This window comes from Mesorhizobium sp. BR1-1-16, from assembly GCF_020165495.1.
Classification (GTDB): Bacteria; Pseudomonadota; Alphaproteobacteria; order Rhizobiales; family Kaistiaceae; genus Kaistia.
This window is the reverse complement of sequence record NZ_JAIUIE010000004.1, coordinates 1-56,565: the sequence shown is the minus strand read 5'-3', so window position 1 is coordinate 56,565 and position 56,565 is coordinate 1. Positions and strand designations below refer to the sequence as shown.

The 56,565-nt window shown below is 64.6% G+C and carries 54 protein-coding genes (1 of these 54 only partly in view); 37 read left to right on the top strand and 17 right to left on the bottom strand.

The annotated features are described in order from the left end of the window. On the top strand, nt 1-346 hold the 3' portion of the coding sequence (locus tag LB518_RS10935; RefSeq protein ID WP_224577329.1) for a hypothetical protein. 20 nt of this gene lie to the left of the window's left edge; only the last 346 of its 366 coding nucleotides appear in the window; its start codon lies beyond the left edge, outside the window; its stop codon occupies nt 344-346. A 35-nt stretch (nt 347-381) separates the two neighbouring features. Here LB518_RS10935 and LB518_RS10930 read toward each other — a convergent pair whose 3' ends face one another. Beyond that, nucleotides 382-1,074 (bottom strand): sulfite exporter TauE/SafE family protein, encoded by a 693-nt coding sequence (locus LB518_RS10930; protein WP_224577327.1) that lies wholly within the window; start codon nt 1,072-1,074, stop codon nt 382-384. 209 nt (nt 1,075-1,283) lie between these two features. Here LB518_RS10930 and ccoN point away from each other — a divergent pair, with 209 nt between their 5' ends. The 10 genes from ccoN to LB518_RS10880 all read left to right on the top strand — a co-directional run bounded on the left by ccoN (nt 1,284) and on the right by LB518_RS10880 (nt 10,184). Continuing rightward, nucleotides 1,284-2,894 carry a cytochrome-c oxidase, cbb3-type subunit I gene (gene ccoN / locus LB518_RS10925; RefSeq protein ID WP_224577325.1) on the top strand — a complete coding sequence of 537 codons (1,611 nt, stop codon included), beginning with the start codon at nt 1,284-1,286 and terminating at the stop codon, nt 2,892-2,894. Nucleotides 2,895-2,903: 9 nt separating this feature from the next. Then, a complete protein-coding gene (ccoO, locus tag LB518_RS10920; RefSeq protein WP_224577323.1) occupies nt 2,904-3,635 on the top strand; it encodes a cytochrome-c oxidase, cbb3-type subunit II in 732 nt (243 codons plus the stop codon). Nucleotides 3,636-3,653: 18 nt separating this feature from the next. Next, a complete protein-coding gene (locus LB518_RS10915) occupies nt 3,654-3,827 on the top strand; it encodes a cbb3-type cytochrome oxidase subunit 3 (protein WP_224577312.1) in 174 nt (57 codons plus the stop codon). Then, nucleotides 3,824-4,690: a cytochrome-c oxidase, cbb3-type subunit III gene (gene ccoP, locus LB518_RS10910; RefSeq protein ID WP_224577310.1), complete on the top strand. Its 867-nt coding sequence runs from the start codon at nt 3,824-3,826 to the stop codon at nt 4,688-4,690. Before LB518_RS10915 ends, ccoP begins: the two co-directional genes overlap by 4 nt. A 120-nt stretch (nt 4,691-4,810) precedes the next feature. Next, nucleotides 4,811-6,400, top strand: coding sequence for a cytochrome c oxidase accessory protein CcoG (gene ccoG, locus LB518_RS10905; RefSeq protein WP_224577307.1), 1,590 nt, complete (start codon nt 4,811-4,813; stop codon nt 6,398-6,400). Further along, nucleotides 6,397-6,879, top strand: a complete 483-nt coding sequence (locus LB518_RS10900) for a FixH family protein (protein ID WP_224577306.1) — start codon at nt 6,397-6,399, stop codon at nt 6,877-6,879. The genes ccoG and LB518_RS10900 overlap by 4 nt, the downstream gene beginning before the upstream one ends. Before the next feature lie 13 nt (nt 6,880-6,892). Beyond that, the gene (locus tag LB518_RS10895) at nt 6,893-9,169 is read left to right on the top strand and encodes a heavy metal translocating P-type ATPase (protein ID WP_224577303.1); all 2,277 of its coding nucleotides are present in this window, start codon (nt 6,893-6,895) and stop codon (nt 9,167-9,169) included. Beyond that, on the top strand, nt 9,166-9,330 hold the full coding sequence (ccoS, locus tag LB518_RS10890; protein WP_224577301.1) for a cbb3-type cytochrome oxidase assembly protein CcoS: 165 nt from the start codon (nt 9,166-9,168) through the stop codon (nt 9,328-9,330). Before LB518_RS10895 ends, ccoS begins: the two co-directional genes overlap by 4 nt. Before the next feature lie 290 nt (nt 9,331-9,620). Next, the gene (locus tag LB518_RS10885) at nt 9,621-9,830 is read left to right on the top strand and encodes a cold-shock protein (RefSeq protein WP_073053860.1); all 210 of its coding nucleotides are present in this window, start codon (nt 9,621-9,623) and stop codon (nt 9,828-9,830) included. Nucleotides 9,831-9,941: 111 nt separating this feature from the next. Further along, nucleotides 9,942-10,184, top strand: a complete 243-nt coding sequence (locus LB518_RS10880; RefSeq protein ID WP_353619947.1) for a hypothetical protein — start codon at nt 9,942-9,944, stop codon at nt 10,182-10,184. Between the two features lie 39 nt (nt 10,185-10,223). Here the strand turns inward: LB518_RS10880 and LB518_RS10875 are convergent, their stop codons facing one another. Genes LB518_RS10875 through LB518_RS10840 form a run of 8 tightly spaced genes read right to left on the bottom strand, consistent with a single transcriptional unit; the run spans nt 10,224 to nt 20,417 of the window. Further along, nucleotides 10,224-11,465, bottom strand: coding sequence for a metal-dependent hydrolase family protein (locus tag LB518_RS10875; RefSeq protein WP_224577287.1), 1,242 nt, complete (start codon nt 11,463-11,465; stop codon nt 10,224-10,226). Beyond that, a complete protein-coding gene (locus LB518_RS10870; RefSeq protein WP_224577285.1) occupies nt 11,452-13,128 on the bottom strand; it encodes a hydantoinase B/oxoprolinase family protein in 1,677 nt (558 codons plus the stop codon). The genes LB518_RS10875 and LB518_RS10870 overlap by 14 nt, the downstream gene beginning before the upstream one ends. Nucleotide 13,129: 1 nt before the next feature. Continuing rightward, a complete protein-coding gene (locus LB518_RS10865) occupies nt 13,130-15,184 on the bottom strand; it encodes a hydantoinase/oxoprolinase family protein (protein WP_224577283.1) in 2,055 nt (684 codons plus the stop codon). A 12-nt stretch (nt 15,185-15,196) separates the two neighbouring features. Next, nucleotides 15,197-15,979, bottom strand: coding sequence for an ABC transporter ATP-binding protein (locus LB518_RS10860; protein ID WP_224577281.1), 783 nt, complete (start codon nt 15,977-15,979; stop codon nt 15,197-15,199). 1 nt (nt 15,980) lies between these two features. Beyond that, nucleotides 15,981-16,982, bottom strand: a complete 1,002-nt coding sequence (locus LB518_RS10855) for an ABC transporter ATP-binding protein (RefSeq protein WP_224577280.1) — start codon at nt 16,980-16,982, stop codon at nt 15,981-15,983. 4 nt (nt 16,983-16,986) lie between these two features. Then, nucleotides 16,987-17,820 carry an ABC transporter permease gene (locus LB518_RS10850; RefSeq protein ID WP_224577278.1) on the bottom strand — a complete coding sequence of 278 codons (834 nt, stop codon included), beginning with the start codon at nt 17,818-17,820 and terminating at the stop codon, nt 16,987-16,989. 2 nt (nt 17,821-17,822) lie between these two features. Further along, nucleotides 17,823-18,830, bottom strand: a complete 1,008-nt coding sequence (locus LB518_RS10845) for an ABC transporter permease (protein ID WP_224577276.1) — start codon at nt 18,828-18,830, stop codon at nt 17,823-17,825. A gap of 36 nt (nt 18,831-18,866) precedes the next feature. After that, nucleotides 18,867-20,417, bottom strand: a complete 1,551-nt coding sequence (locus LB518_RS10840; RefSeq protein ID WP_224577274.1) for an ABC transporter substrate-binding protein — start codon at nt 20,415-20,417, stop codon at nt 18,867-18,869. A gap of 400 nt (nt 20,418-20,817) precedes the next feature. On the opposite strand from LB518_RS10840, the gene LB518_RS10835 reads away from it, so the two are divergent. From LB518_RS10835 to LB518_RS10820, 4 genes are all read left to right on the top strand, one after another. Further along, a complete protein-coding gene (locus LB518_RS10835; RefSeq protein ID WP_224577273.1) occupies nt 20,818-21,537 on the top strand; it encodes a GntR family transcriptional regulator in 720 nt (239 codons plus the stop codon). 101 nt (nt 21,538-21,638) lie between these two features. Next, a complete protein-coding gene (locus LB518_RS10830) occupies nt 21,639-22,310 on the top strand; it encodes an HAD-IA family hydrolase (RefSeq protein ID WP_224577270.1) in 672 nt (223 codons plus the stop codon). A 290-nt stretch (nt 22,311-22,600) separates the two neighbouring features. Further along, nucleotides 22,601-25,492, top strand: a complete 2,892-nt coding sequence (locus LB518_RS10825; protein WP_224577269.1) for an ATP-binding protein — start codon at nt 22,601-22,603, stop codon at nt 25,490-25,492. Between the two features lie 133 nt (nt 25,493-25,625). Continuing rightward, complete coding sequence (locus LB518_RS10820) at nt 25,626-26,531, top strand: alpha/beta hydrolase (RefSeq protein WP_224577258.1); 906 nt, start codon at nt 25,626-25,628, stop codon at nt 26,529-26,531. Here LB518_RS10820 and LB518_RS10815 read toward each other — a convergent pair whose 3' ends face one another. From LB518_RS10815 to LB518_RS10805, 3 genes are all read right to left on the bottom strand, one after another. Next, nucleotides 26,532-27,908 (bottom strand): zinc-binding metallopeptidase family protein, encoded by a 1,377-nt coding sequence (locus tag LB518_RS10815; protein ID WP_224577249.1) that lies wholly within the window; start codon nt 27,906-27,908, stop codon nt 26,532-26,534. A 109-nt stretch (nt 27,909-28,017) separates the two neighbouring features. Continuing rightward, on the bottom strand, nt 28,018-28,746 hold the full coding sequence (locus LB518_RS10810; RefSeq protein WP_224577247.1) for an SDR family oxidoreductase: 729 nt from the start codon (nt 28,744-28,746) through the stop codon (nt 28,018-28,020). A gap of 19 nt (nt 28,747-28,765) precedes the next feature. Beyond that, entirely contained in the window at nt 28,766-29,542 is a 777-nt protein-coding gene (locus tag LB518_RS10805; protein ID WP_224577244.1) for a GolD/DthD family dehydrogenase, read from the bottom strand. A 183-nt stretch (nt 29,543-29,725) separates the two neighbouring features. On the opposite strand from LB518_RS10805, the gene LB518_RS10800 reads away from it, so the two are divergent. The 4 genes from LB518_RS10800 (at nt 29,726) to LB518_RS10785 (ending at nt 34,248) form a co-directional block, all read left to right on the top strand. Then, entirely contained in the window at nt 29,726-30,610 is an 885-nt protein-coding gene (locus tag LB518_RS10800; protein ID WP_224577242.1) for a sugar phosphate isomerase/epimerase family protein, read from the top strand. Between the two features lie 156 nt (nt 30,611-30,766). Continuing rightward, nucleotides 30,767-31,999 carry an ROK family transcriptional regulator gene (locus tag LB518_RS10795; protein ID WP_224577240.1) on the top strand — a complete coding sequence of 411 codons (1,233 nt, stop codon included), beginning with the start codon at nt 30,767-30,769 and terminating at the stop codon, nt 31,997-31,999. A 33-nt stretch (nt 32,000-32,032) separates the two neighbouring features. Beyond that, nucleotides 32,033-32,986: a tagatose kinase gene (locus LB518_RS10790; RefSeq protein WP_224577231.1), complete on the top strand. Its 954-nt coding sequence runs from the start codon at nt 32,033-32,035 to the stop codon at nt 32,984-32,986. Next, nucleotides 32,986-34,248, top strand: a complete 1,263-nt coding sequence (locus LB518_RS10785; RefSeq protein ID WP_224577229.1) for a D-tagatose-bisphosphate aldolase, class II, non-catalytic subunit — start codon at nt 32,986-32,988, stop codon at nt 34,246-34,248. The genes LB518_RS10790 and LB518_RS10785 overlap by 1 nt, the downstream gene beginning before the upstream one ends. Here the strand turns inward: LB518_RS10785 and LB518_RS10780 are convergent. From LB518_RS10780 to LB518_RS10770, 3 genes are all read right to left on the bottom strand, one after another. After that, nucleotides 34,245-34,610 (bottom strand): hypothetical protein, encoded by a 366-nt coding sequence (locus LB518_RS10780; RefSeq protein ID WP_224577217.1) that lies wholly within the window; start codon nt 34,608-34,610, stop codon nt 34,245-34,247. The genes LB518_RS10785 and LB518_RS10780 overlap by 4 nt on opposite strands. Before the next feature lie 163 nt (nt 34,611-34,773). Beyond that, complete coding sequence (locus tag LB518_RS10775) at nt 34,774-35,802, bottom strand: AraC family transcriptional regulator (protein ID WP_224577215.1); 1,029 nt, start codon at nt 35,800-35,802, stop codon at nt 34,774-34,776. A 195-nt stretch (nt 35,803-35,997) separates the two neighbouring features. After that, nucleotides 35,998-37,158: a mandelate racemase/muconate lactonizing enzyme family protein gene (locus tag LB518_RS10770; RefSeq protein ID WP_224577212.1), complete on the bottom strand. Its 1,161-nt coding sequence runs from the start codon at nt 37,156-37,158 to the stop codon at nt 35,998-36,000. Between the two features lie 418 nt (nt 37,159-37,576). Between LB518_RS10770 and LB518_RS10765 the strand changes: the two genes are divergently transcribed. The 11 genes from LB518_RS10765 (at nt 37,577) to LB518_RS10715 (ending at nt 47,689) form a co-directional block, all read left to right on the top strand. Then, entirely contained in the window at nt 37,577-39,058 is a 1,482-nt protein-coding gene (locus tag LB518_RS10765; RefSeq protein WP_224577210.1) for an ABC transporter substrate-binding protein, read from the top strand. 78 nt (nt 39,059-39,136) lie between these two features. Next, nucleotides 39,137-40,096 carry a carbohydrate ABC transporter permease gene (locus tag LB518_RS10760; protein WP_502845820.1) on the top strand — a complete coding sequence of 320 codons (960 nt, stop codon included), beginning with the start codon at nt 39,137-39,139 and terminating at the stop codon, nt 40,094-40,096. Then, nucleotides 40,093-40,980: a carbohydrate ABC transporter permease gene (locus LB518_RS10755; protein WP_224577208.1), complete on the top strand. Its 888-nt coding sequence runs from the start codon at nt 40,093-40,095 to the stop codon at nt 40,978-40,980. The genes LB518_RS10760 and LB518_RS10755 overlap by 4 nt, the downstream gene beginning before the upstream one ends. A 15-nt stretch (nt 40,981-40,995) precedes the next feature. Beyond that, nucleotides 40,996-42,093, top strand: a complete 1,098-nt coding sequence (locus LB518_RS10750) for an ABC transporter ATP-binding protein (protein WP_224577206.1) — start codon at nt 40,996-40,998, stop codon at nt 42,091-42,093. A 322-nt stretch (nt 42,094-42,415) separates the two neighbouring features. Beyond that, nucleotides 42,416-43,312: a carbohydrate ABC transporter permease gene (locus LB518_RS10745; RefSeq protein ID WP_224577205.1), complete on the top strand. Its 897-nt coding sequence runs from the start codon at nt 42,416-42,418 to the stop codon at nt 43,310-43,312. Next, a complete protein-coding gene (locus LB518_RS10740) occupies nt 43,309-44,226 on the top strand; it encodes a carbohydrate ABC transporter permease (protein ID WP_224577203.1) in 918 nt (305 codons plus the stop codon). Before LB518_RS10745 ends, LB518_RS10740 begins: the two co-directional genes overlap by 4 nt. Before the next feature lie 3 nt (nt 44,227-44,229). Next, nucleotides 44,230-45,333, top strand: a complete 1,104-nt coding sequence (locus tag LB518_RS10735) for an ABC transporter ATP-binding protein (RefSeq protein WP_224577202.1) — start codon at nt 44,230-44,232, stop codon at nt 45,331-45,333. 56 nt (nt 45,334-45,389) lie between these two features. Beyond that, nucleotides 45,390-46,640 carry an ABC transporter substrate-binding protein gene (locus LB518_RS10730; RefSeq protein ID WP_224577200.1) on the top strand — a complete coding sequence of 417 codons (1,251 nt, stop codon included), beginning with the start codon at nt 45,390-45,392 and terminating at the stop codon, nt 46,638-46,640. A gap of 90 nt (nt 46,641-46,730) precedes the next feature. Continuing rightward, nucleotides 46,731-46,964 carry a VOC family protein gene (locus tag LB518_RS10725; protein ID WP_224577198.1) on the top strand — a complete coding sequence of 78 codons (234 nt, stop codon included), beginning with the start codon at nt 46,731-46,733 and terminating at the stop codon, nt 46,962-46,964. Then, nucleotides 46,949-47,191 (top strand): VOC family protein, encoded by a 243-nt coding sequence (locus LB518_RS10720; protein ID WP_224577196.1) that lies wholly within the window; start codon nt 46,949-46,951, stop codon nt 47,189-47,191. Before LB518_RS10725 ends, LB518_RS10720 begins: the two co-directional genes overlap by 16 nt. A gap of 51 nt (nt 47,192-47,242) precedes the next feature. Then, nucleotides 47,243-47,689, top strand: coding sequence for a VOC family protein (locus LB518_RS10715; protein ID WP_224577194.1), 447 nt, complete (start codon nt 47,243-47,245; stop codon nt 47,687-47,689). Nucleotides 47,690-47,762: 73 nt separating this feature from the next. Here the strand turns inward: LB518_RS10715 and LB518_RS10710 are convergent, their stop codons facing one another. Beyond that, complete coding sequence (locus tag LB518_RS10710; RefSeq protein ID WP_224577192.1) at nt 47,763-48,506, bottom strand: ribonuclease activity regulator RraA; 744 nt, start codon at nt 48,504-48,506, stop codon at nt 47,763-47,765. A gap of 440 nt (nt 48,507-48,946) precedes the next feature. On the opposite strand from LB518_RS10710, the gene LB518_RS10705 reads away from it, so the two are divergent. The 7 genes from LB518_RS10705 to LB518_RS10675 all read left to right on the top strand — a co-directional run bounded on the left by LB518_RS10705 (nt 48,947) and on the right by LB518_RS10675 (nt 55,787). Then, a complete protein-coding gene (locus tag LB518_RS10705; RefSeq protein ID WP_224577190.1) occupies nt 48,947-49,729 on the top strand; it encodes an IclR family transcriptional regulator in 783 nt (260 codons plus the stop codon). 288 nt (nt 49,730-50,017) lie between these two features. After that, nucleotides 50,018-51,049, top strand: a complete 1,032-nt coding sequence (locus tag LB518_RS10700) for a LacI family DNA-binding transcriptional regulator (RefSeq protein WP_224577188.1) — start codon at nt 50,018-50,020, stop codon at nt 51,047-51,049. A 4-nt stretch (nt 51,050-51,053) separates the two neighbouring features. Beyond that, nucleotides 51,054-52,103 (top strand): sugar ABC transporter substrate-binding protein, encoded by a 1,050-nt coding sequence (locus LB518_RS10695; RefSeq protein WP_224577186.1) that lies wholly within the window; start codon nt 51,054-51,056, stop codon nt 52,101-52,103. Next, a complete protein-coding gene (locus LB518_RS10690; protein ID WP_224577184.1) occupies nt 52,091-52,879 on the top strand; it encodes an ATP-binding cassette domain-containing protein in 789 nt (262 codons plus the stop codon). The genes LB518_RS10695 and LB518_RS10690 overlap by 13 nt, the downstream gene beginning before the upstream one ends. A gap of 7 nt (nt 52,880-52,886) precedes the next feature. Beyond that, the gene (locus LB518_RS10685; protein WP_224577170.1) at nt 52,887-54,065 is read left to right on the top strand and encodes a sugar ABC transporter permease; all 1,179 of its coding nucleotides are present in this window, start codon (nt 52,887-52,889) and stop codon (nt 54,063-54,065) included. A gap of 13 nt (nt 54,066-54,078) precedes the next feature. After that, a complete protein-coding gene (locus LB518_RS10680; protein ID WP_224577169.1) occupies nt 54,079-55,440 on the top strand; it encodes a GH1 family beta-glucosidase in 1,362 nt (453 codons plus the stop codon). A gap of 206 nt (nt 55,441-55,646) precedes the next feature. After that, complete coding sequence (locus LB518_RS10675) at nt 55,647-55,787, top strand: hypothetical protein (protein ID WP_224577167.1); 141 nt, start codon at nt 55,647-55,649, stop codon at nt 55,785-55,787. A gap of 75 nt (nt 55,788-55,862) precedes the next feature. Here LB518_RS10675 and LB518_RS10670 read toward each other — a convergent pair whose 3' ends face one another. Continuing rightward, a complete protein-coding gene (locus LB518_RS10670) occupies nt 55,863-56,048 on the bottom strand; it encodes a hypothetical protein (protein ID WP_224577165.1) in 186 nt (61 codons plus the stop codon). Between the last annotated feature and the right edge of the window lie 517 nt (nt 56,049-56,565).

Genomic DNA, 56,565 nt, shown 5'->3' with positions numbered 1-56,565 from the left:
CGGAACGGCTGGGCGGCCGCCGGTGTCGGCGGGCGATCTCTGGTGGCTGGTCCCCGGCTTCGCGCTCTGGTTCAGCGCCCTCAGCGCCGTCTATGCGCTGCACCATATTGGCTGCACGTTTGGCTGGTCGGCGGGTGCCATCCATCTGGCGCTTGCCTCGGCGCTCGCCATTCATCTCGCGGCGATCGCTCTCTTCTGGCGCCTCGAGATGCGCCGCGTCAGAGGCCACGCTCCTGACGAGACCGGCCGTTTCTTGCACTGGGTCATCCTCGGAACGCTCCTCGCGGCCTTTGTGAAGACCCTGCTCACGATCGTGCCGGCGCTCTTCCTGACAGTCTGTCTTTAGGAACGCGCCTTCGTTCAGCTGCCTGGCCGTTACCTTCAGGAGAGGCAAAGCGGGCCGCCCGGAGCGGTGAGCACCAGGGCGAGCACACCGGATGCGATCAGCCCGCCACCAGCCAGCATGCGTCGGAGCGGCGTCGCCGTAACCAGGCGCAGGCGCGAGAGGCCAAGCGCTGTCAGCGTCACCGCGGGAACAGTTCCGAGACCGAATCCCGCCATCATCGTCACGCCGCCCGCCACCGATCCGGTGAGCAGCGAATTCAGCAGCGCGGCATAGACCATGGCGCAGGGCATGGCCCCCCAAATGAGGCCTCCGGCCAGAAGCTGCGGATAGCCCGCCGGGGCAAAGCATCCCCGAAGCGTTCCGAGGCGCCCGGCGAGTGGCAGGAACAACCGGTCGAGACCCGCCATCGCCGGGACGACGCCGGCGACCGACAGACCCATCCAGACGATCGTCAACCCGGCTGCCCATTGCATGATCTGATGCGCCGATTCCAGATTGATGGAACCGTAGAGACCCGCGCCGAAAATCCCGAAGGCGGCGCCCGCCGCCGTATAGCTGGCGATACGCCCGGCCTGCGCCGTCAATGTCTGCAGCGTCGCCGCCAAGGGTGAGTTCCGGCCGCCACCGGCGATCAGCAGCCCGCAGGCGATCGGCCCGCACATGCCGGCGCAATGGAGGCTCGAGGCAAGGCCCATGGCAAGGCCGGTGAGGAGAATGCCGAACAGCACGGGATCTGCTTCTTTCGATAAGCCGGCTTATTGCTCGCTGGCCTCTCGGCTGCGACCGATTGACCAGAATCGCCGCTTGGCGCCGGTTTGGGGACCATGGTGGCTGCCTCGGCCGGTCACCTTGATCCTGATCAAGGCGAGGCAGCCCTCCCGCTGCGAGGACATCACCTGGATGTGATTTCGATTCACGGCGTCGGGTGAGGGCTGGGGTGAAGAACAGCGGTTGGATCTTGGTGCTAGCGGTCGCCACCTTTGGTGCGCTGGTCGCGGCAGGCCTCGCGCAGGACGAACTGTTCCGCGCGCACATGTTCATTCTGACGCTGACGCTCGGCGTCGGCACGCTTTATCTGTTGCGCACGGGCTCGTTCGAACCGGCGGTTCCCGTCGATCCCGACGCCTATCTCGACGGGCCGATCAAGGTCGGCACGGTGCTGACGGTGTTCTGGGGCGTGGTCGGGTTCCTCGTTGGCGTCGTCGTGGCGCTGCAGATGGCCTATCCCGATCTCAACATCGAGCCCTGGTTCAATTTCGGGCGCATGCGCCCGCTGCACACCTCGGCCGTCGTCTTCGCCTTTGGCGGATCGGCGCTCTTGACCACCAGCCTTTATGTCGTGCAGCGCACGACGCGGGCCCGGCTGTTCGGTGGCGATCTCGCCTGGTTCGTGATGTGGGGCTATCAGCTCTTCATCGTCATGGCGGCCACCGGCTACCTGCTCGGCATCACGCAAGGCCGCGAATATGCCGAGCCCGAATGGTATGTCGACATCTGGCTGACCATCGTCTGGGTCGCCTATCTGGTCCTGTTCCTCGGCACGCTGGTGAAGCGCAAGGAACCGCACATCTACGTCGCGAACTGGTTCTATCTCGCCTTCATCGTCACCGTGGCGATGCTGCATGTGGTCAACAACCTTGCAGTGCCCGTCAGCTTTCTCGGCGTGAAGAGTTATTCCGCCTTTTCGGGCGTCCAGGATGCGCTGACGCAATGGTGGTACGGCCATAACGCGGTCGGCTTCTTCCTGACCGCAGGCTTCCTCGGCATGATGTATTACTTCCTGCCGAAGCAGGCCGGCCGCCCGGTCTATTCCTATCGCCTGTCGATCATCCACTTCTGGGCTCTGATCTTCCTCTATATCTGGGCCGGACCGCACCACCTTTACTATACAGCACTGCCAGACTGGGCGCAGACCCTCGGCATGGTGTTCTCGATCATGCTGTGGATGCCCTCCTGGGGCGGCATGATCAACGGCCTGCTGACGCTGCGCGGCGCCTGGGACAAGATCCGCACCGACCCGATCATCCGCATGATGGTCGTCGCCGTCGCCTTCTATGGCATGTCGACCTTCGAAGGGCCGGTCATGTCGATCCGCTCGGTGAATGCGCTCTCGCACTATACGAACTGGACCATCGGACACGTTCACTCAGGCGCGCTCGGCTGGGTCGGCATGATCTCGTTCGGCGCCGTCTACTTCCTGACGCCGCGGCTGTGGAACCGCGAACGGCTCTACTCGCTGCGCATGGTCAACTGGCACTTCTGGCTCGCGACGCTCGGCATCGTCATCTACGCCGCCGTCATGTGGGTCGCCGGCATCACGCAGGGCCTGATGTGGCGCGAGTACAACGACCAGGGCTTCCTCGTCTATTCCTTCGCCGAGGTCGTGGCCGCGATGCATCCCTATTACGTGCTGCGCGCGGTTGGCGGGATGCTCTACCTCGCCGGCGGCATCGTCATGGCGGTGAATGTCGCCCTGACGATCAAGGGCCATGTCCGCGCCGAGCGGCCGCTCGTGCCTGCCGCCCCGCAAATGAAACTGGCAGCCTAGGAGCGCCCTGTGTCCATCCTCGACAGACACGACGTCATCGAACGCAACGTCACGTTGCTCCTGGTTCTCTCGTTGCTCGTCGTCGCCATCGGCGGCATCGTCGAGATCGCGCCGCTGTTCTTCTTCCAGAACACGATCGAAAAGGTCGACGGCATGCGGCCCTACACGCCGCTCGAACTGGCGGGGCGCAACATCTATGTCCGTGAAGGCTGCTATGTCTGCCATTCGCAGATGATCCGGCCGTTCCGCGACGAGGTCGAGCGTTACGGCCATTATTCGCTCGCCGCGGAATCGATGTACGACCATCCGTTCCAGTGGGGCTCGGCCCGCACCGGCCCTGATCTTGCCCGCGTCGGCGATCGTTATTCGAGCCAGTGGCATGTCGACCATCTGAACGATCCGCGCGCCGTCGTGCCGGAATCGATCATGCCGAAATATGCCTTCCTCGGTCAGACCCCGCTCGACACGCGGCTGATCGGCGCCGACCTCTCCGCCAATGCGATGGTGGGCGTGCCCTACAGCCAGGCGATGATCGACAATGCCAAGGCGGATCTCTTCGCGCAGGCGAATCCCGATGGCGATCCCTCGGGGCTGGAGAGTCGCTACGCCAAGGTTCGCGTCGAGGATTTCGATGGTGATCCTTCGCGCGTGACCGAGATGGATGCACTCGTCGCCTATCTGCAGGTTCTCGGCACGATGGTCGACTTCAGCAGTTACGACGAAAGCGCGAATAATCGCTGAGCGAGGCGAGATTATCCAATGATGGACTACGAAACCTTGCGGCATTTCGCCGATAGCTGGGGCCTCGTCTATATGGTGGCGATCTTCCTGGCCGTGATCGTCTTCATTTTCCGCCCCGGAGCCAAGGCAGAGGCGCGCGATGCCGCCCTGATCCCGTTCCGCGACCCGACCGGCGAGGACAGAAAGCCATGAGACAGCCTGACGTCGACCATCTGAGCGGCATCGAGACGACCGGCCATGAATGGGACGGCATCAAGGAACTGAACAATCCGCTGCCGCGCTGGTGGTTGTGGACGTTCTATGCCTGCATCGCCTTCGCGCTCGTCTATTCCGTGCTTTTTCCGGCTTGGCCGCTGATCACCGGGCCGACGACCGGCCTCCTGCGCTATTCGACCCGCGCCGAGTTCCAGCGCGAAGTCGCGGCGGCGCAGTCCGGGCAGGCAGCCAACCTTGCGAAGATTGCCGCCATGCCCGTCGCGGCCATCGCGGCCGATCCGGCTCTTGCCGCCTTCGCCTCGGCCGGCGGCGCCTCGGCCTTCAAGGTCTATTGTTCGCAGTGCCATGGCTCCGGCGCCGAGGGCGGCGTCGGCTATCCGAACCTCAACGACGATGAATGGATCTGGGGCGGCTCGATCGACCAGATCTACGCGACGATCACCCATGGCGCCCGTTCGGCGGCGGACGGCCAGTCGCATGACAGCGTCATGCCGAATTTTGGCAGCGACGGCATTCTGACGCGCGACCAGATCCGCTCCGTCGCCCTCTATGTCGCCTCGCTTTCAGGTCTTGCCGGCGGCGAGAAGACGCCCGAGGGCGAACAGATCTTCGTGCAGAACTGTGCCGCCTGCCATGGACCGGACGCCAAGGGCCTGCAGGCGATGGGCGGGCCTGATCTCACCAATGCGATCTGGCTCTATCATGGCTCGGTCGACGGTATCGTCGCGCAGATCAACCATCCCCGGCTCGGCATGATGCCGGCATGGGGCGCCAAGCTCGGCGACGTCACGGTCAAGGAACTCGCCGTCTATGTGCATGGGCTCGGCGGCGGTACTTAGTATTTTGCCGGCAAATTAAGCGGCGGCGCTCGGACAGTCGAACCGTCCGGGCGATTGACGCAGGTCAAGGCCGGACCGGGCTCCGGATGCGACCTTGCGCCATCCAATGGAGATCAGCAGGTGACCCTATCCGACGTCACGGACCAGGACGGCCACGCCACGGCTGAGCGGTTCAGCGTCGAGGCCGTCAATTCGAAGAAGATCCGGCAGCCGCTCTATGCAGCGCGCCGCAAGATCTTCCCGAAGCGTGCCTCGGGCACATTCCGCCGCTTCAAATGGCTGGTCATGCTGCTGACGCTCGGCATCTACTATCTGACACCGTTTCTGCGCTGGGACCGCGGCCCCTTCGCGCCTGATCAGGCGGTCATGATCGATCTCGCCAACCGGCGCTTCTATTTCTTCTTCATCGAGATCTGGCCGCAGGAATTCTATTACGTAGCCGGCCTCCTGATCATGGCTGGCGTCGGCCTGTTCCTGATCACCTCGACGGTGGGCCGCGCCTGGTGCGGCTATACCTGCCCGCAGACGGTCTGGGTCGATCTGTTCCTGGTTGTCGAGCGCGCCATCGAGGGCGACCGCAACGCCCGCATCAAGCTCGATAGCGCGCCGTGGTCGCTCGACAAGGCGGTCAAGCGTGTCGCCAAGCACGCGATCTGGCTGGTGATCGGCGTCGTCACGGGTGGCGCCTGGATCCTTTATTTCGCCGATGCGCCGACCCTCATCCGCAATTTTTCGCAGTTCGAGGCGCCGTCGGTCGCCTATATTACGGTCGGCATCCTTGCCGCGACGACCTATGTCTTTGGCGGGCTGATGCGCGAGCAGGTCTGCACCTATATGTGCCCCTGGCCGCGCATCCAGGCAGCCATGCTGGACGAGCATTCGCTGACGGTGACCTATAATGACTGGCGCGGCGAGCCACGGACCCGGCACGCCAAGAAGGCGATCGCCGAAGGGCGCCCGGTCGGCGACTGCGTCGATTGCAATGCCTGCGTCGTCGTCTGCCCGATGGGCATCGACATCCGCGACGGGCAGCAGCTCGAATGCATCACCTGCGCGCTCTGCATCGATGCCTGCGACGGCGTCATGACGAAGCTCGGCCATGAGCGCGGGCTGATCTCCTACGCGACGCTCAATGACTACAACGCCAACATGGTCCTTGCTGGCGCTTCGGCGACCACGCCGATCGAGCCGGCGCGCGTGCGCGATCCCGCGACTGGCAAGCTCGTCGATGCGATAAGGCACACGACCTGGCGCTCGATCGTCCGGCCGCGCACCTTGGTCTATTTCCTGGTCTGGGCCGGCATCGGCGTTGCCATGCTGGTGGCGCTGTCGCTGCGCGCGACGATCGAGGTCAGCGTGCTGCACGATCGCAATCCGCAATATGTGCTGCTCTCCGATGGCTCGATCCGCAACGGTTACAAGGTCAAGATCAGCAACATGCGGCCCGAGCCGCGTACCGTCACGCTCTCGGTAGAGGGACTGCCAGGCGCGGCACTCGCCAGCGCCGATGCGGCCGCGCAGCCTGTCGCCTCCCTTACCTATGAGCTCCAACCGGACGCCGTGCTCGAAACCCGCATCTTCGTTCGCGCGGCGCCGGGGGCGCTCGCCTCGACCAACACGGATTTCACGCTGGCGGTCGCGAGCGCGGACGGCACGGCGACCGTGATGACCGACGCCAAGTTCGAAGCGCCGAAGGAGATGCGCAAGTGACCGGCAAGGCTCTGAGTGGCCGCGAATTCACCGGCTGGCACATGCTGGCGGGAATGGGTGCGTTCTTCGGCATCGTCATCGGCGTCAACGTGTTCCTCGCCGTCTCTGCGAGCCGGACCTGGACCGGCCTTGTGGTCGAGAATTCCTATGTCGCGAGCCAGGAATTCAACGAGAAAGAGCGGCTGGCGAAGGAGCAGGCGGCGCTCGGTTGGCGCGCTGTGCTTCGCTATGACGGCGGCCGGCTGCAGCTCGACATCCGCGATCGCGCCGGCCAGCCGATCGATCTTGGCCGGGTCACCGTCGCGCTGACGAGGCCGCTCGGCGATCACGAGGATCGCACGGTGCCGCTGGCGCGCGGCGATGACGGCGTCTATGCGGCCATGATCGAACTGCCGCACGGCGTCTGGAACGCCGTCAGCATGGCGCCGAAGACGCCGCATGGCGCCTTTGAGCAGCACAGTCGCCTGATCCTGCGCTGAGGGGACGGTTCAAATGCCAGCCAGCGCGATCATGGCAACTCCGGTCATAGCCGCCGCCGAGCCGGTATCCGACGATGCCGAGGCGCTGCTGGCACTGAGCCGTGCCGCCGGGTCGGCGGCGCGGCAGATCGAATTCGCCGTCCCGGATGCCTATTGCGTCACATGCATCAACGCAATCGAAACCGGGCTCGGCCGGTTGCCGCAGGTCGTCAGCGCGCGCGTCAATCTTTCCCAGCGCTGGGTTCGCGTGGTGTTCGCGCCGGAGAAGGGGTCCGTCCTTGACCTGCCGCGGGCCATCCGCGCGAGCGGATACCGCACCCATGCGCTCGATCCGGTCGCCGACGGACGCCAGGATCAGGCGCTGCACGAACTCATCCGCTGCATGGCCGTCGCCGGCTTCGCTGCCGGCAACATCATGCTGTTCTCGGTCTCGATCTGGTCGGGAGCCGATGCGGCGACGCGCGACATGTTCCACTGGATCTCGGCGCTGATCGCGCTGCCGGCGATCGCTTATGCCGGGCGCCCGTTCTTCCGCTCGGCTTTCGCTGCCCTCCGGGTCGGCCGGACCAACATGGATGTGCCGATCAGCATCGGCGTCGTTCTCGCCACGCTTCTCAGTCTCTGGGAGACGATTCACTCCGGCGCGCATGCCTATTTCGACGCCTCGACCATGCTGTTGTTCTTTCTGCTGGTCGGCCGGACCTTCGATCATCTGATGCGGGAGAAGGCGCGCGGCGCGATCGCCAATCTGGCCCGGCTGACGCCGCGCGGCGTCACGCGCTGGCTCGCCGACGGGACGACCGCCTATGTCGCGGCCGAGGACGTCACACCCGGCATGTTGCTCTTGCTGCGTGCCGGCGAACGCGTTCCGGTCGATTGCCGGATCGTCGAGGGCGCTGGCGATGTCGATCTGTCGATTGTCACCGGCGAATCCATGGCCGTCGCGGTCGGGCCCGGTGCGAGCCTTGCCGCGGGGGCGATCAATCTGCGCGCCGTGCTCAAGGTCGAGGCGGAGCGGACGGCGTCGGATTCCTTCCTGTCCCAGATGGCGATTCTGATGGAGACAGCTGAGGCGAGCCGCACGACGCATCGCCGGATCGCGGACCGCGCGGCATCGATCTATGCGCCGGCCGTCCACGCCTCCGCGCTGCTGACTTTGCTTGGCTGGGGGTTCTTCGTCGGCGACTGGCACGCGGCGATGCTGAATGCCGTCGCCGTCCTGATCATCACCTGCCCCTGTGCGCTGGCGCTTGCGGTGCCTGTCGTTCACGCCGTCGCAGCTGGCCGGCTGTTTAGAAACGGCATCATGATGCGTGACGGCACGGCGCTCGAGCGCGCCGCCGCGGTCACCGATATCGCCTTCGACAAGACCGGGACGCTGACGGTCGGCGCCGTCCGCTATGTCGGGCAGGCATCGGGCGATCCCGCCATGCTGCCGATCGCCGCGAGCCTTGCCCGGCATAGCCAGCATCCGCTCGCGGTGGCGCTTTCGGCGGCTGCGCCTGCCGCGCCCCTCGTCGTCGAGGAGGTCTCGGAAGCGGCGGGGCAGGGCATGCAGGCGCGCGCGGACGGCGCGACATGGCGGCTGGGCAGCGCGCCGTTCTGTGGCGGCATCGATATTGATGGAGACGATCGCGGCGCCGGCACCGAAGTCTGCCTCGGCCGTGGTGGCGCAGTCGTTGCGGTGTTCAGCTTTGCCGACGCCATCCGGCCCGATGCGGCCAGCGCCGTGGCTGAACTGGAGCATGGCTGCAAGGGCGTCCGAATGCTCTCGGGCGATGGCCCGCAGGCCGTCCGCGCTGTCGCCGAGGCGCTGGGGATCCGGCGCCACGCCGCGCGCTTGTCGCCAGAGGCCAAGCTTGCCGACCTGCAGGCGGAAGCCGCAGCGGGCCGGCGCGTCATGATGGTTGGCGACGGCATCAATGATGCCCCGGCGCTCCGGGCCGCGCACGTCTCGATGGCGCCGTCCTCGGCGAGCGATATCGGCCGCAGTGCCGCCGACTTCGTCTTCACCAATGGCCGTCTGGCGAGCGTTCCCTTCGTGCTGGGCATCGCCCGGCGGGCCGACCGGCTGGTGCGCGAAAACCTCGTCCTGGCCATCGGCTATAATGCGTTGGCCTTGCCACTCGCGGTCACGGGTCACGTCACGCCGCTCGTTGCCGCCGTGGCGATGTCGACATCGTCGATCCTGGTCGTCGCCAATGCGCTACGGCTCGATTTCGGTACCAACCTCGTCCCGCGCGAGGAGCCTGTGCCCGGCAACGTCCGCGTGGAGGCGGTCCGGTCATGAACGGTCTCGTCATTCTCATCCCGGCGGCGATCTGCCTTGGATTGCTCGCGCTCGTGACCTTCCTCTGGTCGCTGAAGAGTGGTCAGTATGACGATCTAAAGGGTGCCAGCGAACGCATTCTCGACGATGAGGCGCCGATCCGCCGGTCGGAGAAGCCTTAGCCGCGTGTCCCTGCGCGAAGAGGCTCCCGCGGGCAGAGGCATTCGCAGCGCCGAAAAACGCCGCCCCGCCTCAGTCAGCACCAGGATTTTCGATCGTAATAACGAAATATCCGTTTCGCCTTGCAAGTCGAACGGATAGCGCCTATATCTGACCCATCGATGTTTCTTGTTGAATTTTGTTTTGGCGCGATCCGCGCCTCTGGCGAAACTCCCCGATCAAATCGATGTCTCTACGGCGTTCGGCGCGTTGCCGCACGACGAATCTCTTTGTCGATTGAAAGGAAATCGTCATGAGTGTTGGAACCGTTAAGTTCTTCAATGCCACCAAGGGCTTTGGCTTCATTCAGCCGGATAACGGCGGCGCGGACGTTTTCGTCCACATCTCCGCTATCGAGCGCGCTGGCATGCGTTCGGTCTCCGAAGGTCAGAAGCTCAGCTTCGACGTCGTGACCGACAGCCGCAGTGGCAAGAGCGCTGCCGAGAATATCCAGGCAGCGTAAGGATTTCGCTTCTGACCTTTGACCACGGATGTACTGGCGGCGGTCATTGAGGCGTATCAGAGAAGGTCGGGCTTGCCCGGCCTTTTTCATTTCTAGACGATGGAGGACGGCATGAAGCTCAACCCCGAATCCGAACCGGTCAAGAAGGCCCCCTCGCGCATGGAGGCCAAGAATGAGCAGACGACCAAGGCGGCCCGACTGATCATCGACAGCGAATTGTCGAAGCGCGTCGCCAAGACCGAGCGACTGCGCGCGATGCGCCTTGCCCAGGAAGCGGCAGAGTTCGCCGCAGCCGAAGCAGCGCCCAAGAAGCCGGCCAAGGCGCCGCGCAAGAAGGCCGCCGCAAAGGCGTAGACGCCCGGCGGCTTCGCCGCTGGCGGCAGGGGCCGTTGATCAGGCAGCCGCGAACAAGCCGGCATCGTCCCTGACGGCGTTGCCCGACTGGATAACCGCGACGACGCGGTTCGCGTGCTGCGAAAAGCAGGCGAGACCGTCGAAGGGATTGGCGTCGAGCACCACCAGGTCGGCGAAGGCGCCCGGCGTGATTTCGCCGATGAGCCCATCCATGCGGACGATCTTCGCATTGTTGATCGTCGCGTGGCGCAGCGCCTCGACCGGCCCGCAGACCTTCTCATGGATCATGAGCCCGTCGCCCTGATATGTCTTGGGCGACCAGCAGAGATCGGTGCCATAGCCGACATTGACGCCGGCTTCGAGCGCGATCTCGAGCGAGCGCAGGCCGCTCGCCAGCACCTCGGCATTCTTCTCGATGTTTTCTGCCGTGAACCCGAAGCTGGGGCCGTATTTTGCGTCAGCCTCGTAGGTGATCAGCGTCGGCACCAGATGCGCGTTCTTGTCGTGCATCAGCTTGGCCGTCTCGACCGAAACGAAATTGCCATGTTCGATCGAGCGCACGCCGACGCCGACGGCGCGGCGGATGCCGATATCGCTGTAAACATGCGCCATCACATAGCGATCGACGCGCTCTGCCTCCTCGACGATGACGGCGATCTCCTCGACCGAATATTGCGGATGACGGAGCTTGTCGCCCGGCGAGGAGACGCCGCCGCCAGCCATGATCTTGATGTGGTCGACACCTTGCCGGAGATTTTCGCGCACCGCCTTCCGCACTTCGTCGATGCCGTCGCAAACGCAGGTGAGCCCTCCAAGCGCTTCCTGACAGTTGCAGGTCTCCGCCCGGCCGCGATGATCGCCATGGCCGCCGGTCTGTGACAGCACGCGGCCGGCGACGAAGAGACGTGGTCCCTTGAACAATCCTTTTTCGATGGCCGCCCTGTGGCCGGAATCGGCGCCGCCGGCATCGCGCACCGTCGTGAAGCCGCGATGCAGCATGCCTTCGAGATGCCGCCCGGCGCGGGCCGTCATTTCAGACGGCAGGATCGAGCGGCCGTCGCTGAACTGGCCGATATAGACATGGGCGTGGCAGTCGATAAGGCCGGGCGACAGATAGCGTCCGCCGAGCGAGACGCGCGGCAGCGCCGGATCGAGATCCTCGACCGGGGAGATCGCGGCGATCTTGCCGCCGCTGATCGTTACCGCACGGCCGGAGAGGAGTTTGCCGCTGACGACATCGACGATTTCGGCATCGACAAGCGCATAGTCATGACTTGGCATAGGTCTCAACCTTCACAGGCTCGATCGGCGCCGCCGCCGGATCCACATAGCCATTGGCGACATCATAGGCGGCAGCGGCTGGATTGCGCGCGGCCGGATCGCCCCAGCCCGAGCCGCCGGCGCTGTAGTTCACGAAGCGCTCGCCCTCTTTCAGCACGGCCCGATACATGCCGACCTTCTTCTCGCGCGGCTCGCCCGGCCACAGCACCATATGGTTCTGCACCGGCGAGGGTTCGCCCCCTTCGAGGCCCCAGCCGCCTGTTTTCGATTTCTTCTTCATCGAGATGATCTCGGTCTCGCCGACCATGCGAACCTCACGGCGCACGCCGAGCCCGCCGCGGTAGCGACCCTTGCCGCCGGAATTCGGAATGAGCTCCAGCCCTTCGTGGAAGAGATTGGCCTGCCGCTCCAGCACTTCGATCGGGGTGTTGCGGACTGTGCTGGTCGACGGGTGCTGCAGCGCCGTCGCGCCGTCATGGCGGTAGGTCGCGCCCCAGCCGATCCCCTCATTGTTGCTGATCACATAGCTCTTGCCGGTCCGGTGATGGCGGCCGATCGCCATGAAGCCGGGCTCGTCGCCGCCGGACGCCGCCGGGAGCCAGTTGATCACGGGCGCGAGCGCCTTGGCGATCAGTTCGAAGGCGACCATGTGCGTCCAGGGCATGTAGGTCGAAGACGGATAGACCGCGTGGAAGAGGTTGCCCGGATCGGCGCGGACGTCGAGGGCCATGAAGTTGCCGTGGTTGCTCGACGTATCCGGCGAGGTCAGGAACTTGAAATAGGTCTTGGCCATCGAGATCGTCGCGCCAAAGGGCACATTGACCGGCCCCGGCACCATCGGGTCGGAGCGGTTATAGTCGACCGTCATGCCGTCATCGGTGATGGTGACGTCGACCGCCATCTTGATCATCCGCTCGCTGACGCCGTCATCGTCGAGCCATTCCTCCGCCGACCATGACCCCTTGGGTAGATGCTGCAGTGCCTGCCGCGTCTTCTCGTCGGCATGGACGAAGAAGGCTTCGATGGCGGCGAGGACGCGCTCTCGGCCGAACTTCCGGTAGATGTCGCGCACCGATGCCTCGCCGGTCCGCAGGCAAGCGACCTGCGCGCCGAAATCACCCCGGATCGCCTCCGGCAGGCGGGAATTCGCCTCCAGCACCTTCCAGAGGTCGGCGTCGAGCTTGCCCTCCTTGATGATGCGCACGCCCGGAAGGATCAGGCCTTCCTGATGGATATTGGTCGAATCGATCACATAGCCGGCGTCCTTGGCGCCGAGATCAAGCCAATGCGCGCGCACGCAGAGGAACATGTCGATCGCATCGCCATCGACGAAGACCGGCGCCATCAGCAGCGCATCCGACATATGCGCCGAGTTCCAGTAGGGATAGTTGAGGATCACGACATCGCCGGGCCGAAGGCTCGCCATGTCCATGTTCTCGATCAGCATTTTCAGCGCGTAGTCATTGCCGCCGATGAACGAGGTGATGCCGGCTGCCTCGGCCACCATGCGTCCGCTCGCATCGGCGATGGAGATGCCGAAGTCGAGCACCTCGTAGATCACCGCGTTGAAGGCCGTACGCACCAATGTGCGCCGCATCTGCTCTGCCGCCGAGAAGAACAGTGCCGAGATGATCTCGGTTTCCGCTGCCTTGCTGATGGTCATGTCATGCCTCCAACGCTGAAGCGGCATCGCGGCGGCGAACCGAGATCATCCCGTATTCGTCGACGCTGAGCGTCTGGTTGCCATGGACCGCCAGCGAGGAGCCTTCGTCGATGACGAGCAGCGGGCCCGGATAGGGCCGGAGCGGCTCCAGCGCGTTGCGGCTGATCTTCTCGCAATCGACCATCGCGCCGGCCGCCTGGTCGAAGAGGCGATGCGGCGCGGTCGGGGCGAGTTGGGTGTTCTGCGCGATGCGGGTCGAAAGATCCGGTTTCTCGGTGACCACGATCAGCTTGACCATCAGCGAGACGATCTCGGCCTCGCTGCCGAATGTATGGCCGAAGCGGTCCTGATGCGTGCGCGAGAAGCGCGCCAGGAAGTCGGCTGCCACGTCGCCACGTTCATAGGGAATGCTCAGCGTGTGCTCCTGCCCGATGAAGCGCACGCGCGCGAGGAAGCTGACCGCCGGTTCGACAGGCCGCCCAACCTTTTCGGTCAGCGCCGCCGTGCTGCGTTTGGCCAGCGCATCGGCCGTTGCGTCGAGCCGCGCCATCGTGCCCTCGTCGATGGCCTCCAGCACCGAGACGCTGTCGCTGAAGGAGAGGTCGCTCGCCAGCATGCCCCAGGCCGAGAAAACCGAGGGCAGCGGCGGGATCACCAGCTCCGGCATTTCGAGTTCGTTCTGCAGCATCGGTCCCAGCAGGGGGCCGCAACCGCCGAAGCCAAGCATCGAGAATTCGCCGGGATCGAGCCCCCGCTCCAGCATCATCTCCTTGATCGACGACGCGGTGCGCGAGATCAGAACGTCGAACACCGAGCGCGCCGCCTCCTCGAGTGGGATGCCGAGCGGTTCGCAGATTGTCTCCCGAAGCGCCGTCACCGCCAGCTCATGCGCGACATTCATGGAGCCGCCCATGAAATTGCCGGTGTCGATATAGCCGAGCACGACGGCCGCGTCGGTGACGGTGGCGCGCGTGCCGCCGCGGCCGTAGCAGGCGGGGCCGGGCACGGCGCCGGCGCTCTCAGGCCCAACCCGCAGAAGCGCATTGTCGATCCAGGCGATCGAGCCGCCGCCCGCGCCGAGCGTCCTCAGGTCGAAGATCGGCTGCAGGATGGGGAAGTTCTCGATCCGCGCCTCAAACACATCCATCGGTTCGCCATCGACGATGAGGCACGCATCGAGGCTGGTCCCGCCGACATCGACGGAGAGGACATTGCGCCGCCCGGTTTCGCGCGCGACATGGAGCGCGCCGGAAACGCCGCCTGCCGGCCCCGAGAAGACGGTTGCGATCGGCTCGGCCTCGGCGAGATCGAAGGTGAGCGCGCCGCCGGAGGAGTTCATGACGAATTTCTGCCCGGCAAAGCCCTGCCGTTCCATGCCCGAAGAGACGCGGCCAAGATAGTTTTTCAGGACCGGCTTGATATAGGCGTCGAGCACGGCCGTGCTGGTTCGCTCATATTCGCGGTATTCATTGGCGAGCAGCGCTCCAGCCGAAACTTCGAGCGCCGGATAGGCTTCGCGGATCAGCGCGATGGCGTCACGTTCATGCGCGGTATTGGCATAGGCATGCAGGAAGCTCACGGCGATCGCCGCGCAGCCCGCTTCCTCATGCAGGGCCTTGGCAGCCGCGACGACGGCTTCACCGTCCAGCGGCGCGACCTCCATGCCCTCGAAATTCATCCGGCCGCCGACGCCTATGATATGGCGGCGCTCGACGATCTGCGGCGGCGGCTCGAAATCGAACTGGTACATATGCGCGAAATCGACCGCGCCGCGCCCGATCTCAAAGATGTCGCGGAACCCGGCATTGGTAATGATGCCGACCTGCGCGCCTTTGCGCTCCAGGATCGCGTTCAGGCCGAGTGTCGTGCCATGGACGAAATCCGAGATGTCAGCCGGCGGAAAGCCGAGCCGTCCGACGGCGGCGACCACGCCTTCGGCAGGATCATGCGGTGTCGTCGGCAGCTTGAACGCAGTGAGCAGCGTGTTCTTGAGGTCGAAGACGACAACGTCGATGAACGTGCCGCCGATATCGATGGCCAGCTTGTAGCGACTCATTCCTGCCTCGGATCAGTAGACGGCATCGAGCAGCCGTGCCGTGTATTCGTTTTGCGGATGGCTGAGGACATCGCGCGCGAAGCCCTCCTCGACGACCGCGCCCTGGTTCATGACATAGACGCGGTCGCAAAGAAGCCGCACGACATTCACGTCATGCGAAATGAACACGATGGTGAGGCCGCGTTCCCGGATCATGCGGACGAAGAGTTCGAGGATCTGCGCCTGGATCGAGACGTCGAGCGAGGAGAGCGGCTCGTCGAGGACAAGCAGTTCCGGTTCGACGGCGATGGCGCGCGCGATGGCGATGCGCTGGCGCTGGCCGCCGGAGAATTCGTGCGGATAGCGTTCGCCGGCATCCGCTGAGAGCCCGACCTCTTCGAGAAGGGCATTGGCTCGTTCGATCCGCTGCGCGCGTCCAAGATCACGCCGGTGTAGCAGCAGGCTTTCCATGACGCTGCCCCGCACGGTCGCACGCGGATTGAGGCTGCCATAAGGATCCTGAAACACGATCTGCACGTCGGATTTGAAGGCGAAGCGTTCCTTGCGCGTGTAGGCGGCGATATCGCGGCCCTTGAAGCGATAGGTGCCGCCGTCATAGCCGGTGAGGCAGGTGATGATGTTGGCGACGGTCGACTTGCCGCTGCCGGATTCGCCGAGAATGCCGACCACCTCGCCGCGGCCGATGGCGATGTTGATGTCGCGGAGCGCAAAGCTGCGGTTCTGCACGAACAGGCGGCGCGCGAAGCTCTTTGCGACGCCGCGCAGCTCCACCATCGGGATATCGACACCGGCCATCTCAGGACGCTCCCCGGCCGAGAATGCAGGCGCTGAAGCTGGGCGCCATGGCGCTATTGCGCGGCAAGTCAGCGGTGGTGCAGGCGGTCACGACATAGGGGCAGCGCGAGGCGAAGGCACAGCCACGCAGGCCGAAGCCGGCGCCGACGGGTTCCCCCGGGATCGAGCGGATATCCGCAAGGGTCTTCTCGCGCGTCGGAATGCAGTCGAACAACGCCTCCGTATAGGGATGAACCATCCGATGTCCGATGTCGGAGGACGCGACGATGTTGAGCAATTGTCCGCCGTAGAGCACAGCGATCCGGCCCACGCTCTGGCGCAGCAGTTCCAGGTTGTGGCTGATCAGGATGACCGCGAGATCGTGCTTGCGGCTCCGATCGAGGATCAGTTCGATGACGCGTCGCTGTGTGATCGCGTCGAGCGCGGTCGTCGGCTCGTCGGCGACAAGAAGCTTCGGATCCTGCGCAAGGGCGATGGCGAAGACCATGCGCTGGCGCATACCGCCCGAAAACTGGTCGGGAAACTGGTTGAAGGCGAGCGCGGGCTCGGGAATGCCGACCTCCGCCATCAGGCTGATCGCGGCGTCGCGTGTTCGCTCGGCACCCATCGGCCAGCCCTTGGCCAGATAGATTGCCTCGGTGATCTGCTTGCCGATCCTCATCGAGGGATTGAGCGAGGCGAACGGATCCTGCGGCACGAAGCCGATGCTGTGGCCGAGCAGCTTGCGCGCCTGGGTTCCATAGCCGTCGATCGGCAGGCTCTGGCCGTTGAAGCGGACGCTGCCACCGGCGACATAGGCATCGTCCTGCAGGCCAAGCAGCGTGCGCGTCAGCAGCGTCTTGCCGGAGCCCGACTCGCCAACGATACCGAACACTTCACGCGGCCGCACCGAGAGCGAGACACCGGCCACCATGGTTCGGTTGCCGTTGCGGAGCGCGACGGATACGTCCCGGATTTCGAGCAGCGGCCGATCGTCTGCGTTGGTTGGGGCGAGGCTGGCCATGGACCTAGCGCCGCCGCGAGGTTGGGTCGAGCTCACGCCTCAGCATGTCGCCGATCACGTTGAAGCTGACGGCGGTGATGAAGATCGCGAGGCCTGGAGCGAGCACGATCCACCAGCCATTCGAGACATAGGATCGCCCGTCGGCGATCATCGCGCCCCATTCGGGCGCCGGGATCTGCGCGCCGACGCCGATGAAGGAGAGGCCGGAGATCGCCAGCATCACGGCCGAGATATCGAGCGCGATCTGGATGAGCATCACGTCCATCGCATTGGGGATGACGTAGTGCAGCACCTTGCGATGGGTCGGCACGCCCAGCGCGTCGGCGCTGGCGATGAATTTCTGCGAGAGGATATCGGACGTCACCATGCGCGAGAGCCGCGCATAGTTCGGCCACCATGAGAAGATCAGCGCCCAGATCGCAGCCTCGAGGCTGGCGCCCAGCGCCGAGGCGAAGCCGAGCGCGAGGATGAGCGGCGGGAAGCCGAGCCAGATATCGGCGAGGCGCATCAGCATGTTGTCGACGGCCCCGCCGATGAAGGCAGAGGCGATGCCGATGGTGCAGCCGATGGTCACCACCACGATGATGACGGCGAAGGTCGAGGCAAGAGTAAGCTGAGCGCCATAAAGAAGCCGGCTCAGCACGTCGCGGCCGGAGCCATCGGTGCCAAGCCAATGTACGAGTGACGGCGCCTGCAGCTTGGCGCGGAAATCGATCTTCATCGGATCGAACGGCACGAGGAAGGCGCCGACAAGCGCAAGCAACAGGATGAGGCAGCCGAGCACGATCGCCGTGCGCTCGACATTCGTCTTCGGAAAGGACCACCATCGCTTGATCACGCTCAGGCCCCCGCATGCTTGCGCGGGCTGAGGAGATAAAGCGCGATGTCGACGATCAGGTTCGAGAACAGGAAGACGAGACCGACAACGAAGACGACCGCGACCACGGCATGGATGTCGGACTGCGTCACGGCCTTCACGGCATACCGGCCGATACCGGGGCGGCCGAAAATCTCCTCGACCAGTACCGTCGCGCCGAGCATCCAGCCGAACTGCATGCCGAACACCGTGAGCGCGGGCGTCGCGCCATTGGCGAACACGTGCCGCACCATGATGCGGCCTTCGCTGGCGCCTTTGGCGCGCGCCAGAACGACGTAGTCCTTGCGAAATTCGCCGATCATCGAGGTGCGGGTGATGCGAACGCCGACTGCCGTGAAAAGCAGTGTCAGCGCGAAGGCCGGCAATACGAGATGGGCGAGCGCGTCGGCGAACACATCGAAGCGGCCCTGCATCAGGCTGTCGAACAGGGTGAAGCCGGTTGCGCCGGTGAAGTCGCGGTTCTGGAAGCCGAGCCGCCCGGCGGTCGGCAGCAGGCGCCACTGGCCGGCAACGATCTGCTGCAGGATGATCGCCAGCCAGAAGATCGGCAGGCCTGCGCCCGCCATCACCAGGAGTCGCACGATGTCATCGAACCGGCTGCCCGCGTAGCGCGCCGTGAGGAGGCCGAGCGGCAGCGAGATCGCGAGGTTGATCAGCATGGCCACGAAGACAAGTTCGAGCGAGGGCGGCAATTCACGGATGATGTCGCTCGCGATCGGCTGGCGCGTGAACCACGACGTGCCGAGATCGCCATGCATGATATTGCTGCAATAGATCCAGAACTGGACGAGGAGCGGCCGGTCGAGGCCCATCTCCTGCCGGACGGCCGCGATCTTGTCGGCGCCGGCATTCGGGCCGGCGGCAACGATCGCCGGGTCTCCAGACACCACATGGCTAAGCAGGAAGGTGATGAAGAGAAGGACGCAGAGCGACAGGATCGAGAACAGGATCCGCTGGGCGACATAGCGCATATCCTGACCTCTGCGTCGTCCCGAACCGGATCCGGCCTATTTCAGACCGATATCCATGTAGTTGAAGGTCTGGTGATGGGCGGCATTGTACTTGTAGCCCTCCACCTTGTCGCTGAGCGTGACCACTGAGCCCGGATAGGAGACTGTGATGACCGGGAAGTCCTTGCCGATGAGGACTTGTGCCTTCTTGTAAAGTTCGGCCCGCTTCGCCGGGTCGGCCGAGCTGGCGGCCTCGTTGAGCAGCGCGTCGACATCCTTGTTCGAATACTGCGCCCAGTTGTAGCCGCCATTGAAGCCGGCAAGCGCGCTGTTGAACGAGGCGTTCAGGATGGCGTGCGGATCGGGGAAGGGCGGGAAGGAATAGATCATGTTGATGTCGGCCGTGGTGTCGACCTTCTGGACGGTCGCGGCCTGCGCCGGCCAGGTCATGCCCTCGGCCTTCAGCGTGATGCCGATCTCGGCGAGGTTCGACTGAAGCTGCTCGACGGCGCTCTTCTCTTCCTGGATCGCCGGCAGGTAGCGAACCGTCAGCGTTGTGCCGGCCCAGCCATTGTCGTCGACCATCTTCTTGGCGCCCGGAAGATCAAAGGCCAGCTCGGTGCCGGTCTCATGCCCTGGCCAGCTGGTGGGAAGCGGACCATCGGGCAGCGTGCCGAGACCCATCAACACCTGATCGAGGTGCAACTGGCGATCGAAGGTCTTGGCCAGCATCTCACGGAATTTCGGGTTGCCGGTAAGGCCCTTGCTTGCGGTATTGAAATCGAAATAAAGCGGTGTCGCTGCCTGGCCGACATCAACGACATAGCCCGGCTCTTTCATCATCGCGAGCTTGTCCTCGACGGTGATGTCGGGGGCGATCTGCACTTCGCCGCTCTTCAGGAGCGAAAGCTGTGTCGAGGGCTCGGTGATGTAGCGGAAGACCACCTCGGCGACGTGATTGCCGTCCCAGCCGCCCCAATATTTGTCGAACGCCTTGAGCGAAACCGACTCGGTCGGATTGTACGAGGCGATCATATAGGGGCCGGAACCAGCCTCGTTGACCGCGAGCCACTGGCGCGCATTGTCTTCGGCCATATGCGGCTCAACCAGCGCCTTGTTGACGACGTAGATCCGCGACAGCGCAGACAGGAACGGCCCGAACGGCTTCGTCAGCGTCAGCTTGACCGTGTGATCGTCGACGACCTCAGCAGCGCTGAACGGCCCGATATCGTTGAGCACATTGGCCTTCGCGGCCTTCAGCCGGTCGAGCGTGAACTTGACGTCGGCCGCGGTCAGCTTGGTGCCGTCATGGAAGACGACATCGTCGCGGAGCGTGAATGTGTAGGTGAGTCCGTCCTCGGAGATCGTCCAGCTCTTGGCGAGCTTCGGCGATACCGCGGTTTCGCCCGCCGCGAACTGCACCAGCGTGTCATAGGCGCCGATCAGCAGCTCATCGACCGTTGAATTGGTCGCGTTGGCCGGATCGAGGTTCTCCGGCGTCTCGTTCTCGGCGATCACCAGCGTGCCGGACGGCGCCGCCAGCGCCATCGCCGGAACGCCTGCCAAGGCTGCAACGAAGACGGGAACAAACCTTGCGCACGAACGCATTGACGACCTCCGGAATTCGTTCAGTATACCGTGTGTATTCGATGCTAGCATGCGACAGGGGGCTGTCAACGCCTTTCTCGGCCGGTGCGGCTGCGTTTTTCGAGTGCGCAGGCGATAGCCTGGAGCCACTTGCAAGCGGCTGGCCATGCGGCGATGGGTGGTAGGCAAGTGCCGCCTGCAAGCGCGCAATGCCGTCGCTGGCCTGATGCCTTGGTCGTTCCTCGAGCGCTATGGTCCGGGCTGGGGACACGGCGTGCCGGGACTGGATTCGGCCCCATCGATGCCCGAAGCGCCGGCGTTCGGGTGGCTATGTGAACCGGCCGGATTCCGATTGTATACGCCGTGGACATTATACCGGGGATCGACTAGGCATGAACCATTGGCGACGGAGCGTATCGTGATGCGCAGAAACACAGCAGGCCATGCGGAGCCGGACCAGAAGGCGGGCGATCGGCCGTCTGTCGCCGAGCCCGTCGCCTTCGCGACGCGGCAGCCGCCCAAGAACCTTTCGGCCCTTGCCTATACCGAGATCGCGCGTCTCATCGAGAAGAAGGAACTGCGCGCTGGCGAGGTGGTGGTCGAGCAGAACCTCGCCGCCTATCTCGGCATCTCGCGCACGCCGGTCCGCCAGGCCCTGCAGCGGCTCGAGCTCGAAGGCCTGCTCGTCAAGTCGAACACCAAGTCCTTCGTCGTCCGCAAGGTCGACCTCAAGGAATATCTGCAAAGCCTGAAGGCGCGCGAAATCATGGAATCGGCCGCTGCTGGCATGTGCGTCGAGCTCGCGCCGGCCGAACGGATCGCGGCGGCCAAGGCGACGCTCGGACGCCTCAAGGTCAGCGAACGCTACGACCAGGAGGAGCATTGGGCCTCCGACAGGGAGGTGCATGACATCGTCGCCGATTTCTGTGGCAATCAGGTCGTCGGCAATATCGTCAAATCCCTACGCGTCACGACGAAGCTGTTCGAGGTCGAGCGCCTTGCCGAACGGCTTGAGCCGGACACGCGCCAGCATGAAGTCATCCTCGACAAGATCGAGCAGCGCGACGCGGCAGGCGCGCGCAAGGCGATGGCCGACCACATCAAGTCGCTGTTCCAGTTCGCGCTCGATACTGTCGCCTGAGCCGCACCTCGCCAGACCGAAGTTCAGCACCCTCGGCGTTGACGGCGGGCGCGCGCGATAGGATATCGAAGCGGCGCCAATTTCGGCGCAAGGGAAACCCGATGGCCGACAGGGCACTTTTCGAGGGACGGAGCTTCGCCGCGCTGCTGTTCGACATGGACGGGACGCTGCTATCCTCGATCGAAGCCGCCGAACGGATCTGGAGCCGCTGGGCCGCCCGGCATGGCCTTGACGTCGAGGCGTTCCTGCCGACCATACACGGCGTTCGCGCGGTCGATACGATCCGCAGGCTGGGCCTTCCAGGTGTCGATCCTGAAAAGGAGGCCGCCGAACTCACCGAAGCCGAGATGGACGACATGGGCGGCATCAAGCCGATCCCGGGTGCGCCCGCCTTTCTAGCAGCGCTGCCAGCCAATCGCTGGGCGATTGTCACGTCGGCGCCGCATGCTCTGGCCCGCCGCCGTCTCGCCGCTGCGGGGCTGCCTTTGCCTGAGGTGCTCGTTGCAGCGGAGGATGTCGCGCGCGGCAAGCCGCTGCCCGATTGTTATCATCTTGCGGCAAGCCGCCTCGGCGTGACGGCGGCCGACTGCGCGGTATTTGAGGACGCTCCGGCTGGCATCGCTGCAGGCGAGGCCTCGGGCGCCGCCGTGGCAGTGATCGCTGCAACGCATCTGGAGCCGATGGCGACCCCGCACCCGCTCATCGAGCACTATGACGAGATCGTTGTGCGGCTCGATGCGGCGCAGCGGATTCAGCTTGCCGCTCGTGATTGACCGCCTCCGTCCGAGCGGCGGTCGCAGGACAGCACCAGCCGCTGGCCTCTCCTTTCGCAGGCCAGGCAACGGAGCCGATCCGCGTCTCGGGCGTTGTGTGCCGGATGGGGATCGTCCGGCTGCCAGCGCTGCAGGCTGGGTGATCGAGGGCGCGATGTGAGTAAGGTCGTGTCGAGGGAGTCGTTGATGGATCGCCGACATGTCGCCGCGGCCTATTGGCCGCCTTGCTTCTGCCAGGTGCCGGCGTGACATCCTTCCCCCAGCCTACGGTCTTCCCCGGCGAGAGCGCGATGAGCTCCATCATGCGGGCGCATGACTGGTCGTCGACAAAGCTCGGTCCGCCAGAGCATTGGCCGGATGGGCTCAAAATCCCCCTCCGCATGATGCTGACATCGCGTTTCGAGATGTGGCTCGGCTGGGGACCGGACCTCTGCTTCTTCTACAACGATGCCTATATCCCGACGCTCGGCGTCAAGCATCCGAAGGCGCTTGGTCGGCCGATGAAGGATGTCTGGCGCGAGGTCTATGACGCCGTCGAGGATCGCATCATCTCGGTGATGCAAGCTGGCGTCGCGACATGGGACAAGGCCCTGCTGCTGCTGCTGGAACGCAGCGGCTATGCCGAGGAGACCTATCACACCTTCTCCTACAGCCCGCTCTTCGGCGATAGCGGTGTTGTCGAGGGGTTGATGTGCGTCGTGACCGAGGAGACCGAGCGGATCATCAGCGAGCGCCGCATCGAGGCGCTGCACCATCTGTCGTCAACCCTTTTGTCGTGCCAGACGCGGGAGGCTGTTCTGAGCGCAGCAGAGCGCGCACTGGCACGCTGCGACCGCGATTTTCCCTTCGTCGTGCTGCAGGCACTGCATGACGGGGAGGCGCTGACTTCGGGAGCGGAGGGTTCGCTCGCCGCGGTACACTGGCCCCTCGACGATCTCGCGGCCGGGCGCGAATGGCTCGAGGTGCCGCTCTCGGGGCTGGTCGAGGCACCTCCTATCGGTCCTTGGGACGTGCCGCCGCGCGAGGCGTTGGTGATCCCTGTCAGCATCGCCGGGCGCGCGACGCCGGTCGCGGCGCTGATTCTTGGCCAAAACCCCTACCGCCGCCTCGACGCCGGCACGATTGCTTTCGCGCAGCTGCTGGCTGCCCAGATCGCCGGCGCGCTGGCGACGATCGAGACGCGTGATCGCGAGGCGGCGGAAATCGGCCGTCTCCGCCAGCTCTTCGAGCAGTCGCCGAGCTTCATGGCCATTCTGCGGGGGCCCCGCCATCGGTTCGAGCTCGTCAACCCGCGTTATCGGCAGATGATCGGCCACCGTGAGGTCATCGGCCAGGAGGTGGCGACTGCGCTTCCGGAGGTGGTGGGACAGGGCTTCGTCGACCTGCTCGACCGGGTCTATATCACGGGCGAGCCCTTCGTCGGCCAGTCGGTGCCGATCTCTCTGATCCGGGAGCCGGGCAGTTCGCCGGAGCCGCGCTTTCTCGATTTCGTCTATCAGCCGATCAGGGACAATGACGGCGTCGTCAGCGGCATCTTTGTCGAGGGCATCGACGTGACGATGGCGCATGACGCGGTAGCGGCGCTCCGCGAGAGCGAAGCTCAGTTCCGCACTCTGGCCGAGGCGATGCCGAACCATGTCTGGACGGCCCGCGGCGACGGCATGCTCGACTGGTTCAACAGCCGTACCTACGAATACAGCGGCGCGGCGCCAGGCGCGCTCGACGGGACTGCCTGGACCAACATCGTTCATCCCGATGATCTCATGGAAGCTGGCCGGCGGTGGTCGGCCGCCCTCGCGAGCGGGTCGGTCTATGAGACCGAATTTCGGCTGCGGAGCGTCGACGGCGACTATCGCTGGTTCATCGCGCGTGCCGTTCCTCTGATCGGCGGCGACGGGACGCTGTCGCGCTGGATCGGCACCAATACGGAGATCCACGAGCAGAAGGCGAATGCCGAGGCGCTCGCCGAGCTCAACCAGACGCTGGAACAGCAGGTCAGCCTGCGCACCGGCGAACTGATGGCTGCGGAGGAGGCGCTGCGCCAGAGCCAGAAGATGGAGGCGGTGGGCCAGCTCACGGGCGGCATCGCGCATGATTTCAACAATCTGCTCGCCGGCATCAGCGGCAGCCTGCAACTGCTGGAGAAGCGGATCGGGCAGGGGCGGTTCGATTCGGTCCAGCGCTATCTTGATGCCGCGCAGTCGTCGTCAAAGCGCGCGGCAGCGTTGACGCAGCGGCTTCTAGCCTTCTCGCGCCGCCAGACGCTCGATCCGAAGCCTACCAACATCAACCGCCTCGTCGCCGATCTCGACGAGCTGATCCGCCGGACGATGGGTCCATCGGTGGACATGGAAGTCGTCGGCGCGGGCGGCATCTGGCTGACCCTCGTTGATCCCAACCAGCTTGAGAATGCGCTGCTCAATCTCTGCATCAACGCGCGCGATGCAATGCCGAATGGCGGCCGGCTCACGGTCGAGACAGCCAACAAGTGGCTGGATGACCGGGCCGCGCGCGACCGCGACCTGCCGCCAGGCCAATATGTCTCGCTGTCGGTGAGCGATACCGGCACCGGCATGACGCCGGACGTCATCGCCCGGGCCTTCGATCCCTTCTTCACCACCAAGCCGCTTGGCGAGGGCACCGGGCTTGGACTGTCGATGGTTTACGGCTTTGTGCGCCAGTCTGGCGGGACGGTGCGCATCTACTCTGAAATCGGTCAAGGCACGACCATGACGCTCTATCTGCCGCGCCATATCGGGGAGGCCGACGAATGCGTCTCCGACACTGCCGCGCGGGCGCATGAGTTCAGCGCTTATGGCGAGACCGTGCTGATCGTCGATGACGAGGCGATCGTGCGCATGCTGGTCGTCGACGTGCTGCGCGACGCTGGCTACGCCGTCCTTGAGGCGGCCGATGGACCGGCGGGTCTCAAGATCATGCAGTCGGCGGCGCGGATCGACCTGCTCGTCACCGATGTCGGACTGCCCGGCGGCATGAACGGCCGTCAGATGGCCGACGCCGGACGTTTGCTGCGCCCCGACCTCAAGGTGCTGTTCGTCACCGGATATGCCGAGAATGCCGTCGTCGGCAATGGTCATCTCGGTCCCGGCATGCAGGTCATCACCAAGCCGTTCGCCGTCGAAGCGCTTGGCAACAAGGTGCGCGAGATGATCGACGGGTAGGGGCTATCGGTTCCCTTCCTGACTGCCAATAGAGCGGTGACTGGACGGCGCCCTGTTTTGTCGCAAAGCTCATGGCACGTCAGCGCCTGGTCGAGGTTTCGATCGGCGCAGGCTTTATGGCCGGGAGGGGCAGATGAGCAGGCAGACCAGCGCAGACGGCGAGATCGCCGCAATCAGGGCGATGCTTGGCGCCAAGCCCCGGCCGGTCGGCTGGCGGGAACGCCGGCACCGAATTGAGGAGGTCGGCGCCGCCACTCCCGTCGCGAGCGACATCGCGCTGGAGGGTGTCTCGATCGGAGGCATCGAAGCCGAGTGGTCGATGGCGCCGGGAAGCGATCCGGACCGGGTGCTGCTTTTCTTTCACGGCGGCGGCTATTGCTCAGGCTCGATCCTCAGTCATCGCGCGTTGGTGACCGAAGCCGGCCGCGCCGCCGGCATGCGGACGCTGGCGGTCGGTTATCGTCTGGCGCCGGAGCACCCTTTTCCAGCCGCGCTCGACGACGCCTTCGCCGCGTGGCAATTCCTTCTGCAGGCGGGGATCTCGGCTGAGCACATCGTTCCCGGCGGCGATAGCGCCGGCGGCGGCATCACGTTGGCGCTGCTTTGCCGTCTTCGCGATGCTGGCGGCGCCATGCCGGCCTGTGGCTGGCTGATCTCGCCCTGGACCGACCTGACATTATCCGGCGAGACGCTGGCTTCGAAGGACGCGGTCGATCCGCTGATCCATCGCGGCTATCTCGCCGAATTGCGCGACGCCTATCTGCCCGAGGGCATCGAGCCAAGCGACCCGCGCGCTTCACCGCTATTTGCCAGCCTCGCGGGATTGCCGCCGCTCCTGATCCAGGTCGGCTCGGACGAGACATTGCTGGCCGATGCAACCCGCCTTGCCGCGGCGGCCGGCGCGGCCGATGTCGCTGTTACCCTCGAGATCTGGCCGCACATGATTCATGCCTGGCCGCTATGGAACACTCGCCTCGAAGCGGGCCGCGCCTCGCTGGCGAAGGCCGGCAGCTTCATGCGCGAGACGATCGGCCGCTAGCTACCAGCGCGCCTCCCAGAAGGCGGTCGGGTCCGACGCCATGATCTCGTTGATGCCGGGCGGGATCACGGTGATGATCTCGTCGCCGACCCGCTCGCGCAGTTCCGCCTGTGCGGCTTCGACGAGGTCGGGCCGCGACAGGAAGGTCACGGCGGCCAGTGCGATCGCCTCCGAGGCCATCAGCGGGCCGGGACTGCTGGAGGCATGTCCGGAAAGCGCCGTCCAGGCCCAGTGGTGGATCGGGACGGTGGTCGGATAGGCCCAGTTGAGACGCGCCAGCGGCACGATCCAGCTCGCATCGCCGTCGTCCTGGCCATAATAGTCGGTCCCCTCGTCGAAGAATGCGATTTCGCGATCGAGTTCGAACGGCTTGCCGGGACTTGCAGCGGCCGAAAGTGCCTGCATCCAGGCGATGTCGGCCTCGCTCCAGCGCGGCGGGCCGATCGCGCGGAGGCATTCGTCGAGCACGCGGCCAGCGGCATGGTTCGGCAGGTAGCCGCGACAGGCGGAGATGAATTTCTCCTCGAGCCCGACGCCCGCCCGCCCCGCGACCTCGGCGAAGGTTGCCTTCAAGGCGTCATAGGCCTGCATCATCGGGCCGAGATCGCTGTGATGCAGCGATGTCCACAGCCGCACCTCCTCCGGCATCACGCCTGGCATGACGCCGGCGGATCGGAAGATGTGCTTCTCGCTGGTGCCGGGAAAGCGCTCGGCGAGAACTACGTTGAAGGCTGCCATCGCTTCCTCGGCCGTCTTCAGCGCGTCGCGGACCGTACCCATCCCGGCATGGGCGCTGTCGCCGCGGAAGATGAATTCAGACGAGACAAAGGCGTGGCAGGGCCGCGACAGAGCACCGTTCTGGTAGTCGCCATGCGAGGTCAGGATGATGTCGAGGTCGTCGAAGATACCCGCCTGCTGCAAGGCGATCTTGCCCCAGCAGATTTCCTCTGCCGGGCAGCCGATGACGACAATCTCGCCGGGAAGCTCCAGCCGCGCCGCCGCGAGCGCCGCCGCGATGCCGGCACCCGTGTTCGCCGGGCCGATATGATTGTGGCCGCAGCCATGGCCGGGCTTGCGGCCGCTGCCGCTGCGATAGGGCACCGCCGCGTTGTCGAGCCCGGCGAGCGCGTCATATTCGGCGAGGATGCCGATGCGCGGGCCGTCGCCGCTGCCCTTGCGGGCGACGAAGGCTGTCGGCACGCCCCCGCTGCCGCGCGTTAGGCTGAAGCCATGCCGTTCCAAGAATGCGGCCAGCAGCGCGGCACTCTTATGTTCGAGGCCCGGCATTTCCGGGACTTGCCACAGCGCGGCGAACAGCGCTTCGATTTCGGGCCTCAGCGACTGCCACTCGGCACGAACGACCGCGAAATCGGGCATGAAAGGTCCTCAAGGCACGCGCACAGGGAACGGCCCCGCATTGGCAGCGCCTCCTTGCCGCAAGATGGCGCTACGCCGAGGCGCTGGTCAAGTAAGCGGCTGCCCGCTCTCAGATGTCCTGGTTCTGTGGCAGCATCACCAGATCGCGGATCGTGACATGGGCCGGGCGCGTCAGCATGAAGAGCAGCGCCTCGGCGACGTCCTCGGAGAGGAGGCCCTCATGGCCGGCCGCGCGGCGGGCGATTTCGGCCGGATCGTCGATACCCCAGAGCTCGTTGAGCACCATGCCCGGAGCCAGCGCGCCGATCCGGACATTATGCGGCGCGATCTGGCGGCGCACGCCATGCACGAAGGATTGGACGGCATGCTTGGTGGCCGAATAGACCGGCTCCCACTGGATCGCCTGATGGCCCGAGACCGATGAGGTGACGATGATATCGCCCGATCGGCGCGCGATCATTTCGGGCAGGACGGCATGCACGGCGCGGAAGACGCCGTTGACATTGACGCCGATGATCTGGTCCCAGAGATCGGGATCGCCCTCGGCGACGTCGCCGGAAACATAGCTGCCAGCATTCGCGAAGAGGATGTCGATCGGGCCGAAATGGCTGCGTGCCGTTTCGGCCATGCGGGCGATATCGGCCGGCACCGTAAGATCGGCCGGGACGGCAATCGCCGAGGCACCGAGTTCCTTGGCGAGCGCATCAAGCTTCTCGGCCGAGCGGGCGACCAGCACCAGCTTGACGCCTTCGCTCGCGAAACGGCGGGCGACGGCGCGGCCGATGCCGGAGCTCGCGCCCGTTACGATCATCACCTTGCCCGAAAGGGATTGGGTCATCCTGATTGTTCCTTCCCGCTCAGCGGATCGTGTAGCCGCCATCGACCATCAGATTGGCGCCATTGACCATCGCCGCCGCGTCGGAAGCGAGATAAAGGGCCGCCAGAGCGATCTCGTCCGGCTGCGCGAAGCGGCGCGTCGGAATTTCGGCCCGGGCGCGCACGCCCTTCTCGCCGGCCCAGCCTATCCTTGCCATTTCCGTCTCGACGACCGTCGGCGAAATGCAATTGGCGGTAACGCCGCGCGGCCCCCATTCGAGCGCCATGCAGTTCGTCATGCCGATGAGGCCGGCCTTCGAGGCGCTGTAGGCGACATGGCCTTCAATGCCGATCACCGCAGCTTGCGAGGCGATGGTCACCACGCGGCCATAGCCGCGCGCCAGCATGTGGCGCGCCGCCTCCCGCGCATAGAGGAATGGCGCGCGGAGGTTTACGGCAATGGTCAGGTCGAAATCGGCCGTCGGCTTCTCCTCCGCCGGATGCAGCGTGCCGATGCCCGCATTGTTGACGAGAATGTCGATCTGGCCAAGGGCTGCTGCGACGGCCTCGACCTGCGCGATGATTGCCGCCTCGTCGGTGACGTCGCCGATGAAGCCGCGATGCTCGGGCCCGAGCGCCTCGGCCGCCGCGAGCACTGCGGGGTTGCGATCGAGCAACGCAATGCGCGCGCCGGCTTCGGCAAAGCGTTGGCACAGCGCGCCGCCGATACCGCCCGCCGCGCCCGTGATGATCGCGACCTTGCCGTGCAGGTCGAAGGGCAGCAGGGCGCTCCCGGTGGCGCCGGTCTTCTCAGTCATGTCTTCCTCCCCGCGCCGCGCCCGAAGCGCGGCAATCCCGACGGTCCGTCTTCGCGCGGCCATCTTTTGTCCTCGGCGCGACCCTAGCGGGATCATCCCCTTGAAGGCAAGATAGTTTGCTGCTACTCACAACAAATAGGCGAGAGCCAATCGCCGCACAACAATAACGTCTCGGAAACGCTCATGACCAAGCTCGGGATTCACTCGTTCGTCTGGACGGGTGGCAGCACGCAGGAAGCCCTCGAAGGCGCCATGGAGAAGACGCATCGGCTCGGCTACGGGCTGATCGAGTTCCCGCGTCTCGACCCCAAGAAGTTCGACGTCTCCTGGCTTGCCAAGCGCCTCGCCGATTACGGCCTCAAGGTCGTCGTGACCATGGGCCTGCCCGTCGATGGCGACGTTTCGAGCGAAGATGCCGCGATCGTCAAACGCGGCGAGGCGATCCTCGACGAGGCCGTTTCGATCACCCGCGATCTTGGCGGCGAGAAGCTCGGCGGCATCATCTTCTCGGCTCACACCAAATATCGCAGCTTGCCGAGCAAGAAGGGCTGGGACAATTCGGTCGCCGCGCTGGCGCGTGTCGCGGACCGCGCCAAGGCCTCCGGCGTGTCGCTCAATCTCGAAATCGTCAATCGCTTCGAGACCAACCTGCTCAATACAACGGCGCAGGGCCTCGCTTTTATCGAGCAGTCCGGCTCGAACAACATCTTCCTGCATCTCGATACGTTCCACATGAACATCGAGGAAGCGGACCCGGCGGCAGCCATCCGGCTTGCCGGAGACAAGCTCGGCTACTTCCACATCGGCGAAAGCAATCGCGGCTTCCTCGGTTCGGGCGTCATCAACTTCACCGACGCCTTCGATGCGCTGCAGGCGATCGACTATGACGACTGGATCACCTTCGAGAGCTTCTCGTCCGAAGTGGTCGACGAAGACCTCTCCGTCACCTGCGCGATCTGGCGCAACACCTGGACTGACAATGTCGAGGTCGCCCGCCTCGCCAAGGCGTTTATCGAGGCGAAGCAGGGTGAGGCTGCACGCAAGGCCCTGACCAATCGCACGCCCTGAATGTCCCCATGGCGCGGGCCCTTCGCGCTGGTGACAAGGCTCTGCGAAACGCTTCTCGCCATGCGCAAGACGCAGTAATCAGAAGCGATACGCTCAGGAGCGACCCGGCCGCCGGGCTGGATCCCCCATTCCGATCGAAGCCGAGCCCAGAGCCACGTGGCAACGCCCCAATCCGTCCGCTATCTCAATGAAATCCGGGCCCTCAACGCCTTATTCCGCAATGGCGGCATGAGCCGGGCCGATCTTGCACGCGTGCTCGGCCTCAATCGCTCGACCACTGGCAACATCATCGCCAATCTGATGGCCGACGCTCTCGTCATCGAGCGGCCCGACATGCCGCGCGATGAGAGTCCGGCCCGCACCGGCCGGCCCGGCATCCATATCGGCCTCGATCCTTCGGGGGCGCGCTTTCTGGGCGCCGAGATCGGCGTCGATCGCCTGACCGTCGTCGCCATCGATATGGCGGCGCGCGAACTCCGCCACGAGTCGATCCGCTATCCGACCTTCGAGATGAGCCCCGATGAGGTCTCCGACCGTCTCACCGAAATGATCGGCAGGATGATCGAGGCGCTTGGCGAGGCGGATCGTGTCCGCGGCCTCTGCGTGACGCTGCCCGCACTGCTTGATCCCGATGGCCATGTGATCAATGCGCTGATGATCGGTTGGCGCCATGTGCCGCTGAAGGAAATGATCGCCAAACGGCTTGCCGGGCAGATGCCGGGCCTCAATCTGCCGATCCAGATCGAGAACGACGCCAATGCCTTCGCCATCGCCGAGACTTATCGCGATACGGTGCACCGCTCCGAGACGGTGGCGTTCCTGCTGATCGAGAACGGAGCTGGCGGCGGTGTGGTCATCGGCGGACGGTTGTTTCGCGGCTCGGCCGGGCTTGCTGGCGAGTTCGGGCAGATCGTCGTCGGCGGCGAGGGGTTCTTCGTCGGCCGTCACAAGCCGGGCCATCTTGAAAGCTATATCGGCAAGGACGCCCTCGTTGCCCGCTACCGCGCCAACGGCGCTGATCCGGCCGACGGGTTCGACAGCTTCCTCGCCGCGCTCGATGCCGGCGAGGAAGCTGCGCTGCGCACCGCGTCGGAATGGGGCCGCCGCCTTGCCATCGGCCTCGTCCAGCTGACCAGCGTGCTCAATCCCGGCGTGATCATTCTCGGCGGGACGGTCGCGCCGGTGTTTCGCCCCGTCGCAGCCGAGGTCGAGGCAGCGATGCGGCGCGAGTTTCTTGAGGGCTTTCCGATGCCGAAGGTCGAGATATCCTCGCTCGGGCTGGAAGGCCCGGCGCTCGGCGGCGCCCTCATCATGCACCAGCGCATGTTCTCGATCGACGAGCGCGCGATCTATGCGAGCGAACAGCCGATCACGCTGTTCCGCTCCTGACGGGGCGCTCGCCCCAGGAAAGGCAGGACGACCATGGACGGCACGATCGTCACGATCGGCGAGATCTTGGTGGAGATCATGGCCACCACCCTCGGCGAGGGCTTTCTGGAGCCGCAGCCGCTGATCGGGCCCTTCGCCAGCGGCGCCCCGGCGATCTTCATCGACCAGGTCGGCAAGCTCGGCGCGGCCGCGGCGATCGTCTCGGCGGTTGGCGACGATGATTTCGGCACGCTCAACCTCGAACGGCTGCGGCGCGACGGCGTCGACGTTTCGGCCGTGGCTGTCCTGCCGGGCGCGGCGACCGGCAGCGCATTCGTCCGCTATCGCACCGATGGCAGCCGCGCCTTCGTCTACAATATGCGCGACAGCGCGGCCGGCCGGATCGCGGCGACCCCGGAGGCCGAGGTCGTGCTCCACGCCGCGGCGCATCTCCATGTCATGGGGTCGGGCCTACCGATGCCGGCCGTGCACGGCATGGTATCCGCCGCCATTCCTGCCTTGAAGGCAAAGGGCGGCACGGTGTCCTTCGATCCGAATATTCGTCCGGAAATGCTGCGCGATCCCTCCGGCCGGGCCGCTCTCGACCGCGTCCTCGCGGCGACCGATCTTTTCCTGCCCTCCGGCGAGGAACTGATGATGTTCGCGGGAGCCGGCGAGGAAAATGCTGCCATCGCCGCGCTCCTGCAGGCCGGTGTCCGCGAGATCGTTCTGAAGCGCGGCGCGGCAGGAGCCAGTCATTTCGACAGCAACGGCCGGACCGACATGCCCGGCTTCGTCGTCGAGGAGGTCGATCCGACCGGGGCCGGCGACAGCTTCGGCGCCACCTTCCTCGTCTGCCGGAGATTTGGCCTCGGCATCGAGGAATCGCTCCGCTATGCCAATGCGGCCGGCGCGCGGACGGTGACGATCAAGGGCCCCATGGAGGGCACCTCGACCTTCGCCGAGCTCGACGCCTTCATTGCCGGTGCGACCGTCAGGAGCCTTTGATGTCCGATTTCTTCCTCGATATGCCGAAGGCGCGCCGCGCCGGCCGCCGCATGGGAATCACGTCGGTGTGCTCGGCGCATCCAGCCGTCATCCGCGCGACCTTCCGTCATGGCAAGACCGGGACCGAGCCTGTGCTGATCGAGGCGACCTGCAACCAGGTCAATCAGGATGGCGGCTATACCGGCATGACGCCGGCCGATTTCCGCCGTTTCGTGCTCGCCATCGCGGTGGAGGAGGGTTTTGACGCCGGTCGGATCATCTTCGGCGGCGATCACCTTGGCCCTAATCCGTGGCGAAAACTCGCCGCGGACGAGGCGCTGGCCAAGGCTGAGGCGATGGTCGCCGCCTTCGTCGCGGCAGGCTTCTCGAAGATCCATCTCGATGCCTCCATGGGCTGCCTCGGCGAGCCGGAGGCGCTCGACGACGAAGTGACAGCGCATCGCGCGGCGCGGCTCGCTGCTGCTGCCGAACGGGCGGCGCATGATGCCGGCCTGCCGCCGCCTGTCTATGTCATCGGGACCGAGGTTCCGACGCCGGGCGGCGCGACCCATGCGCTTGATCATCTTGAGCCGACCAGCGCGGCAGCGGCAAAAAAGACGATCGCCATTCATCGCGCCGTCTTCGCGAAGGCCGGGCTCGAAGCGGCTTTCGCCCGCGCCATCGGCATCGTCGTGCAGCCGGGCGTCGAATTCGGCCATGAGAGCGTCGTCCGCTATCAGCCGGAGCGTGCACGCGCGCTCGTTGCCGTGCTGGACAGCGAGACGGATTTCATCTTCGAGGCCCACTCGACGGACTATCAGCCGGTCGACCGCCTCGCTGCGCTGGTCGGCGATGGGTTCTCGATCCTGAAGGTCGGCCCGGGCCTGACCTTCGCGCTTCGCGAGGCACTCTACGGGCTCGACCTCATCGCTGCCGAGCTTGACCCGGCCTATCGCGGAAGGCCGCTCGCCGAGGCGATGGAAGCGCTGATGCTGGCCGAGCCGAAGAACTGGCAGAGCCACTATCCGGGCACGGCGGAGGAGCAGCATCTGCTGCGCCACTACAGCTACAGCGACCGCATCCGTTACTACTGGCCGGATCCGCAGGCCGAAGCCGCCGTGGCACGGCTCATGGCGACGCTCGATGGACGGACCATTCCGGAGACGCTGGTGTCGCAATTCCTGCCGCGCGCGGCAGGTGCTGGCCCGCTGACGGCGGAAGGACATGTCTCCTTCGCGGTCGAGCAGGTTCTCGCAGACTACACAGCCGCCATTCGCGGCTAGCTGCAGCCCTTGGCCGCCATGGCGTCGCGGAGCGCCGCCTGCTCGCGCTTGGCGCGGGTGACGGTCGGGCCGGAGTTGCGACCCGTAGTGACGCCTGAGCCACCGCCGCCGATCGGCATGTTGAAGGTCACATTGCTGGTGCTGTCGCCGGAGAAGGTCTCCTGCTGCTGCCGCCGCGCCCAGGCGATGTCCGAAGCGGCATTTCGCTCGGCGCTGCTCAGTTCGGCGCAACTCATCTTCTGGTAGGGGCTGTCGGCAGCGAGGGTTGGTGCTGTCGCGGCTGTCTGGGCGGGCGGCGGCGTGGTGGAGGCGCAGGCTGCCAGCGGCAACAGCGCTGCGACCAGGAATGCATGCTTCATCATCTCGAATCCTCCGAGCGTCAATGCGGAGAGATGATCCCCCCTCTCGCCAGCCGGCAAGTCAATTTCGAACGGCGGTGGCCGATCGGTGGATATCAGCCGTCGCGCCTTGGCCGATGAGCGTCGGCGATCGTGCAGACGCGCCGTCGCCAGCGTCCTGCGCCGGTCAAGTTGTCTCCGCCGTCCATCGGGCCGCGTCTTGCTGCCGCCATGCCGTCGGTGAAAGCGAGGCCCAGCGGCGGAAGGCCCGGTCGAAGGCGCTCGGCGTTCCATAGGAGAGGGCGGCCGAAATGTCTGAGATGTCGAGGTCGGTGAGGCTCAGCAATTCGCAGGCTGTCGCATAGCGGACGTCCTGCTCGATGGCACGGAAGTTGGTGCCCTCGTCGTGCAGGCGGCGATTGAGCGTGCGAATGTGGACGCCGATCTGGCGCGCGATCCGTTCGGCCGACGCGTCGCCGAGCAGGATGCCGGGCTTCAGGACGTGGCGGACATGTGCGGCGAAATCAAGCTTGCCCAACGATAGCGCCGCTTCGACGATGGCAGCGAGCTGCTGCCTCATCACAGCGTTCGCACCGGGGATGGGAAGGCGCATCGCCTCGCTCGACACCACGACCGTGGCATGCGGTTGGTTGAGCCGCACCGGACAGCCCAGAACCGCTTCGTAATGCGCGCGCGGCGCCACGCCGCGGTGGCACAGCAGAACTTCGACCGGTCCGGCGCGCGGTCCGGCCAGCCGGCGAATGGTGTTGACCGCGATCGCGATCGCCACATCATAGATCTGGTCGGCGCCGGGTTCGTGCCGCTCATAGATGCCATATCCGAGATTGAAGGCATCGCCGAGCTGCATCAGATAGACCACCGCCCCGCGGGAATTGCGGTGCTGGTTGCGCACAAAATCGAGGATCGCGTCGCCGAGGGTCGGCGCATGCTGCATCAACTGGCCGACGACGCCGAGCGAACGGAAATCATGCAGCATGCCGATCTGGAGGCCGATGTCGCGGCAGCCGCTGAGCAGCGCCGCGCGCTGGATCAGCCGGCAGGCAGCCCTGAACGGGATGATGGCGTTCTGATCGACCAGCAGGGCCGGGTCGACGCCTGTTCCCTCCGCGGCAATATCCAGCGCAACGCCATACCGGCCGAGAACCTCTGCCAGCGATACGAACGGACCGACCCGCTGCAGCCTTTCGCTCGACATGCCCCGCGCCTGTCCATCAGCCCCTTGCTCAGAGGACATCTTGCATGGACCGACGCCCAAGCGGAAGGATCACTTTTCGGCTGGGTTTTCTGCGTGGCGGCGAGACGAGTGCATGCACCGCCAGCCTTTGATGTTCGCCGCTCCGTCACCTTTGGCGGAGGCGGAGGCCGGGAGCTGATCCCGGCCTCCGCCTTTTTATTCCACCACGTTCGCTTCCAGATAGTCGCGGTTCATTTCGATGCCGAGACCCGGTGCCGGATTGAGCTTGAGGCTGCCATTGGAGTTATCGAGCGGCACGTCGATGAGATGGTCATATTTCGAGAGGTTCCACTCCGACGTCTCCAGCTTGTAGAAGTTGGGAACCGTCATCATCACCTGCGCGCCGGCGACGACATTGATCGGGCCGGCGGCATCATGCGGCGAAACCGGGATGTAGTAGGCCTCGCACAAGGCCGAGATCTTCTTGAGCTCTGTGATGCCACCCGTCCATGTCACGTCCGGCATGATGTAATCGGCGAGCTTGTTCTCAAGGATGGGGACGAAATCCCATTTGGTATGCCCGCGCTCGCCCCATGAAATGGCCGCGCTGACCTTCTCGCGCACCTGCTTGAGGGCGTTGATGCTCTCGGGCGGGCACGGCTCCTCGAACCAGTCGATGTCGCCCGCTTCCTCCAGTGTCCGGCAAAGCCGAATCGCGGTCGGCACGTCGAAGCGGCCGTGAGCATCGATCAGCACCTCGATATCCGGGCCGACCGTCTCGCGGATGAGCGCGGTGAGCTCGGCAGCCTCGCGCTCGTCCTTCCGTGTCATCGATCCATCGAGATAGCCGTCGCGCTGCTCGCGGGCGAGGCCATCGACGCGAAGGCCCTGATAGGCGAACGGGTCGAACTTGAGCGCGGTATGGCCCGAATTGACGATGTCGCGGACCTCGTTGACGACGCCTTCCTTGGTGGTGAACTTGCGCTGGTCGGGATGGGTATAGAGCGCGATTTCATCGCGCACCGGTCCGCCGAGCAGTTCATAGATCGGCTTGCCGAGCTCCTTGCCACGAATGTCCCACAGCGCGATGTCGATGGCGCTGAGGCATTCGACGGCCGCCCCCCGGCTGCCCATATAGGTGAAGCCGCGGAACACCTTGTGCCAGAGATGCTCGATGCGGCTCGCATCCTCGCCCTCGAGGATCTTGCTGATCTGGCGCAGCATCGCCGTCAACGCCCGGTTGGCGATCTTTGTCGTGGTGGTGATCTCGCCCCATCCCGTGATCCCCTCGTCGGTGGTGACCTCCACGAACAGGAACTCACCCCAATAGGACGCGCTCGACTTGATCAGCCAGGGCCGGATATTCGCGATCTTCATGTGCTTCCGCTTTCCATCCTTGTACGTGCGGGTTGGACCCGCGCATTGTCCGGGATGCGCGCAGCCGGTTCGTTGCCGGCGCCTGTCGCGCTCCCGCTCCCTATTCGGTCTCGGCCGGCCAATGAGCCGGTTACGAAGACCGCATTATCGATTGATGGTGACGCCACGCTGGCCGCGACTGGCTTTTTGCCGCGAGCCCGAGCCGGTAATTGTGATGCACGACGTCCAAAACATTGCGTGGATTTCGAAATTTAATGTACGATGCAACCGCGTTAACTCGCAATCCTTGATCTGACAACCTGGGCAGCATCAAGGGAACACAAAAAGGCGTCGCCAAGCGTCGTGTTCCCTGCAGTCCCGGAAAAGAATACCGCCAACCCCTGTGAGGGAGGCGGAATGGGAGATTTGGAGGAAACCGATGACGAGGTCCAAAGTCGGAGCCGCGGTTTGCGGCGCCGTCGCCACCGCTTTCATCACGTCGCTGTTGTCGACGTCAGCGCTCGCCGCGCCCCCCGTTGATCTGAGCAAATGGTCGCCCGAATACGTGAAATCGGTCGCCGGTACCAAGGACTTCGATACGGCCGCCGACTGCGCCAAGGTCACGCCACTGGACTACAAGGGCCGCGTGACGCTGTGGTATCAAGGCGTCTTCGAAGGCGATCCCGATATTCTGAGGCAGAACTACAAGGAGTTCTTCGAGGCGTTCCGGGCGACCTATCCGAACATCGTCCTCGAAGACCAGGGCATCACCTATAACGATCTGCTCGACAAGTTCCGCACCGCACTGCTTGGCAATGCGGCGCCAATGGTCGTTCGTCTGCAGATCCTCGGCGGCACCGAATTTGCCGCCAAGGGCTATCTGCAGCCGCTGAAGCCCGAGGATATCGGCTATACGAGCGAGGATTTCTGGCCCGGCGCGATGAAGGCCGTGACCTGGGACGGCGTGACCTATGGCGTGCCGACCAATAATGAGACGATGGGCTTCATCTGGAACGCGGACGTCTTCAAGCGCGCCGGTCTCGACCCCGAGAAGCCGCCGGCGACCTGGGACGAAGTCGTCAAATATTCCAAGCAGATCCACGACAAGCTCGGCATCTCCGGGTACGGCCTCGTCGCGCGCAAGAATGCCGGCAACACGCCTTATCGCTTCATGCCGCAACTCTGGGCCTATGGCGGCGGCGTCTTCGACGAGGCGTCGTCCGATCCGACCTACAAGGAGGTCGAGCTCAGCAGTGCGCAGAGCAAGGCGGCGCTGCAGGCCTCCTACGACATGTATGTCCGGGACAAATCGGTGCCCGTCTCGGCGCTGACCAACCAGCAGGCGGACAACCAGCCGCTGTTCCTCGCCGGACAGCTCGGCATGATGATCTCGCACCCCTCCGACTACAACGTCATGCTCGACCTCCAGAAGAAGGCGACGGGCGCCGACGCGGAGAAGGCGCAGACCGTCATCGACAACATGCGCTACGGGCTCATTCCGGCAGGGCCGGACGGCAAGCGCGCGGTGGTCTTCGGCGGTTCCAACATCCACATCCTGAAGCCTGAGTATGTGGATGGCGGGAAGGTCGACGAGCCGGCGGCGAAGGCGCTCATCTGCATGTGGACGAGCCCCGAATGGTCGCTGAAGCTCGCCTGGGTCGGATCGAACCCCGGCAATCTCAACGGCTTCCTGACCAAATGGATGAAGACGCGGCTCGAGACCACGCCGTTCCTCGACGTGACCACCTCGATGCTGCCTTATGGTGTTCCCTTTCCGGCCCTGCCGGAATCGCCCGAAATCATGAATATCATCGTCCCGGACATGCTGCAGAACGCCTTGACCGGCGCGATGACAGTCGACCAGTCGGCTGATGACGCGGCGAAGAAGGTCAAGGACCTGATGGCGGGCGGCGGGCTCTAGACCGAAACCAACGCACGATCCGACCGGCCACGCCCTCGCGGTGTGGCCGGAACGCCCCATCATGCAGAGGTGCGCACCGTGACGACTGCGACTGGCCGGGCTGAACCCTCCCGCACATCCCCACGAGGCGAACCCGGCGCGCTGCGCGCAATGTGGCAGCACCGCGTCGACTATGCCTATGTGCTGCCGTCGATCGTGGTGATGCTGATCGTCATCGCCTATCCGATTTACTACACGATCGATCTTTCTTTCTACAAGACACCGCCCAGTCTGCAGCTCCGCGACAAGATCTTTGTCGGCATGGAGAATTATACGGCGATCCTGAGCAGCGACGTATTCTGGCGCGTCACCTGGAATACGGTGGTCTGGACGTTCGGGTCTACGGTATTCTCGTTCATGCTCGGGTTTGGCGCTGCGCTGGCTTTGCATCGCGATTTTTTCGGTCGAGGCGTGATGCGCGCCATCTTGATCATTCCCTGGGTCATCAGCGCGGTCGCCGCCTCCTATATCTGGAAGTGGATCTACCACTCCGATTTCGGCGTCATCGGCGCCGTCCTGGTCGGCCTCGGCATTACCAGCCGGCCGCCCAATTTCATCGACAATGTCGATACCGTGCTTCCGGCGCTGATCGTCGTGAACATCTGGCGCGAGTTTCCCTTCGCCATGATCATGATGATGGCCGGCTTGCAGACAGTCCCCGATCAATTGCTGCGGGCGGCGAAGGTCGACGGCGCCAATGCGTGGCAGCGCTTCTGGCATGTCACCTTTCCCCATCTCAGCAGTGTCTCGACCGTGACCGTCCTTCTGCTCGCGGTATCGAACTTCAATTCGTTCATTATCCCGTGGATCATGACCGGCGGCGGCCCGTCGAACGCCTCGCATATCTGGATCACGCACATCTACGAGCTCGCCTTCGGGCGGCAGCGCTGGGGCGTGGCGTCGGCTTATTCGGTGCTCCTGTTCCTCATCCTGATGGCGCTTGGATATTTCTATGTCCGTGCGCTCGGCGGCAACGAATCGAAGGACCGCGGCACATGAGCATCGCAGGCGAGAGACCCGTGATCCCGCGTCGAAGCCGCAGGCAGGTGGACGGCTGGCGCTGGGCGGGCCGCATCTTCCTCGTTCTGATGCTTCTCTACACCGCTGCACCGATGGCCTGGATGCTGCTGACCTCGATCAAATCGGGATTCGCGGCGATGCAGATGCCGCCGCAATGGTGGCCGGAGGAGCCGACACTCGCCAGCTACGCGAAGCTGCTCGATCCGCAAAACAGCGTCGGTGCCGATTTCCTGCGCTTCTTCTGGAACAGCCTGTTCGTCTCGACCATGACCACCATCCTGGCTGTGATCGTGGCGGTGCCGGCCGCCTATGCCTTCTCGCGCTTCAGCTTTCCCGGCCGCAAGTTCCTGTTCTTCGCCGTGCTGCTGCGCAACATGTTTCCGGCTGTCATTTTCCTCGTGCCGCTCTTCATCCTGATGCGCGTTCTTGGGCTGGTTAATACGCATGGATCGCTGATCCTGACCTACCTCACTTTTGGCCTGCCGCTCGCGATCTGGCTGCTCAAGGGCTTCTACGACAATATCCCCATCCAGCTTGAGCAAGCGGCGCGGATCGACGGGGCGACCCGCTTCCAGGCCTTCCTGCTGATCGTCATGCCGCTGTCGGTCCCTGGCATCATCGCGACGGCGATTTACAGCTTCATCGCGGCCTGGAACGAATACATCTACGCCTACACATTCCTCAGCAAGAACGACCAGCTGACCCTACCCGTCGGCATCCAGCGCTTCTTCTCCGAGAACACCACGGATTTTCCCGGCTTGATGGCCGCGAGCTTCCTGATGAGCGTGCCCGTGGTGGTGCTGTTCCTCGTTCTCCAGAGATACTTCGTCCGAGCGCTGACGGAAGGCGCGGTCAAGCATTAGTGCAGGGAGTTGCCGATGGCCCACGTGGTCCTCAAAGATCTCGTCAAGACCTATGGGAGCTTCAACGCGGTCAACCATGTCTCGCTGACGGTCAATGACGGCGAGTTCGTTGCGCTTGTCGGCCCGTCCGGATGCGGCAAGACGACGACGCTCAATCTCGTTGCGGGCCTCATTCCGATCACCTCGGGAGAGATCGCGATCGGCGACCGCGTGGTCAACGATCTCGATCCCAAGGATCGCGACATCGCGATGGTGTTTCAGAACTACGCGCTCTATCCGCAGAAGTCCGTCTACAAGAACCTCGCCTTCCCGCTACAGATGCGCAAGCTGCCGCGCGAGGAGATCGACCGGAAGGTCAAGGACGCCGCCCGTGTTCTCGACATGACGCATCTGCTCGAACGGAAGCCTCGTGAATTGTCGGGCGGGCAGCAACAGCGGGTGGCGCTTGGCCGTGCCCTTGTCCGGGATCCTGCCGTCTTCCTGATGGATGAGCCGCTCTCCAACCTCGACGCCAAGCTCCGCGTGCAGATGCGCTCGGAGATCAAGCGCTTCCACCAGGATCTCAAGGCGACGATCATCTATGTGACGCATGATCAGCTCGAGGCCGTGACCATGGCCGACCGGATGGCCGTGATGAATGGCGGCTTCCTGCAGCAATATGATTCGCCGGCGCAGGTCTTCGCCCATCCGGTGAACATGTTCGTCGCGAGCTTCATCGGCAGTCCGGCCATGAGCCTCGTGCCGCTCGAGGCGACCACCGCCGATGGTGAAACCGTGCTGACCAGCGCCGAAGGCTGGATTCTGCCTTTGTCGGCCCGCAACGCCCGCAAGGTGGCGGCGGCGACCAGCAACAAGATCGTGCTCGGCGCGCGTCACTCGACCATCAAGCTGCACAAGTCGGCCGTCCCTGGCGCCGTTCCGGCGAAGACCTATACCGTCGAACCGACCGGCGACATCACCTTCGTGCAGGCCTTCCTGGCTGGCGCGATCGTCAATATCAGCGTTCCCCCCACTGTCGCCGTCGCGCCTGACGCGGCAGTCTGGCTCGAATTCGATCAGGACCGCATTCATCTTTTCGACGGCGAGACCGAAATGGCTCTCAACGCCGACTGACCCGGCAAGCGTCGATCGAAGCCGGTGGGCTCGCGTCAATCCCGCCGCGCAGTAAGCTAAGTCGGCGTATCAATACGCCGTCAGAGAGACTCCTTGGCGCTGCGTGCGTCGTCTGCTCGGATCGCTGCCGGCTTGCCGTCGCGGCGCGATCGATCATTCCCGTTGGTTGAGATCAGCCACCGCAGCGCGTTTCCGGGCCACGCCGATCGGCCGAAAGGCGCGACAACACGCGGTTGACTAGATATCGGTGCACGACTACAGTTCAAATATAAAAACAAGCAGTTCAAATAAGAACTGAGCTACGAAATAGGGAGACGTAGCGATGATGCTCCGCTGGAGTTGGGCTACCCCGCGGCTGGCGCTTGCGCCGGCTGTCGTCGTGACCTTGGTTGGCTTTGTCGGATCGATCGTCTGGACGATCTATCAGTCCTTCACCCAGAGCCGCCGGTTCCCTGAATATGTGATCGATCCAGCGCGCTGGTTTTCGCAATATGAGCGGCTGTTCGCCAATGAGACCTGGTGGACGGCGCTGCAAAACCTCTTGATCCTGGCCATCGGCAGCGCGCTTGCGATCGTCTTCGGCTTCATTCTCGCCGCCCTGATCGAGCGGGAGAAGTTCGGCGAGGGCCTTTTCAGGACCGTGCTGCTCTATCCGCTCGCGGTCTCGCTGATCGTCACCGGGCTGGTCTGGCGCTGGATCTTCAATCCCTCGCTCGGCATCGAAGCCTTCCTGCGTAGTCTCGGTTGGCAAAGCGCCAGCTTCAACTGGCTCGCTGCACCGCAGACCGCCATGTATGGCATCATCCTCGCGTCGATCTGGCACGGTCTCGGCTTCTATATGGCGCTGATGCTGGCCGGGCTGAAGTCGATCAACACCGAGATCTGGAGCGCCGCTCGGCTCGACGGGGTTGGCGTCACGCGCCTCTATGTCGAGATCATCATTCCGATGATGCGGTTCACCTTTCTGACCTGCGCGATCCTCCTCTCGCTCGGCGTCGTCAAGGCCTACGACATCGTCGTTGCGATGACCAATGGCGGCCCAGGTACTTCGACCTGGACCCCGGCCTATTTCGCCATCAACGCCTATTCGACACGAAGCAATATCGGCTTCGCCTCCGCGGCGGCGGTGATCATGCTCCTGATTACGCTCGCCATCTTCCTGCCCCTGGTCGCCGCCACCGCGTGGCAGGCCCGACGCCGCGAGGCCGCACGCGGATGACCGCTCTTTCCGAAACCCGGGCGCAGCCTGGCCGCGCCGCCATCGTCATCCCGCGCCGCCGCCCGCGCATCAAGGGGTCGTCGATCGCGATCTTCGTCTTCCTGACGATGGTATCGCTGTTCGTGGCCATTCCGCTTTATGTGGTCATCGTCACGTCGTTCAAGCCGATCGGAGAGATCACGCTCGGCCAGATCTTCAATCTGCCGGTGCAGTGGACCGTCCAGCCCTGGATGAAGGCCTGGAACGAGATGTGTACGGGCCTTGCCTGCGACGGCATCAAGCAGGGCTTCTTCAATTCGGTAGCGATCCTGTTCCCGAGCCTGGTGCTGTCGATCGCGATCGCATCGGTGACAGGCTATGCGCTGGCGCTGTGGAATGTGCGCTGGGCGGACGGTTTTCTCTTCGTCCTGTTCATCTGCGCCTTCGTTCCCTTCCAGATCATCATGATCCCGCTCATCATCGTGGTCGCGAGCCTCGGTATATTCGGGACCGTCTGGGCAATCGCGCTGGTGCATGCGGTCCTATCCATGCCGCTGCTGACTCTGATTTTCCGCAATTTCTACAAGGATATCCCGCGCGAGCTGATCAATGCCGCGATCATGGATTCCGGAAGCTTCTGGAAGATATTCTGGGAGATCGTTCTGCCGATGTCCGGCAATATCATGGTCGTCGTCCTGATCCTGATGATCACGACCGTTTGGAACGACTATCTCGTCGGCCTCACCTTCGGCGGCATTTCGACCAAGCCGATGACGGTGATCCTGGCCAATTCGGTGATCACCTCGCGCGGCGAGGCGATCTACAATGTGAACATGGCCGCCGCTCTGCTGACGGCTGTGCCACCGCTCGTCGTCTATTTCGCTCTCGGACGCTTCTTCGTCCAGGGCATCACCTCGGGCGCAATCAAGGGATAAGCGATGCCAGAAGTCCGGTTCGAGCACATCGTCAAGCGGTTCGGCTCGTTCAACGTCCTGGAGGACCTGAGCCTTCGTGTCGAGGACGGCGAGTTCCTGGTGCTGCTTGGACCTTCGGGTTGCGGCAAGACCACGCTGCTCAATCTCCTCGCCGGCCTGCTCGACGTCACGGGCGGCCGCATCACGATCGGGGAGCGCGACGTCACGGATCTCGATCCGAGCCAGCGCGGCCTCGCGATGGTGTTTCAGTCCTACGCGCTCTATCCGACCAAGACGGTGGAGGGCAATCTGCGCTTCGGTCTCTCGGCGCTGAAGCTTGACAAGGCCGAGATCGAGCGGCGCGTCGCCTGGGCGGCGCAACTGCTGCAGATCGACAAGATGATGAACCGCAAGCCGAGCCAACTCTCCGGCGGCCAGCGCCAGCGCGTGGCGATTGGCAGGGCGCTGGTCAAGCATGCCGGCGTGCTTCTCTTCGACGAGCCGCTGTCGAATCTCGACGCCAAGCTTCGGACCGAGATGCGGATGGAGATCAAGAAGCTGCATGCCGCGCTGCATCAGACCATCGTCTATGTCACGCATGACCAGATCGAGGCCATGACGATGGCGACCCGCATCGCCGTCATGGACCAGGGCGTCATCCAGCAGATCGGGACGCCGGACGAGATCTATGAGAAGCCGGCCAATCTGTTCGTGGCCCGCTTCATCGGTGCGCCGCCGATCAACACCTTCGACGCGACGCTGGAGACGACCGGAGGCAAGCTCGTCGCGCGTCATGCGCCGACCGCCATCGAGATCGATCTGTCGCATCATGAATTTCGCACCGCGCCGCAGGCCGGCGCGCCGGTCGTGGTCGGGCTCCGGCCCGAGCATTTCGCCGTCAACGATGCGAGCCGTGACGATGGCGCCATGCGTCTGTCGCTGCCGGTTCGCTACAGCGAGCGGACGGGTAGTGACGCGACGGCGTTTCTCGAAGCCGGCGAGCAACTGCTTGCCGTTCGGATCGAGCCTTCGCTGATGAGCAGGCTGCGCATCGGCGACACCATGGCCGCCAGCTTTCCAATGGACAAGCTCGCGGTCTTCGATGCCCGCAGCGGGCTCAGGATGTAGGCAAGAGCTGCGGATGTAGTCAAGAAACGACAATAAACACGGGAGGAGGCAACATGATGTTCAATCCAAGGATCACTGCATGGGCAGCAGCCGCCGCGCTGACTGCATCAGTCGGTGCAGCGCACGCGACAGACCTGACGCTGTTCCATACCTGGTCGAACGAGAGCGAGATGAAGGCGCTCAACACCATCATCGACAAGTATCAGGCCGATACGGGCAACAAGATCCAGGCCGCGTCAGTGCCGCACGAGACCGCCGGCGAAAGCCCGCTGGTGAGCCTTTTCGTCGCCGGAACGCCGCCGAACCTGTTCATCGCCGCCGATGCCAGCTTCTTCAAGGATCTGGATGCCAAGGGCCAGGCCTTCGATGTCAAGCCGCTCTTCGACAAGATCGGCGTGACCCAGGCGCTTCCCGCGACCGTGCTGCAGGCGATCACCATCGACGGCAAGGTGTTGAAGATCCCGACGGCCGTGCATCTCGACGGCATGGTCTATTTCAACGAAGAAGTCGCCAAGAAGGCGGGCGTCGATCCGACCAAGTGGACTTCGCTCGATGATATGTGGGCGGACCAGAAGAAGGTCGAGGACGCCGGCTTCACCTTCATCGCCATCGGCGGAAACTCGTTCCAGGCCGGCTACACCTTCCACGCGCTTCTCGCGGCCATCGCCGGCCCCGCCATCTACAATCGCTTCTATGCCGATACGCCCGACAAGACCGTGTTCGACGATCCGGCCGTGCGCCAGACCATCGAGACTTTCCGCAAGATCGCGGCGCAGGCCGATCCCGGCTGGGTCAACCGTTCGTGGAACGACACGACCAACACGGTCATCGCCGGCAAGGCGCTGATGCAGATCCATGGCGACTGGATGAAGGGACAGTGGCGGGCCAACGACAAAAAGGCCGGCGTCGATTTCGGCTGCATGAACATCCCCGGCACCAAGGCGGTGTCGGTGACGGTCGATTCCTTCGGGCTTCTCGGCGGTGTCGACGAGAAGACGGCCAAGGCCGAGGAAGATTTCGCGGCCGTGGTCGTCGATCCGAAGATCAATGCCGAGTTCGCCTTCTACAAGGGCTCAAGCCCGGTGCGTCTCGACGTGCCGACCGATAAGCTCGACGCCTGCAACACGCTGGTGCTCGACGATCTGAAGAAGCCGGATTTCAGCGTCGAAAACCCCTTCTATATCGCTGACGGCGACTGGATCAATTCGGTCTGGAACACGATGTTCACGCTCCAGGGCGATCCGAACATGTCGACCGACGACGGCATCAAGATGCTGAAGTCGGAATATGACGCGATCTTCAAGTAAGCGCGTCGCCCCGCTTGAAGTGCAAATCGCGGCACCGCCGAAAGGCGGTGCCGTTCTTTACTCGGCACAACGCCCCCCAGAAGGTTCGCCATGTCCATATTCAAGTCGCTCGGCCACATTGCCCTGCGCGTCAACGATCTCGACGCGTCCGTTGCCTTCTACAATGCGATCGGCATTCCGGAAGTGTTGCGTCTCTTGAACAAGAAGGGCGACGCCTGGATTGTCTATCACCGCATCTCGGATGACGTGTTCATCGAGCTGTTCCCGGGCGGGGAGGGTGATCCTTCGCCGCCGGAAAAGACCGTCTCATGCATCTTTGCCTGACAGTCGAGGATATCGACGCTGCCGAGAAAAAGCTCGGCGCGGCCGGCATCCAGCTGATGCGTCCGCGCTCGCCGGGCCGTGGCGTCGACGGCAATCGCGGCATGTGGATTGCCGATCCCGACGGCAACCAGATCGAGATCATGGAAATGGCGCCGGACTGCATCCAGTACCAGGCGGTGCGGGCGGTCGAGACCGGCGGCAAGCCGCATGTCCTTTCGACCTCCTGAACGGGTCGGACGCTTCCAGACAAGACGACAACCCGACCAAGGAGATCAGAAATGCACGCGTTCAAGTCGATTGCCCATGTGGCGCTCAAGGTCAAAGACCTCGATCGCTCGCTCGATTTCTATGTAAACAAGCTCGGCTTCGATGAGATGATGCGCCTCGATAAGCCGGATGGCAGCCCGGGCGTCTGGCTCGTCTATCTGCGGATTACCGACGACCAGTATCTGGAGCTGTTCCCGGAAGGCCAGGGCGACCGCGCACCCGGCCGCGACGCCACCGCGATCAACCATGTCTGCCTCGGCGTCGATGATATCGACGAGGTTATCGCCGATCTCGACAAGGCGGGCATTCCGCTCACGATTCAGAAGAAGATGGGCGCCGACAACAACTGGCAGTGCTGGATCGATGATCCCGATGGCAACCGGATCGAGATCATGCAGCTGATGCCCGATAGCTTCCAGCTCGAGGCGATCAAGCGGCTCAAGGCAAAGTCGGCCTGAGCCGAGAAATCCGGCAGGCGCGTCGGGCCAGGATCGGCATTCGCCGGCAGGGCATCCCCTGCCGGCGAATTGTCTATTGCGCTGCGCGCCAGGCCTCGTATTCGGCCCGGACCTCCTCGGTCAGCGGATAATATTTCCTAAGGTCGCCACCTTCCGACAGGCGGATGCGCGCGAATTCTTCCCATTCGACATGCTCGCTTGCGGCATCGACGAGCTGCTGCGCCAGTGCGATCGGCACGACGATGGCGCCGTCATCATCGGCGACGATGATGTCGCCCGGCATGATCAGCACGCCGCCGCAGGCGACCGGGACATTGACCGCGAAGGGGATGATGTTGGTCTGGGCATGGTAGTTCGGCGTCACGCCGGTCACCCAGATGCCGAGATCAAGCTTGGCTGCATGCGCCGAATCGCGAATGCAGCCATCGATGACGACGCCGACGCCGCCGCGGCCGGCGAAGAAGGTCAGCATCATCTCGCCGAAGATGCCGCTGCCGAGATCGCCGCGTGCATCGACAACCACGACATCGCCCGGCTGGGTCGGATAGAGCACGTGGCGATGAAGCTGCAGCTCGGGATTCTCATATTCGGCAGCGCCATAGAGATCCTCTCGCTTCGGCATGCATTGCAGCGTCAGCGCGGGGCCAGCGACGCAGCGACCGGCGACGAGCGGCCGCGGGCCCTTCATATGCACGTCGCGAAGACCGAATTTCTGCGCCAGCTCGCTTGAGAGCGTCGCGCTGCCGATCTTGGCCAGCGCGTCGCAAAGCGCGCGCGGCGGGCGACTGATGTCAGATGGCTCGATGCCGCTCGGCATAATGTTTCCTCGCTCCACGGCCTGTTGGCCTTGATTGATTTCTGGGGGCTGAACCCGGATGGCGGCCTGCTGCTGTCAGATATGCGATGCCAGGACGCGCCGGATGGATCTTGAAGGGCTGTCCGCAATCCTCGATCGGCCAGACACGCAACTGGGCGGCCGGCCGGTGCCAAAAGTTCATATTTGAATTGCACTTATTCTAATCATAACTATGCGCAGCGCCTTCCAAACTTGTCAATTGCGGCGCTCCGCTCGTGCGCTCGACGGCGGTGCAGCGAGCTGCCATCGAGACCGCCGTGTCGCGGTTCCGAGCGCGGCAGCAGCCTCGCACGTGTCGGGACTGCGCGCAGCAAACGGGGAGGCGTGTCCAAATGTGAACTATCGCAGTTCAAATCTGCATGATAGTGTTCGCACTGTTCACCAGGAACGATCGCGATCACATGGACGCCAAGCCCGACGCTTCGGACAACAAGCACACGATTCCGGTGATCGATCGGATGATGGATATCCTGTCCGAGATCGAGCGTCACGCGGCTGGGCTGACGATCCGGGAATTGACGGCGATCCTCGCCATTCCCCGCACGACGATCTACCGCGTGCTGAACACGCTGCAAGCGCACGATGTCGTTCGGCGTGGCGAAGACGGTGCGTATCAGCTCGGCGAACGGCTGATCGTGCTTGCCGCGCACACCTCGACGCGCTTCGACCGTGTCAATCTCATCCCGCTCTGCCAGCCATTCCTGGATCGGCTCGCCAGCGAGCTCGGCGAGGGCGTGAAGCTCAATGTCATCGAGGGCGATGACCTGCTCGTCCTTGCCGCGGCCCAGGGGCGGCGTGAATATGCGCTCATGGTTGCAGCCGGACAGCGCATGACGCCGCACTCGGGCGCCTCCGGCAAATTGATCCTGGCGTTCCAGCCGCCCGATATGCAGGAACAATGGCTGAAGTCACCGCTGCCCGCCTATACCGACAAGACGATCACGGAGCCGCAGCGGTTGAAAAGCGAACTTGCCCGGATCCGCAAGCTCGGATGGGCAACCGATCGCGGCGAGACCAGCCCGAGTATTCATGCCTTTGCCGCTCCCGTGCTGGCGCGTGACGGCTCAATAGCCGCGGCGCTCTCCGTGCCCTTCCTGGCCGGCGCCAGCGAAAGCCGCATGGAGGCGATCAGGGAGGCCGTGGTTCGCACGGCGCAGGCGATCACCGACGCGCTCAAGCACTAAGCCGAGCGCCGACGCTGAGCCTGCGGCTGATTCAGGCCGACCAGGATCACCGAACCGGCCGAGATCGGAGCGATCGCGGCCGAGCTCGTTTCGCTTGCGGCACGGGCGTCGTCGCCGATGGCGGCATCTCCATCACTTGAACGCAGCTCGCTATACGGGTCAGTCCAGCCGTCCGAACCGACCGGCGCCGGCAACTCCGTCGAAGACCCTTGACGCCTTCCGTGCCTAATCATAGAAAACCGGTATCGAAACCGGTTTCGAAGAAGATCGGGTCGATGGGAGGAAAGAATGCGCAAGGTCACGATCAAGGACGTGGCGGAAAGTGCGGGCGTCTCCAAGGCGACCGTCTCCAAGGTCCTCAATCAGCGCTATGACGTGAATGGCGAGACGGCCGAGCGGGTCCAGCGGGCCATCGCGGCGCTGGGTTTCGTCAAGGACCGCCGCGCCGTCCAGCTCGCGCAGGGGCGTTCCGATTCGGTTGGCCTCATTGTTCCGTCGAGCACCGATGAATGGATGATCGAAGTGCTGCGCGGCGCCATGCAGGAGGCGCAGGCGGCGCGGTTCACCATCGCCGTGCAGACATTCCCGGAAGGCGTGGCCGACACCGATCGCCTCGTTGCCGACCTCCGTGGCCGTGCGTTCGACGGCGTGCTGGTGGTGCAGCCGCGCGATCACCTGCCCTGGTTGCCGGATCTGCAGGCGGCGGGCATTCCCGTCACGGTGCTGGACGATCATGGCACCAATCCCGGCATCACTGCCTTCGTGCCGGACGAGAGCACCGGCATCGAGGAGGCGGTCTCGCATCTGGTCGGGCTCGGACGCGAGAGCTTCGCGCTCTTGTCAGGCCCCAATGAGGAGCGGACGCGCTACACGTCCGAAAAGCGCCTCGCGCTTTATCGCGCCGCGCTGCTGGCGCGTGGCTTCGTTCTCGACGACGCGCATGTCGTGCCGGCCGAGTATTCACTGGCCGGCGGGGAGGCGGGCGTTGCCCATCTCCTCAAGCGCGGCGTGCGCTTCGACGCGCTGATCGCCTCCAGCGACGCCATGGCGGTCGGCGCGATGCGGGCGCTGAAAGCCGCCGGGCTGGTGGTGCCGCGCGCGGTCTCCGTGGTCGGCTTCGACGATTTTCCGGCCGCCAATTACACCGATCCCCGTCTCACCACGGTTCACAACCCGCTGTTCGACATGAGCGCGCGGGCCGTCCGCGGGCTCATCGCCAGCATCACCGGCAAGGTCCGGCAGGAGGCCGCGCGGGAGATCGTGCGGACGCATCTGATCGTCAGGGATTCCACGGGTCCCGCGATAAACCAGGGAGGATAGAATAATGAAGAAACGAATGCTCGCCGCCTTCGGGCTCGGCCTTATGCTCGCGGGAGCCGCTCCGGCGCTCGCCGATGACGCCGTGAAGATCGCCTTCCTTTCCCCGTGCACCCAATGCTCGGATCGCTGGGAGCAGAAGGACCGGCCATTCTTCATCGAGGCGGTCAAGGCCCTCGATCCCGCCATCGAGGTTATCGCCACCAACGCACAGGGCGACCAGAACAAGCTGATCGCGCAAGCCGAGGCTGCGCTCGCGCAGGGCGCCAAGGTGCTGGTCGTCAATACGATCCAGGAAAACGGCGCGGTGCCGATCGTCGAGGCGGCCCACAGGGAAGGCGTCCCGGTGATCGCCTATGACGCGCTGATCCGCGGCGCCCTGCCGGATGGCTATGTGTCGTTCAACAATGAGAAGGTCGGCCGCCTGCAGGCCCAGTTCGTCGTCGACCATGTGCCCGAGGGCGGCAATGTCGTGCTCATCAATGGCGAGCAGTTTTGCGATGCCTGCCGGTCGTTCAAGCGCGGCTCGCATGCCGTTCTGGACGATGCGGTCAAGTCCGGCCGGATCAAGCTCGTCTTCGAGGGTGAGGCCAAGGCATGGCTGCCCGCCAATGCGCAGGCGCTGATGGAGCAGGCACTGACCGTCGCCGACAACAAGGTCGACGGCGTCGTCGCCGCCAATGACGGCCTCGCGCAGGGCGTCATCGCCGCGCTGACCAATGTCGGCCTCAACGGCAAGGTTATCGTCACGGGCCAGGACGCCACCGACGCCGCGCTCACCAACATCCTTGCCGGCGACCAGACCATGACCGTCTACAAGGCGCTGCAGGCCGAGGCCGGCGCTGCCGCAAAGGCCGCTGTCGCATTGGCCAAGGGCGAGAGCGTCGCCGCGATCTTCCCGGAGAAGGTGCCGAACGGCAGCGGCGATGTCGCGGCGCTGCTGCTGAATCCGGATGTCGTCACCGCCGACAACCTCGCCTCGACCGTCATCGTCGATGGCTTTGCGCAGAAGGAAAAGATCTGCGTCGGTCCGGCCGCGGCGAAATGCAACTTCTGATGCCGGGCGCCGAAACCATGCCGCTGCTCGAGGTCAGAGGCGTCGCCAAGCGCTTCGGCTCGGTAGAGGCGCTTCGGGGCGTGGACCTTCGGGTCCACGCCGCCGAGGTGGTGGCTCTTCTCGGCGATAATGGCGCCGGCAAGTCGACGCTGATCAAGACGATCTCCGGCGTGCATCAGCCGGACAGCGGCGAGATCCTCGTGCTCGGCAAAGCCGTTGCGATTCCTTCGCCGCGTGCCGCCAGCGCGCTCGGCATCGAGACGGTCTATCAGGACCTTGCGCTCTGCGACAACCTGACGGTGGTGCAGAACCTGTTTCTCGGCCGCGAGCTCCGCCGCTTTTCCGGCTGGCCGCTGCGCTGGGTCCCGGCCCGCCGTCAAATGGTCGAGCGGGCGACCGAAGTGGTGCGCCAACTCGGCACCACACTCCCTTCGCTCCATTCGCAGATCGGCACCATGTCCGGAGGCCAGCGCCAGGCGATCGCTGTCGCCCGCGCCATGGTCTGGGGCTCGCGGCTGGTAATCCTCGACGAGCCGACCGCCGCGCTCGGCGTCGAGCAGACGGCCAATGTCCGCCGCGTCATCCGCAACCTCCGGGCGAGCGGGCTCGGCGTCATCCTCATCACCCACAACATGCAGGACGCCTTCGCGCTTGCCGACCGCATCGTCGTGATGCGGCAGGGCCGCGCCATCACCGAGATGGATCCGAAGGTCGTCACGCCGGACCAGGTCGTCGGTGCCATCACCGGCGGGTCGGCCATCAGCATGGAGCCCTGAGCGCACGATGTCCCACTCTCGTCCTCCCGCGACGCCGTCGATCCTCGCGAGGCTCGGCGCCAGCCGCATCGCCCATGGCGACCTCGGCTTCCTGCCAGTCGTGTTCGGCCTCGTCGTCATCGCGCTCGTCTTCTACAATCTGACGCCGGTGTTCCTGACGCCGCGCAACGCCTCCAATCTCGTGCTGCAGCTCGGGCCGCTGACGCTGCTCACCATGGGCATGGTGCTGGTCCTCCTCATCGGCGAAATCGATCTCTCGGCGGGTTCGGTCGCCGGCTGTGCGGCAGTGGTGCTCGTCGTGCTCCTCACCCGCCATGGCTGGCCGGCCATCGGGGCGATCCCCGCCGCGCTGCTGTTCGGCTGCCTCGCCGGCCTTATTCAAGGCTCGTGGGTCGTCTTCGTCCGCGCACCGTCCTTCATCGTCACGCTCACCGGGCTGCTGGTCTTCCAGGGACTGCAGTTCCTGCTGCTCGGCGAGGAAGTCGGCGCTCTCCTCATCTACGATCCCTTCGTGAAGGGCATTGCCTCGACCTACATGCCGCATTGGCTGGCCTGGTGCCTCGTGGGGCTGACTGCGATCATCGCCTTGGCTGCGGCCCTGACGGCGCCTGTCCGCAATGCCCGCCGGCTTCTGCGCCTTTTGCTGTTCCCGCTCGTCGCCGCGGCCATCGTCGCCGTGCTCAACCTTTATTTCGGCGTGCCCTATCTGCTGCTGCTGGTGATCGCGGTGGCGCTGGCGCTGACCCTCCTGACGGAACACAGCCTGTTCGGCGTTCACCTGCTGGCGGTCGGTGGCAATGCCGAAGCGGCGCGGCGTGCCGGCATCAATGTGTCGACCGTGCGCATCCGCGTCTTCGCCCTCTGCTCGACGCTGGCGGCGCTGGCCGGCATCGTTGCCGCGTCGCGGCAATACTCGGTCGACAGCGCCACCGGCGGCGGCAATCTCGTGCTCGATTCCATTGCCGCCGCCGTCATCGGCGGCACCAGCCTGTTCGGCGGCCGCGGCCGCATCGTCGGGGGCCTGCTCGGCGCCGTCGTCATCGGCAGCGTCTCGAACGGCCTCGACCTGCTCGGCCAACCCGCTCACATCAAGACCATCATCACCGGCCTCATCCTGCTCGCCGCCGTCTCGGTCGACATGCTCGCCCGCCGCCGCCGGATTTCGAGTGGCGCCGCCGGGGCCTGAAAGGACAATTTCGATGACCGATACCAGCCAGACCGCCTTCCCCGAAGGCTTCCTCTGGGGCGCGGCCACCGCCGCCTATCAGATCGAGGGCGCCACCCGGGCCGATGGTCGCGGCGAATCGATCTGGGATGTCTTCGTGCGCCAGGGTGGCAGCCACAATGGCGACCGGGCCGACATCGCCGCAGACTTCTACAATCGCTATCCCGACGACCTCCGCATGATGCGGCACGACTATGGTCTCACCGGACTGCGATTCTCGGTCGCCTGGCCTCGTATCGTGCCAGCCGGAGCTGGCGCCGTGAACGCGGCCGGGCTCGACCATTACGACCGCATGGTCGATCTGATGATGGAGCTCGGCATCACTCCGCTGTGCACGCTCTATCACTGGGATCTCCCGCAAACGCTCCAGGAGCGCGGCGGCTGGCTCAATCGCGACACGTCGCAACATTTTGCCGACTACGCTGCCGTCGTCACCGACCGGCTCGGCGACCGCGTCAAGCGCTTCGTGACGCTGAACGAGCCCTGGTCGGCCGCCTTCATGGGCCACGCGCAAGGGCTGCACGCGCCAGGCCTGCGCGACTATGGCAAGGCTGGCATCGCCGCCCATCACCTCTTGCTCGGGCACGGACTGGCGCTTGAGGCCATCCGCGCCCAGGCGAGCGACGTCACCGTCGGCGTGACGCTATGGCTGAATTCCATCAAGCCATTCTCGAACAGCGCCGAGGATCTCGACGCGGCCAGCCTCGCCGATGCGGAATCGAACCGCATCTGGCTCGATAGCCTTTTGGCCGGGCGCTATCCGGAGCGGCTGGTACAGACACTGCCCTGCCTCGCCGATCCAACGATCATCCAGCCAGGCGATCTCGAGCTCATCTCACGCCCGCTCGATTTCCTCGGCCTCAACTATTACGTTCGCGAGCTGGTGAAGGCCGATCGTGGCGTACCCGTCACCGGTTACCGCCGCCTGCCTGCTCCCGGCCCGACCAACTATCGCGGCGACAGCCTCTCGCCGGAGGGCATCGAGGAGATCCTGGTGCGGCCGCTCGTTGACTATGGCTGCACGCTGCCGGTCTATTGCACCGAAGTCGGCAACGCCTTCAACGACTATGTCGATCCGACGGGCCGCGTGCGCGACGGCGGCCGCATCGCCTATTTCGATGCGGCGCTCCGGGCCGTGCGGCGCGCCCTCGACCGCGGCGTCGACATCCGCGGCGTCTTCGTCTGGACGCTGCTCGACGATTTCGAGTGGGACGCCGGATTCAGCGCCCGCTACGGCATCACCTATGTCGATTACGGCAGCCAGAAGCGCATTCCAAAGGACAGCGCCCTCTGGCTGCGCGACGTCGCACGCCGTAACGCCCTGCCGACGCTCTGACAAGCGCGGTCCGTTGCTGGTCCGCCCCCGGGCAAGATGAAACGGAGGTCCGGGCAGCGCCGCCGCAGCCTATCGCGACCCTTGCGAGGAACCCCGCTGCTGCAGGTCGGTTGATCATCAGATCCGTGAGGCGTCGAAGCACGCCTCACGGGCGATGAGCGGTCATTCCGCGCCGCCGTCCAACCGTTTTTGCATGAGGTCTTGTCATGATGATGGGACGTATTCTCTCGCTGGCCATCCTGGCCGTGGTGATCGGCATCACGACCCTGCTGGTCCTGACCCCGGACCATCACCCGCTGCGGCAGCTCAGCCATCTCAACCCATATTCCGTGGAGCACACGGGCTGACCACAGCAGAGGGGCCGGCCGTCGTTGCGGGACCCGTTACCGATTTTCTCAAGGGCCGGGCGCCGCTGGCGGCCTTCATCGCGGCACGAAATAGCGCGTCGCACCGTTCAACTCGCCGGTGCGGGCGGCCCCCGTAGCGACGAGCGTTTCCAGAACCTGCTGGATGCGGGCCTTGCGCTTGTCGGTGACGCGGCCGTGAAAGGCGCCGGCGATGGCAACCGTTTCGGTGGGGACGTAGCCGGGCGAGAACGTCGCGCACAATGCGGATCTGGTCGAAGGCGTCCGACGGCCATTTCGGCGCGTCCCCGGTCTCCGGAAGCGCGATGTCGGCCTCGATCTGCTCGCCGGCGGGATTCGCCACCTTGGCGCCGAGCCGAGGGATCTGATAATCGGGCCGGAGCCAGCGCACGAGGCCGCGCGCCTCCTCCGCCGCCCGCTCGCGGTTGAGCGCGACGAGACGGGCCAAAAGCGCCTCCTCCGCCGCCTCCTGCTCGGGCTTCTTGTGCGGGCTCGGCGTGGTCGCGCCGGGTTTTCCGACCAGCGCCGGGGCGAGGTCCTGGAATGCCGAAGTCAACCCTAATGAGACGAGAAAGCTGTCTCGCCACACCGACACGCTGGGGTGTGTAACCAAAGGAGACGGAAGGCGGGGACCGGGTGGACGGCGACGGGACGGAGGGCTTCGAGCCGGCTTGCGCCTGGGGAGCCGGGACCGTGCTGGCCGATGACATGAGGGCGGCGGGAGGGCTGGCCATGCGGCGGCCGGCGGGCAGGCTGACGG

What these genes read in the sequence shown, in the direction of transcription:
- LB518_RS10895 (WP_224577303.1), top strand. Translation starts at nt 6,893, where the DNA reads ATGCCAGCCAGCGCGATCATGGCAACTCCGGTCATAGCCGCCGCCGAG.
- LB518_RS10770 (WP_224577212.1), bottom strand. Translation starts at nt 37,158, where the DNA reads ATGAAGATCGCGAATATCCGGCCCTGGCTGATCAAGTCGAGCGCGTCC.
- LB518_RS10710 (WP_224577192.1), bottom strand. Translation starts at nt 48,506, where the DNA reads ATGCCGAGCGGCATCGAGCCATCTGACATCAGTCGCCCGCCGCGCGCG.
- LB518_RS10765 (WP_224577210.1), top strand. Translation starts at nt 37,577, where the DNA reads ATGACGAGGTCCAAAGTCGGAGCCGCGGTTTGCGGCGCCGTCGCCACC.
- LB518_RS10845 (WP_224577276.1), bottom strand. Translation starts at nt 18,830, where the DNA reads ATGCGCTATGTCGCCCAGCGGATCCTGTTCTCGATCCTGTCGCTCTGC.
- LB518_RS10830 (WP_224577270.1), top strand. Translation starts at nt 21,639, where the DNA reads ATGGCCGACAGGGCACTTTTCGAGGGACGGAGCTTCGCCGCGCTGCTG.
- ccoS (WP_224577301.1), top strand. Translation starts at nt 9,166, where the DNA reads ATGAACGGTCTCGTCATTCTCATCCCGGCGGCGATCTGCCTTGGATTG.
- LB518_RS10725 (WP_224577198.1), top strand. Translation starts at nt 46,731, where the DNA reads ATGTCCATATTCAAGTCGCTCGGCCACATTGCCCTGCGCGTCAACGAT.
- LB518_RS10735 (WP_224577202.1), top strand. Translation starts at nt 44,230, where the DNA reads ATGCCAGAAGTCCGGTTCGAGCACATCGTCAAGCGGTTCGGCTCGTTC.
- LB518_RS10825 (WP_224577269.1), top strand. Translation starts at nt 22,601, where the DNA reads ATGAGCTCCATCATGCGGGCGCATGACTGGTCGTCGACAAAGCTCGGT.
- LB518_RS10790 (WP_224577231.1), top strand. Translation starts at nt 32,033, where the DNA reads ATGGACGGCACGATCGTCACGATCGGCGAGATCTTGGTGGAGATCATG.
- LB518_RS10740 (WP_224577203.1), top strand. Translation starts at nt 43,309, where the DNA reads ATGACCGCTCTTTCCGAAACCCGGGCGCAGCCTGGCCGCGCCGCCATC.
- LB518_RS10865 (WP_224577283.1), bottom strand. Translation starts at nt 15,184, where the DNA reads ATGAGTCGCTACAAGCTGGCCATCGATATCGGCGGCACGTTCATCGAC.
- LB518_RS10690 (WP_224577184.1), top strand. Translation starts at nt 52,091, where the DNA reads ATGCAACTTCTGATGCCGGGCGCCGAAACCATGCCGCTGCTCGAGGTC.
- LB518_RS10720 (WP_224577196.1), top strand. Translation starts at nt 46,949, where the DNA reads ATGCATCTTTGCCTGACAGTCGAGGATATCGACGCTGCCGAGAAAAAG.
- LB518_RS10860 (WP_224577281.1), bottom strand. Translation starts at nt 15,979, where the DNA reads ATGGCCGGTGTCGATATCCCGATGGTGGAGCTGCGCGGCGTCGCAAAG.
- LB518_RS10705 (WP_224577190.1), top strand. Translation starts at nt 48,947, where the DNA reads ATGGACGCCAAGCCCGACGCTTCGGACAACAAGCACACGATTCCGGTG.
- LB518_RS10820 (WP_224577258.1), top strand. Translation starts at nt 25,626, where the DNA reads ATGAGCAGGCAGACCAGCGCAGACGGCGAGATCGCCGCAATCAGGGCG.
- LB518_RS10700 (WP_224577188.1), top strand. Translation starts at nt 50,018, where the DNA reads ATGCGCAAGGTCACGATCAAGGACGTGGCGGAAAGTGCGGGCGTCTCC.
- LB518_RS10695 (WP_224577186.1), top strand. Translation starts at nt 51,054, where the DNA reads ATGAAGAAACGAATGCTCGCCGCCTTCGGGCTCGGCCTTATGCTCGCG.
- LB518_RS10750 (WP_224577206.1), top strand. Translation starts at nt 40,996, where the DNA reads ATGGCCCACGTGGTCCTCAAAGATCTCGTCAAGACCTATGGGAGCTTC.
- LB518_RS10680 (WP_224577169.1), top strand. Translation starts at nt 54,079, where the DNA reads ATGACCGATACCAGCCAGACCGCCTTCCCCGAAGGCTTCCTCTGGGGC.
- LB518_RS10715 (WP_224577194.1), top strand. Translation starts at nt 47,243, where the DNA reads ATGCACGCGTTCAAGTCGATTGCCCATGTGGCGCTCAAGGTCAAAGAC.
- LB518_RS10730 (WP_224577200.1), top strand. Translation starts at nt 45,390, where the DNA reads ATGTTCAATCCAAGGATCACTGCATGGGCAGCAGCCGCCGCGCTGACT.
- LB518_RS10685 (WP_224577170.1), top strand. Translation starts at nt 52,887, where the DNA reads ATGTCCCACTCTCGTCCTCCCGCGACGCCGTCGATCCTCGCGAGGCTC.
- LB518_RS10915 (WP_224577312.1), top strand. Translation starts at nt 3,654, where the DNA reads ATGATGGACTACGAAACCTTGCGGCATTTCGCCGATAGCTGGGGCCTC.
- ccoP (WP_224577310.1), top strand. Translation starts at nt 3,824, where the DNA reads ATGAGACAGCCTGACGTCGACCATCTGAGCGGCATCGAGACGACCGGC.
- LB518_RS10870 (WP_224577285.1), bottom strand. Translation starts at nt 13,128, where the DNA reads ATGACCATCAGCAAGGCAGCGGAAACCGAGATCATCTCGGCACTGTTC.
- LB518_RS10675 (WP_224577167.1), top strand. Translation starts at nt 55,647, where the DNA reads ATGATGATGGGACGTATTCTCTCGCTGGCCATCCTGGCCGTGGTGATC.
- LB518_RS10840 (WP_224577274.1), bottom strand. Translation starts at nt 20,417, where the DNA reads ATGCGTTCGTGCGCAAGGTTTGTTCCCGTCTTCGTTGCAGCCTTGGCA.
- LB518_RS10745 (WP_224577205.1), top strand. Translation starts at nt 42,416, where the DNA reads ATGATGCTCCGCTGGAGTTGGGCTACCCCGCGGCTGGCGCTTGCGCCG.
- LB518_RS10780 (WP_224577217.1), bottom strand. Translation starts at nt 34,610, where the DNA reads ATGATGAAGCATGCATTCCTGGTCGCAGCGCTGTTGCCGCTGGCAGCC.
- LB518_RS10755 (WP_224577208.1), top strand. Translation starts at nt 40,093, where the DNA reads ATGAGCATCGCAGGCGAGAGACCCGTGATCCCGCGTCGAAGCCGCAGG.
- LB518_RS10810 (WP_224577247.1), bottom strand. Translation starts at nt 28,746, where the DNA reads ATGACCCAATCCCTTTCGGGCAAGGTGATGATCGTAACGGGCGCGAGC.
- LB518_RS10855 (WP_224577280.1), bottom strand. Translation starts at nt 16,982, where the DNA reads ATGGCCAGCCTCGCCCCAACCAACGCAGACGATCGGCCGCTGCTCGAA.
- LB518_RS10815 (WP_224577249.1), bottom strand. Translation starts at nt 27,908, where the DNA reads ATGCCCGATTTCGCGGTCGTTCGTGCCGAGTGGCAGTCGCTGAGGCCC.
- LB518_RS10775 (WP_224577215.1), bottom strand. Translation starts at nt 35,802, where the DNA reads ATGTCGAGCGAAAGGCTGCAGCGGGTCGGTCCGTTCGTATCGCTGGCA.
- LB518_RS10785 (WP_224577229.1), top strand. Translation starts at nt 32,986, where the DNA reads ATGTCCGATTTCTTCCTCGATATGCCGAAGGCGCGCCGCGCCGGCCGC.
- LB518_RS10880 (WP_353619947.1), top strand. Translation starts at nt 9,942, where the DNA reads ATGAAGCTCAACCCCGAATCCGAACCGGTCAAGAAGGCCCCCTCGCGC.
- LB518_RS10805 (WP_224577244.1), bottom strand. Translation starts at nt 29,542, where the DNA reads ATGACTGAGAAGACCGGCGCCACCGGGAGCGCCCTGCTGCCCTTCGAC.
- LB518_RS10875 (WP_224577287.1), bottom strand. Translation starts at nt 11,465, where the DNA reads ATGCCAAGTCATGACTATGCGCTTGTCGATGCCGAAATCGTCGATGTC.
- LB518_RS10800 (WP_224577242.1), top strand. Translation starts at nt 29,726, where the DNA reads ATGACCAAGCTCGGGATTCACTCGTTCGTCTGGACGGGTGGCAGCACG.
- LB518_RS10835 (WP_224577273.1), top strand. Translation starts at nt 20,818, where the DNA reads ATGCGCAGAAACACAGCAGGCCATGCGGAGCCGGACCAGAAGGCGGGC.
- LB518_RS10885 (WP_073053860.1), top strand. Translation starts at nt 9,621, where the DNA reads ATGAGTGTTGGAACCGTTAAGTTCTTCAATGCCACCAAGGGCTTTGGC.